This is a genomic window from Leifsonia sp. GW821-FHT13C05 (assembly GCF_058806515.1).
Genome location: NZ_JBXAPT010000001.1, coordinates 115078 through 170013, shown reverse-complemented (window position 1 = coordinate 170013; position 54936 = coordinate 115078). Strand labels below are relative to the sequence as shown.

The 54936-nt window shown below is 69.8% G+C and carries 56 protein-coding genes (1 of these 56 only partly in view); 14 read left to right on the top strand and 42 right to left on the bottom strand.

What is annotated here, in order from left to right; translation table 11 throughout:
• The first annotated feature begins 176 nt into the window (after positions 1–176).
• Entirely contained in the window at positions 177–557 is a 381-nt protein-coding gene (locus AC1ROC_RS00795) for a glyoxalase superfamily protein (RefSeq protein WP_492997495.1), read from the top strand.
• Between the two features lie 28 nt (positions 558–585).
• Here the strand turns inward: AC1ROC_RS00795 and AC1ROC_RS00790 are convergent, their stop codons facing one another.
• The 6 genes from AC1ROC_RS00790 to AC1ROC_RS00765 are packed head-to-tail and all read right to left on the bottom strand — an operon-like array spanning position 586 to position 5785.
• Entirely contained in the window at positions 586–1473 is an 888-nt protein-coding gene (locus tag AC1ROC_RS00790) for a prenyltransferase (protein ID WP_492997493.1), read from the bottom strand.
• Positions 1470–1790, bottom strand: a complete 321-nt coding sequence (locus AC1ROC_RS00785; RefSeq protein ID WP_085368035.1) for a lycopene cyclase domain-containing protein — start codon at positions 1788–1790, stop codon at positions 1470–1472. The genes AC1ROC_RS00790 and AC1ROC_RS00785 overlap by 4 nt, the downstream gene beginning before the upstream one ends.
• The gene (locus tag AC1ROC_RS00780; protein ID WP_168689663.1) at positions 1787–2173 is read right to left on the bottom strand and encodes a lycopene cyclase domain-containing protein; all 387 of its coding nucleotides are present in this window, start codon (positions 2171–2173) and stop codon (positions 1787–1789) included. Before AC1ROC_RS00780 ends, AC1ROC_RS00785 begins: the two co-directional genes overlap by 4 nt.
• Positions 2170–3786, bottom strand: a complete 1617-nt coding sequence (crtI, locus tag AC1ROC_RS00775) for a phytoene desaturase family protein (protein WP_492997491.1) — start codon at positions 3784–3786, stop codon at positions 2170–2172. The genes AC1ROC_RS00780 and crtI overlap by 4 nt, the downstream gene beginning before the upstream one ends.
• Positions 3783–4706 carry a phytoene/squalene synthase family protein gene (locus AC1ROC_RS00770; protein ID WP_492997489.1) on the bottom strand — a complete coding sequence of 308 codons (924 nt, stop codon included), beginning with the start codon at positions 4704–4706 and terminating at the stop codon, positions 3783–3785. Before AC1ROC_RS00770 ends, crtI begins: the two co-directional genes overlap by 4 nt.
• The gene (locus tag AC1ROC_RS00765; RefSeq protein ID WP_492997487.1) at positions 4703–5785 is read right to left on the bottom strand and encodes a polyprenyl synthetase family protein; all 1083 of its coding nucleotides are present in this window, start codon (positions 5783–5785) and stop codon (positions 4703–4705) included. Before AC1ROC_RS00765 ends, AC1ROC_RS00770 begins: the two co-directional genes overlap by 4 nt.
• Before the next feature lie 73 nt (positions 5786–5858).
• Here AC1ROC_RS00765 and AC1ROC_RS00760 point away from each other — a divergent pair, with 73 nt between their 5' ends.
• Positions 5859–6455 carry a MarR family winged helix-turn-helix transcriptional regulator gene (locus AC1ROC_RS00760; protein ID WP_492997485.1) on the top strand — a complete coding sequence of 199 codons (597 nt, stop codon included), beginning with the start codon at positions 5859–5861 and terminating at the stop codon, positions 6453–6455.
• A 4-nt stretch (positions 6456–6459) separates the two neighbouring features.
• Here the strand turns inward: AC1ROC_RS00760 and AC1ROC_RS00755 are convergent, their stop codons facing one another.
• Positions 6460–7959, bottom strand: a complete 1500-nt coding sequence (locus tag AC1ROC_RS00755) for an SDR family oxidoreductase (RefSeq protein ID WP_492997483.1) — start codon at positions 7957–7959, stop codon at positions 6460–6462.
• Between the two features lie 71 nt (positions 7960–8030).
• On the opposite strand from AC1ROC_RS00755, the gene AC1ROC_RS00750 reads away from it, so the two are divergent.
• Positions 8031–8372: a DUF7882 family protein gene (locus AC1ROC_RS00750; protein ID WP_085368045.1), complete on the top strand. Its 342-nt coding sequence runs from the start codon at positions 8031–8033 to the stop codon at positions 8370–8372.
• A gap of 83 nt (positions 8373–8455) precedes the next feature.
• On the opposite strand, the gene AC1ROC_RS00745 is transcribed toward AC1ROC_RS00750, so the two are convergent.
• Positions 8456–9367 (bottom strand): sigma-70 family RNA polymerase sigma factor, encoded by a 912-nt coding sequence (locus AC1ROC_RS00745; protein ID WP_492997480.1) that lies wholly within the window; start codon positions 9365–9367, stop codon positions 8456–8458.
• Between the two features lie 295 nt (positions 9368–9662).
• On the opposite strand from AC1ROC_RS00745, the gene AC1ROC_RS00740 reads away from it, so the two are divergent.
• A complete protein-coding gene (locus AC1ROC_RS00740) occupies positions 9663–11093 on the top strand; it encodes an MFS transporter (RefSeq protein WP_168690880.1) in 1431 nt (476 codons plus the stop codon).
• On the opposite strand, the gene AC1ROC_RS00735 is transcribed toward AC1ROC_RS00740, so the two are convergent.
• From AC1ROC_RS00735 to AC1ROC_RS00725, 3 genes are read right to left on the bottom strand one after another with little or no spacing between them, the layout of a single operon-like run.
• Positions 11090–12055 (bottom strand): DNA topoisomerase IB, encoded by a 966-nt coding sequence (locus tag AC1ROC_RS00735; RefSeq protein ID WP_492997478.1) that lies wholly within the window; start codon positions 12053–12055, stop codon positions 11090–11092. The two genes, AC1ROC_RS00740 and AC1ROC_RS00735, sit on opposite strands and share 4 nt — an antisense overlap.
• The gene (ku, locus tag AC1ROC_RS00730; RefSeq protein ID WP_168689668.1) at positions 12052–13026 is read right to left on the bottom strand and encodes a non-homologous end joining protein Ku; all 975 of its coding nucleotides are present in this window, start codon (positions 13024–13026) and stop codon (positions 12052–12054) included. Before ku ends, AC1ROC_RS00735 begins: the two co-directional genes overlap by 4 nt.
• A gap of 54 nt (positions 13027–13080) precedes the next feature.
• Complete coding sequence (locus AC1ROC_RS00725) at positions 13081–13680, bottom strand: DUF1349 domain-containing protein (RefSeq protein WP_168689669.1); 600 nt, start codon at positions 13678–13680, stop codon at positions 13081–13083.
• A 169-nt stretch (positions 13681–13849) separates the two neighbouring features.
• Between AC1ROC_RS00725 and AC1ROC_RS00720 the strand changes: the two genes are divergently transcribed.
• The 3 genes from AC1ROC_RS00720 to AC1ROC_RS00710 all read left to right on the top strand — a co-directional run bounded on the left by AC1ROC_RS00720 (position 13850) and on the right by AC1ROC_RS00710 (position 17296).
• Positions 13850–14566 (top strand): hypothetical protein, encoded by a 717-nt coding sequence (locus tag AC1ROC_RS00720; protein WP_492997475.1) that lies wholly within the window; start codon positions 13850–13852, stop codon positions 14564–14566.
• A gap of 8 nt (positions 14567–14574) precedes the next feature.
• Positions 14575–14769: a hypothetical protein gene (locus AC1ROC_RS00715; protein WP_492997472.1), complete on the top strand. Its 195-nt coding sequence runs from the start codon at positions 14575–14577 to the stop codon at positions 14767–14769.
• A gap of 64 nt (positions 14770–14833) precedes the next feature.
• Positions 14834–17296: an ATP-dependent DNA ligase gene (locus AC1ROC_RS00710; RefSeq protein ID WP_085368057.1), complete on the top strand. Its 2463-nt coding sequence runs from the start codon at positions 14834–14836 to the stop codon at positions 17294–17296.
• Here AC1ROC_RS00710 and AC1ROC_RS00705 read toward each other — a convergent pair.
• On the bottom strand, positions 17283–18800 hold the full coding sequence (locus tag AC1ROC_RS00705) for a bifunctional phosphatase PAP2/diacylglycerol kinase family protein (protein WP_247597092.1): 1518 nt from the start codon (positions 18798–18800) through the stop codon (positions 17283–17285). The two genes, AC1ROC_RS00710 and AC1ROC_RS00705, sit on opposite strands and share 14 nt — an antisense overlap.
• Before the next feature lie 98 nt (positions 18801–18898).
• Between AC1ROC_RS00705 and AC1ROC_RS00700 the strand changes: the two genes are divergently transcribed.
• Positions 18899–19327 carry a hypothetical protein gene (locus AC1ROC_RS00700; RefSeq protein ID WP_085368060.1) on the top strand — a complete coding sequence of 143 codons (429 nt, stop codon included), beginning with the start codon at positions 18899–18901 and terminating at the stop codon, positions 19325–19327.
• Between the two features lie 137 nt (positions 19328–19464).
• Positions 19465–20730: an MFS transporter gene (locus tag AC1ROC_RS00695; protein WP_492998891.1), complete on the top strand. Its 1266-nt coding sequence runs from the start codon at positions 19465–19467 to the stop codon at positions 20728–20730.
• Positions 20731–20765: 35 nt separating this feature from the next.
• On the opposite strand, the gene AC1ROC_RS00690 is transcribed toward AC1ROC_RS00695, so the two are convergent.
• On the bottom strand, positions 20766–21422 hold the full coding sequence (locus AC1ROC_RS00690; RefSeq protein WP_085368064.1) for a putative glycolipid-binding domain-containing protein: 657 nt from the start codon (positions 21420–21422) through the stop codon (positions 20766–20768).
• A gap of 46 nt (positions 21423–21468) precedes the next feature.
• Positions 21469–22644, bottom strand: coding sequence for a citrate/2-methylcitrate synthase (locus tag AC1ROC_RS00685; protein ID WP_492997465.1), 1176 nt, complete (start codon positions 22642–22644; stop codon positions 21469–21471).
• 81 nt (positions 22645–22725) lie between these two features.
• Between AC1ROC_RS00685 and AC1ROC_RS00680 the strand changes: the two genes are divergently transcribed.
• Positions 22726–24009: a citrate synthase gene (locus tag AC1ROC_RS00680; protein WP_492997463.1), complete on the top strand. Its 1284-nt coding sequence runs from the start codon at positions 22726–22728 to the stop codon at positions 24007–24009.
• A 7-nt stretch (positions 24010–24016) separates the two neighbouring features.
• On the opposite strand, the gene AC1ROC_RS00675 is transcribed toward AC1ROC_RS00680, so the two are convergent.
• Genes AC1ROC_RS00675 through AC1ROC_RS00665 form a run of 3 tightly spaced genes read right to left on the bottom strand, consistent with a single transcriptional unit; the run spans position 24017 to position 26651 of the window.
• Positions 24017–24676, bottom strand: a complete 660-nt coding sequence (locus AC1ROC_RS00675) for a methionine ABC transporter permease (protein ID WP_085368068.1) — start codon at positions 24674–24676, stop codon at positions 24017–24019.
• Positions 24673–25698, bottom strand: coding sequence for a methionine ABC transporter ATP-binding protein (locus AC1ROC_RS00670; RefSeq protein ID WP_492997461.1), 1026 nt, complete (start codon positions 25696–25698; stop codon positions 24673–24675). The genes AC1ROC_RS00675 and AC1ROC_RS00670 overlap by 4 nt, the downstream gene beginning before the upstream one ends.
• 5 nt (positions 25699–25703) lie before the next feature.
• Positions 25704–26651 (bottom strand): MetQ/NlpA family ABC transporter substrate-binding protein, encoded by a 948-nt coding sequence (locus tag AC1ROC_RS00665; protein ID WP_492997460.1) that lies wholly within the window; start codon positions 26649–26651, stop codon positions 25704–25706.
• Between the two features lie 133 nt (positions 26652–26784).
• Here AC1ROC_RS00665 and AC1ROC_RS00660 point away from each other — a divergent pair, with 133 nt between their 5' ends.
• Positions 26785–27348, top strand: coding sequence for a hypothetical protein (locus tag AC1ROC_RS00660; RefSeq protein ID WP_492997458.1), 564 nt, complete (start codon positions 26785–26787; stop codon positions 27346–27348).
• A gap of 51 nt (positions 27349–27399) precedes the next feature.
• On the opposite strand, the gene AC1ROC_RS00655 is transcribed toward AC1ROC_RS00660, so the two are convergent.
• The 8 genes from AC1ROC_RS00655 to AC1ROC_RS00620 form a co-directional block, all read right to left on the bottom strand.
• Complete coding sequence (locus AC1ROC_RS00655; RefSeq protein WP_085368075.1) at positions 27400–27819, bottom strand: VOC family protein; 420 nt, start codon at positions 27817–27819, stop codon at positions 27400–27402.
• A gap of 67 nt (positions 27820–27886) precedes the next feature.
• Positions 27887–28294, bottom strand: a complete 408-nt coding sequence (locus AC1ROC_RS00650; protein ID WP_085368077.1) for a helix-turn-helix transcriptional regulator — start codon at positions 28292–28294, stop codon at positions 27887–27889.
• A gap of 61 nt (positions 28295–28355) precedes the next feature.
• The gene (locus AC1ROC_RS00645; protein ID WP_492997455.1) at positions 28356–31847 is read right to left on the bottom strand and encodes a TM0106 family RecB-like putative nuclease; all 3492 of its coding nucleotides are present in this window, start codon (positions 31845–31847) and stop codon (positions 28356–28358) included.
• Between the two features lie 89 nt (positions 31848–31936).
• Positions 31937–32272 (bottom strand): Cif family virulence factor, encoded by a 336-nt coding sequence (locus AC1ROC_RS00640; RefSeq protein WP_085368081.1) that lies wholly within the window; start codon positions 32270–32272, stop codon positions 31937–31939.
• Positions 32273–32336: 64 nt separating this feature from the next.
• Positions 32337–32906 (bottom strand): HhH-GPD-type base excision DNA repair protein, encoded by a 570-nt coding sequence (locus tag AC1ROC_RS00635; RefSeq protein ID WP_085368083.1) that lies wholly within the window; start codon positions 32904–32906, stop codon positions 32337–32339.
• Between the two features lie 20 nt (positions 32907–32926).
• Positions 32927–33142, bottom strand: a complete 216-nt coding sequence (locus tag AC1ROC_RS00630; protein ID WP_085368085.1) for an SCO4848 family membrane protein — start codon at positions 33140–33142, stop codon at positions 32927–32929.
• Positions 33143–33180: 38 nt separating this feature from the next.
• Positions 33181–34344, bottom strand: a complete 1164-nt coding sequence (locus AC1ROC_RS00625; RefSeq protein ID WP_492997452.1) for a hypothetical protein — start codon at positions 34342–34344, stop codon at positions 33181–33183.
• Between the two features lie 70 nt (positions 34345–34414).
• A complete protein-coding gene (locus tag AC1ROC_RS00620) occupies positions 34415–35290 on the bottom strand; it encodes a LysR family transcriptional regulator (RefSeq protein WP_492997450.1) in 876 nt (291 codons plus the stop codon).
• A 78-nt stretch (positions 35291–35368) separates the two neighbouring features.
• Between AC1ROC_RS00620 and AC1ROC_RS00615 the strand changes: the two genes are divergently transcribed.
• Positions 35369–36634, top strand: a complete 1266-nt coding sequence (locus AC1ROC_RS00615; RefSeq protein WP_492997448.1) for an MFS transporter — start codon at positions 35369–35371, stop codon at positions 36632–36634.
• Positions 36635–36664: 30 nt separating this feature from the next.
• On the opposite strand, the gene AC1ROC_RS00610 is transcribed toward AC1ROC_RS00615, so the two are convergent.
• The 6 genes from AC1ROC_RS00610 to AC1ROC_RS00585 are packed head-to-tail and all read right to left on the bottom strand — an operon-like array spanning position 36665 to position 41083.
• Positions 36665–37537 carry an SseB family protein gene (locus tag AC1ROC_RS00610; protein WP_492997446.1) on the bottom strand — a complete coding sequence of 291 codons (873 nt, stop codon included), beginning with the start codon at positions 37535–37537 and terminating at the stop codon, positions 36665–36667.
• Positions 37521–38267: a bifunctional 1-(5-phosphoribosyl)-5-((5-phosphoribosylamino)methylideneamino)imidazole-4-carboxamide isomerase/phosphoribosylanthranilate isomerase PriA gene (gene priA / locus AC1ROC_RS00605; protein ID WP_492997444.1), complete on the bottom strand. Its 747-nt coding sequence runs from the start codon at positions 38265–38267 to the stop codon at positions 37521–37523. The genes AC1ROC_RS00610 and priA overlap by 17 nt, the downstream gene beginning before the upstream one ends.
• Positions 38268–38323: 56 nt before the next feature.
• Positions 38324–38956 (bottom strand): imidazole glycerol phosphate synthase subunit HisH, encoded by a 633-nt coding sequence (gene hisH / locus AC1ROC_RS00600; protein WP_492997442.1) that lies wholly within the window; start codon positions 38954–38956, stop codon positions 38324–38326.
• Entirely contained in the window at positions 38953–39555 is a 603-nt protein-coding gene (gene hisB, locus AC1ROC_RS00595) for an imidazoleglycerol-phosphate dehydratase HisB (protein ID WP_085370384.1), read from the bottom strand. Before hisB ends, hisH begins: the two co-directional genes overlap by 4 nt.
• Complete coding sequence (locus AC1ROC_RS00590; protein WP_492997440.1) at positions 39552–40655, bottom strand: histidinol-phosphate transaminase; 1104 nt, start codon at positions 40653–40655, stop codon at positions 39552–39554. Before AC1ROC_RS00590 ends, hisB begins: the two co-directional genes overlap by 4 nt.
• A 59-nt stretch (positions 40656–40714) precedes the next feature.
• Positions 40715–41083 carry a LysM peptidoglycan-binding domain-containing protein gene (locus AC1ROC_RS00585; protein ID WP_085370388.1) on the bottom strand — a complete coding sequence of 123 codons (369 nt, stop codon included), beginning with the start codon at positions 41081–41083 and terminating at the stop codon, positions 40715–40717.
• Positions 41084–41318: 235 nt separating this feature from the next.
• On the opposite strand from AC1ROC_RS00585, the gene lexA reads away from it, so the two are divergent.
• Positions 41319–42038 (top strand): transcriptional repressor LexA, encoded by a 720-nt coding sequence (gene lexA / locus AC1ROC_RS00580; protein ID WP_434948910.1) that lies wholly within the window; start codon positions 41319–41321, stop codon positions 42036–42038.
• A 115-nt stretch (positions 42039–42153) separates the two neighbouring features.
• On the opposite strand, the gene AC1ROC_RS00575 is transcribed toward lexA, so the two are convergent.
• The 4 genes from AC1ROC_RS00575 to hflX all read right to left on the bottom strand — a co-directional run bounded on the left by AC1ROC_RS00575 (position 42154) and on the right by hflX (position 47775).
• Positions 42154–42504, bottom strand: coding sequence for a metallopeptidase family protein (locus AC1ROC_RS00575; RefSeq protein WP_492997437.1), 351 nt, complete (start codon positions 42502–42504; stop codon positions 42154–42156).
• 93 nt (positions 42505–42597) lie between these two features.
• Positions 42598–44955, bottom strand: a complete 2358-nt coding sequence (metE, locus tag AC1ROC_RS00570; RefSeq protein ID WP_492997435.1) for a 5-methyltetrahydropteroyltriglutamate--homocysteine S-methyltransferase — start codon at positions 44953–44955, stop codon at positions 42598–42600.
• Entirely contained in the window at positions 44952–45947 is a 996-nt protein-coding gene (locus tag AC1ROC_RS00565; protein WP_492997433.1) for a methylenetetrahydrofolate reductase, read from the bottom strand. The genes metE and AC1ROC_RS00565 overlap by 4 nt, the downstream gene beginning before the upstream one ends.
• A gap of 292 nt (positions 45948–46239) precedes the next feature.
• A complete protein-coding gene (gene hflX, locus AC1ROC_RS00560; RefSeq protein ID WP_492997431.1) occupies positions 46240–47775 on the bottom strand; it encodes a GTPase HflX in 1536 nt (511 codons plus the stop codon).
• 57 nt (positions 47776–47832) lie between these two features.
• On the opposite strand from hflX, the gene AC1ROC_RS00555 reads away from it, so the two are divergent.
• Positions 47833–48447, top strand: coding sequence for a class I SAM-dependent methyltransferase (locus tag AC1ROC_RS00555; RefSeq protein ID WP_434948916.1), 615 nt, complete (start codon positions 47833–47835; stop codon positions 48445–48447).
• Positions 48448–48484: 37 nt separating this feature from the next.
• On the opposite strand, the gene dapF is transcribed toward AC1ROC_RS00555, so the two are convergent.
• The 7 genes from dapF to AC1ROC_RS00520 all read right to left on the bottom strand — a co-directional run.
• Positions 48485–49366 (bottom strand): diaminopimelate epimerase, encoded by an 882-nt coding sequence (dapF, locus tag AC1ROC_RS00550; RefSeq protein ID WP_492997428.1) that lies wholly within the window; start codon positions 49364–49366, stop codon positions 48485–48487.
• 2 nt (positions 49367–49368) lie between these two features.
• Positions 49369–50271 carry a tRNA (adenosine(37)-N6)-dimethylallyltransferase MiaA gene (gene miaA, locus AC1ROC_RS00545; RefSeq protein WP_247597437.1) on the bottom strand — a complete coding sequence of 301 codons (903 nt, stop codon included), beginning with the start codon at positions 50269–50271 and terminating at the stop codon, positions 49369–49371.
• 134 nt (positions 50272–50405) lie between these two features.
• Positions 50406–52016, bottom strand: a complete 1611-nt coding sequence (miaB, locus tag AC1ROC_RS00540; protein WP_492997426.1) for a tRNA (N6-isopentenyl adenosine(37)-C2)-methylthiotransferase MiaB — start codon at positions 52014–52016, stop codon at positions 50406–50408.
• 82 nt (positions 52017–52098) lie between these two features.
• Positions 52099–53022, bottom strand: coding sequence for a regulatory protein RecX (locus tag AC1ROC_RS00535; protein WP_492997423.1), 924 nt, complete (start codon positions 53020–53022; stop codon positions 52099–52101).
• 95 nt (positions 53023–53117) lie between these two features.
• On the bottom strand, positions 53118–54191 hold the full coding sequence (gene recA / locus AC1ROC_RS00530) for a recombinase RecA (protein WP_168689692.1): 1074 nt from the start codon (positions 54189–54191) through the stop codon (positions 53118–53120).
• Positions 54192–54359: 168 nt separating this feature from the next.
• Positions 54360–54584, bottom strand: coding sequence for a DUF3046 domain-containing protein (locus AC1ROC_RS00525; RefSeq protein WP_085370403.1), 225 nt, complete (start codon positions 54582–54584; stop codon positions 54360–54362).
• 90 nt (positions 54585–54674) lie between these two features.
• Positions 54675–54936, bottom strand: the 3' portion of a protein-coding gene (locus AC1ROC_RS00520; RefSeq protein ID WP_055895785.1) for a helix-turn-helix domain-containing protein. It continues 50 nt past the right edge of the window; only the last 262 of its 312 coding nucleotides appear in the window; its start codon lies beyond the right edge, outside the window — the gene reads right to left on this strand; it ends in the stop codon at positions 54675–54677.

Sequence of the window (54936 nt, the reverse complement as noted above, 5' to 3'; positions counted from 1 at the left end):
TGTTGCTGCGCGTGTCTTCCGACGATACCGTCCCTGCGCTGTGAGCTTCCTCCCCAGCGGCCGGGAGAGAGATGTTATCCACAATTTCCTATTGAGGCCGGTTCTTGTCCGCATTCCTCTCTAGCGTGGGAGTACGAAGAAAGAACAGGGCAGCACCCGACAGAAAGGCACCGATCATGGCCATCACAGACTGGCGCATCGAGCTCATCACCATCCCGGTCACCGACGTCGACCGCGCGAAGGCGTTCTACGTCGACCAGGTCGGCTTCATCGCCGACCACGACCACCGCGTCTCCGACACCCTCCGGTTCGTACAGCTCACCCCTCCCGGCTCCGCGTGCTCGATCGCGTTCGGCGAAGGACTCACCGACATGGAGCCCGGCAGCCAGCGCGGACTGCAGATCGTGGTGCAGAGCGCCGACGACGCCCTCGCGCACCTGCGCGAGAACCGGGTGGAGGCGGAGGGCGTGGCCGACCTGGACTGGGGGCGGTTCGTGACGTTCTCCGACCCGGATGGGAACACGTGGGCGCTGCAGGAACTGCCGAAGCGGGGGTGAGTGGGGGCGCGTCGGCTGGCTGGCTGGGTCAGGCGGTCAGCGTCGCGTACAGGATGAGGAGCATCGTCACGACGAAGCCGCACGCGTAGTTGATCCAGAGGAAGCCGCGCCAGCCTCGGTTGGCCGACGCGGAGTCCTCGTCGCTCACCGACCAGAACGGCGCTGCGGCGACGATGTACGGGATGGCGAGGACGGCGGCGATCGGTCCTGGCCACGCGGTCAGCAGCATCGCGAGGCCCGCGAGCGCCCAGGCCGCGATGGCGAAGCGGGTGGTGCTGCGCGCACCCAGCACCGTGGCGATCGAGGAGATGCCGCCCTCCCGGTCGGGCACGACGTCCTGCACGGCGCCGAACGCGTGACTTCCGATCCCCCAGAGGAAGAAGGCGAGCAGCACCGCGAGCAGCTGCGGGGTGAAGGCGGCGCCCGCCAGCACCAGCCCATACACCGCCGGGCTGACGAAGTGGGTGCTCGAAGTGACCGAGTCGAGGAACGGGATCTCCTTGAAGCGGAGGCCCTTCACCGAGTACGCGATCACCGCGAACACGCTCACCGCGAGCACCAGCCACGACAGCGGGGAGCCGACCATGACCAGATACACGAGGAACGGGAGGTTGGTGACGGCGGCGGCGATCAGGATGCGCCTGTGCATCCCGCGGTCGAGCACGGCGCCCTCCGCGCCTCCCTTGCGGGGGTTGCGCAGGTCGGACTCGTAGTCGAAGACGTCGTTGATCCCGTACATCGCGAGGTTGTACGGGATGAGGAAGTACAGGGTGCCGAGCACGAAGGTGAGGTCGAGCTGCCGGGTGGTGAGGAGATAGGCGGCGGCGAACGGGAAGGCGGTGTTGATCCAGCTGAGCGGGCGGGAGGCGAGCACGAGCTGGCGGAACGGGGAGGACGTCTGGGCTGCCATCGTCATTCCGGTCTCCGCTTCCGGACGAGGAGCCAGAGGGCGGGAAGCAGCAGGAGACCGGCCAGCGGGTACGCGAAGTCCTCGATGGGCACGAGCCCGATGCGGGTGCCGCTGATCGTGGTCTCGCCGTACGTCATCAGGCCGGAGCCGATCATCACGTTGTCGAAGACGGCCGTGAGGACAGCCAGCAGCACACCGGCGATCAGGACGGGCAGCCACCAGCGGCGGACGATGGCTGCGCGGTCCCTGGCGGTGGCGAGCGCGACGGCCAGGACGACGAGTGCGAGTGCGAGGAAGGCGAGGCTGAGGAGGAGGTAGGTCATGCGCGCCCCCGATCGCGGAGGCGGTCACGGTCGCGGGCGAGGTTGCGGTCACGATCGCTGCCACGGTCGCCACGCCGGTCGAGCACAAGACGGGCGCCGGTAATCAGGACCATCGTGAGGTAACAGAGGAAAGTGAGGAAGAAGACCTCTTCGAGCGGGAGCTCCGGGGCGAGCACGATGCCGGTCATGTAGCCAGACTCTCCGCGGGCGAAGACGTGCAGGCCGATGCCGGCCAGGTCCCAGGCGAGGAAGAACAGCACCCCGGCCACCAGCACGAACGTGGCGCGGCGGGCATCCCGCCAGAAGAACAGACGGAAGCGGTGGTCGATCAGCACCATCGCCCCCAGCGACAGGAGGATGAACAGCAGATACAGGATGCTCACGCCACCGACTCCGAGCGGGTCTCCGCAGCGAGCGGCTCCGGCAGGGGTCCGGTGCTGGTATCGCCGCGGAGACGCTTCAACACCAGCTCGGCGCTGATCAGGCACATCGGCAGGCCGATGCCGGGGATCGTCGATCCTCCGGCATAGAGGAGGCCGTCGACCTTCGCTGAGGCGTTGCGTCCGCGGAAGAAGGCGCTCTGCCGCAGCGTGTGCGCCGGTCCCAGGGCTCCACCCCGCCAGGAGTTCAGGTCGGTGGCGAAATCGTCCGGGCCGACCGTACGGCGCACGATGACGCGGTCGGCGAGGTCCGGGATGCCCGCCCAGGCGGCGACCTGCGCGATGGCGGCGTCCGCCGTCCGCTCCACCAGGCGGTCGCCCGTGCCGTCGACACCACCGGAGCCGATGGAGACATCGGCGGGCACGGGGACGAGCACGAACAGGTTCTCGCTGCCATCGGGGGCGACGGTCGGGTCCGTCTCGCTCGGCTTGCAGACGTAGAGGGACGCCGGATCAGGGATGGACGGCTCCGCGCCGTAGATGCGGTCGAAGTTGTCCGCCCAGTCCGTGGTGAAGAAGAGGTTGTGGTGCGTCAGCTCCGGGAGGGCTCCGCGGACGCCGAGCATCACCAGCACGGCGCCGGGGCCGGGGTCGCGGTGCTCCCAGTACGACTCCGGGTATGTGCGCAGCGCCTCGGGCAGCAGGGTGGTCTCCGTGAAGTGCAGGTCAGCGGCCGAGACGACGGTGTCTGCAGGGACGAAGTGCAGGCCGCCGGACGCATCCCGGTACTCCACTCCGGTGACCCTGGCGCGGGCGGCGCCCGGCTCCGTGCGGATCGCCGTCACGCGGGCGCCGGTCTGCAGGTGGGCGCCGTCGGCGCGGGCGATCGCCGCGATCCTGTCGATGATGGTGCCGAACCCGCCCTGCGGGTAGCGGACGCCGTCCTCCAGGTCGAGGTGGCTCATCAGGTGGTACATGCTCGGCGCCCTGTCGGGCGACGTGCCGAGGAACACCGCGGGGTAGCCGAGGATCTGGCGGAGCCGGGTGTCCTGAACCGTCCGCGCCGCCCGACGCTCCAGAGACTCCAGAAGCAGACGGCCGAGGCGGCCGAGCTTCGTCACCAGGTCGCGGGAGAACAGCGGGCGGAAGGAAGCGAACGTTCCGTAGAGGAACCGGTCGACCGCCATCCGGTACGTCTCGCGGGCGCTGGCCAGGTAACGGTCGAGGCGGGGGCCGGAGCCGGGCTCGACGGACTCGAACAGCGCGCGGTTGGCCGGGTAGTCCGCCCGCACATCCAGGGGCGCAGCTCCGGACTCCGAGAACACGCGGTATCCGGGATCCAGGGTGACGAGATCGAGCTGTTCGGCCGAACTGGTGCCGAGCAGCCGTAAGAAGTGGTCGAAGACCTCGGGCATCAGGAACCACGACGGCCCGGTGTCGAAGCGGAAACCGTCCGCCGACCAGGTTCCCGCCCGGCCGCCCAGCTGGTCGTGCTGTTCCAGGAGCGTGACCCGGTGGCCGTCCACCGCGAGGAGGGCGGCGGTCGCGAGACCGGCGATGCCTCCGCCGATCACGACGACCGACGCCGGGGCAGCGCTGGGGCGGTCGCCGGTCATCGCGACGACCCCGCGCCCCATCCGGCCGTCGCGCGCATCAGGATGGCGAGCTTCGTCCTGGTCGGGACGCTGACACGCGTCGACAGCAGCAGTGGGGCCGGCGTCGACCGGATGCGGTCGGTCAGCTCCGCGAACAGGCCGTGCGCCGCGGCGATGGCGCGGCGGCAGTTGTCCGGCAGTTCCGGGATGGCGTCCTGGGCGGCACCGAGGTCGCGCTCGATGTCCACCACGAGCTCCAGCTTCTGCCGCTCCGTGAGCCTGCCCGGATCGATGCCGGGGAAATAGCTGCGGCCGAGCTCCGTCCAGTCGACGGCCAGATCGCGGAGGAAGTTGATCTTCTGGAAGGCGGCGCCGAGCCGGCGGGCACCGCTCTCCAACCGCATCCGGCGGTCGGTGGCGACCTGCTCGTGGGAGAGGAACGCGCGTAGGCACATCAGCCCGACCACCTCGGCCGACCCGTAGATGTACGCGCTCAGCTCGTCCGAGCTGAAGTCCACCGGACTGAGGTCGCGGCGCATCGACGCGAAGAACGGCACGGTCAGCGACGGCTCGATCCCGACGGCCCTGGCCGTGCACGCGAACGAGTGCACCACGACGTTGGCGCTGTATCCGGTGCGCATCGCCCGCTCGGTGTCCGCCTCAAGCGCGTCGAGCAGCGCGCGCTGGTCGTCGACGGCGAGACCGGCCTCCGCCGCCGCGCCGTCGACGATCTCGTCGGCGATCCTCACCAGGGCGTAGATGTCCTCGACCTGGGGGCGCACCTCCGGGGAGAGCAGCTTGGTCGCCATCCCGAACGACGTGGAGTACTCGTGGATGATCGTGGCGGAGCTGGTGTGCGCTGCCCGCGTGTAGAGGGACAGATCGGTGGGGGCGGCCGGTCGGGCACCGCCGGCGGTGGTGAGCTCGGCCTCCCTGGTCACGCGATCCTCCCGACGCAGGAGCGGGCCACCGCCGAAAGCTCGTCGGTCAGCGACAAAGGGAGCCCGGGGACGGCGAGGGCCGCGACGGCGGCGTCCGCGTACTCGGCGACGAGCCCCTCCACGAAGGCGCGCGAACCGCACGCGTCGAGCAGGGCCGCGAGACGGCGACCGTCGTCGTGGTCGAGGTCCGGGCGTCCGAAGTGCTGCTCGATGGTCGGCCAGGCCGAGGTCGCGCGCGCGTACGCGATGAGGGAGGTCTCCTTGCCCTCGCGCAGGTCGCTGACGATGCTCTTGCCTGTGGCATCCTCCTCGCCGAACACACCGAGGAGGTCGTCGCCGAGCTGGAAGGCGATGCCGAGCAGCCTGCCGTACTCCCCCAGCGCCGCCAGCACGTCGCCGCCCGCCCCCGCGAGCATGGCGCCGGCGGCGAGCGGCCCGGCGAACGAGTACGCGGCCGTCTTGCGCTCGGTCATGGCGAGCACATCCGGCAGTCGCGCCTCGTCCAGGCGCAGGCTGTACGACACGTCCGACAGCTCCCCCGCCGCCGTGACGAAGATGCTGTGGTCGAGCAGGTCGAGCAGCGCCGTGCGGGTCGGCGACGGCACTTCCAGCCGGGCGATCAGCGAGGCCGCGGCGTGCAGCAGCAGGTCGCCGGCGAGGATGGCGGCGGTCTCGCCCCAGAGGGTGGCACGCTCCCCGTCGATGCCGCGGGCGGCGGCATCCCCGGCGAACTCGCCGGCCACGTTGGGGCGTCCTCGCCGCACCGTGTCTCCGTCGATCACGTCGTCGTGCAGCAGGAACGCGGTGTGCAGCAGCTCGAAGGCAACGGCCGTGTCCACGGCGTCGGCCGCGGTCGCGACGCCGGAGGCCTCGCCGCCGATGGCGTCGAAGGCGCTCAGCACGAAGCCGGGACGGATGCGCTTGCCTCCCTCGCTGGCGCTCCGCGCGCTGCTCCACAGACGCTGGTATTCGCTGCCGTACCGCGTCGCCTGCTCCGACCGCTCCGTGAAGAAAGCGGCGAGCCTGGCATCCACCTCCGGCAGACCGATGCGCGGTGCTCCCTGATGGATCTGGGTCATCCTACGCTCCTTTGTCTAGCCAAGTAAGTAAATAACTTAGCACGCTTCTTACTAGCGGGCATAGGATGTGCGCATGGGTTTCAATGAGGACGCGCGCCGCGTCTCCGGGTCGATGCTCGACCCCCGCGTGATCGACCCTCGGCAGGAACTCGTCCGCCACGACGACCTCACCGAGGTCGACCTCGAGCGGGTCGTCGTGCTCCTCACCGCGCTCAAAGACTGGCGGGAGGCCGAGCAGAAACTCAGCTTCGAATCGCGCAGCAAGATGAAGCTCAACGACACGGACATGAAGGCGCTGCGGTACATCATCGCGTCGGCGAACGCCGACGTCGCCGTCACGGCGGGCGCCCTCTCCGAGCACCTGCACATCTCGACGGCCTCGACGACCAAGATGCTCGACCGGCTGGAGCGTGCAGGCCACATCGAGCGGCGTCCGCACCCGACCGACCGCCGCGCGGTGACGGTCGCGATCACGGAGGAAACGCACCGCGAGGTGCGCCGCGTGATGGGGAGGCAGCACGCACACCGCTTCGAGGTGGCCAGAGGCCTGAACAGCGACGAGCGCGAGATCGTGATCCGGTTCCTCACCGACCTCGCCGCGATCCCGCAGCTCCCGGAGGATCCGGAAGACGCCGAGGAACCGGAAGCGGCTGAGACCCCCACGCGCTGAGCCATCAGCCGGCAGGCTCCCTCGCCGGCGCCGACTCCGACGATCGCTCCTCCGCAGCCTCGGCCACGATCCTGTTCGCCATCCCGTTGAAGATCACGCCGTGGAACGGCAGGATCGCGAACCAGTAGAGCCGCCCGGCCAGCCCCTTCGGGAAGAAGATCGCCCTCTGCCGATAGCGGGAACCCTCCCCCTCCTGTTCCACCAGCATCTCCAGCCAGGCCTTCCCCGGCACCAGCATCTCGGCGCGCAGCCGCAGCTCCCTTCCCCTGTCGATGCGCTCGACCCTCCACCAGTCGAGCGCGTCCCCGGTCTGCAGCCGGTCGGCGTCGCGTCTGCCGCGGCGCAGCCCGACGCCGCCGACCAGCTTGTCCATCCAGCCGCGCAGCGCCCACGCCAGCGGGAACGAGTACCAGCCGCGTTCCCCGCCGATCCCTTCGACGACGCGCCACAGCCGGTCGGCGGATGCGCTGCTGCTGCGCTCCCGCACGTCGGTGTACACGGTGTGGCCCGCCCAGTCCGGGTCGCTCGGCAACGGGTCGCTCGGCGCATTGCCGACCGTCGAGTTCCGCCAGCTCGTCTCGACGTCGCCGTCGCGCATCCGGGCGAGCGCCAGGCGCACGGCGGTGCGGTAGCCCGTGAGTCCGCCCTCCGGCGGCGGGATGACCTCGTCGATGTCGTGCTCACGCACCACGCAGTCGTACTGCAGCGACTCGATGATCGGCACGGCGAGGCTGCGCGGGATGGGCGTGACCAGGTTCACCCACTGCGACGCCAGCCACGGCGTGAACACCGGAAGCGACGCGATCGGACGCTGCCGGAGACCGGCCTCCAGCGCGAACCCGTTCATCATCTGCCCGTAGCGCAGGATGTCCGGCCCGCCGATGTCGTACGCCCTGTTGATCTCCGGCGGCAGGTCGGCCGCCGCGATCAGGTAGCGGAGCACATCCCGGATCGCGATGGGCTGGATGCGGTTGCGCACCCAGCGCGGCGCGGGCATGTACGGCAGCACCTCGGTGAGGTGCCTGATCATCTCGAATGACGCGGAGCCGGAGCCGATCACCACCCCCGCCTGCAGCACGACCGTCGGCACGCCGGAGTCGAGCAGGATGCGCCCGACGGCCACCCGGGAGCGGAGGTGCCTGGACAGCTCGCCCTCCGGGTGCAGCGCCCCGAGGTAGACGATGCGGCTGACGCCCGCGGTGGCGGCCTCCTCGGCGACGATGCGCGCGGCGTCGGCCTCCTCCTCGTCGAAGTCCCCCGACGCCCGCATCGAGTGGACGAGGTAGTAGACGACATCGGCGTCTTTCATGGCTGCTGCGACGGCATCCCGGTCGTGCAGGTCGCCCTCCGCCACCTCCACCTGCTGCAGCCAGGGCACGTCGGTGAGTTTCTGCGGCGAGCGCGCGAGCACGCGCACGGTGAATCCGTCGGCGAGCAGCCGGGGCACCAGCCGGCCGCCGATGTAGCCCGTCGCTCCGGTGACGAGTGCGCGTCTGCCTGTCATGCTGCGACCATACGCTCGTGTCCCGGCGCCGGATGCGCGCGGTGCGTTCGCCCGTCCTGTAACTTCGAGGCATGGGAAAGCTTGTCTACGCTGGAACGACGGAGATCGGTTTCGACGATCGGGTTCTTGCGCATCTGCAGATCGTCGTCGGCCTGAAGCTGCGACGCAAAGAGGGGTTCTTCTTCTCCTGGCGTGACGAGCAGGGCGTCGGAGACGGCCGCAGCGCCATCTGGATCGACCCGTCCGTTCCTCTGCTGTTCCGCTACAGCGGCGGCCGCCCTCCCAAGATCAACAAGGTGTGGCTGGAAGCGCTCACCCTGTCGTCCAACAGCGCCCAGGGTCTGCAGCTGACCGAGGAGATCGGCGCGCTCGGCGCCGACGAAGTCAACGCGGACACTCCTCCCGGCCGCTGAGTCCCGGAGCGAAGACGAACGAACCCCGCGCCAGGCGCGGGGTTCGTCCATGTCTGTCGTGCACTGGCCGGCCAACGGCCCGCTCAGCGCAGGTACTCGAGGAGTTCGGGGCAGCGGAGGCGCTTGAGGCTGCGGGTCTCCAGCTGGCGCACGCGCTCGCGGGTGATGCCGTAGACCTCGCCGACCTCATCCAGCGTCATCGGCTTCTGGCCGTCGAGCCCGAAGCGCATCCTGACCACCTTCGCGTCGCGCGGGGGCAGGTCTTTGAGGCGCTCTTCGAGGTCGCGGTGGCGGAAGCCGACCTCGACGGCCTCTGCGGGCGTCGGGAAGTCGTCGTCCTCGATCAGGTCGCCGAGTTCCGCTCCCTCGTTCTCGCCGACGGGCACCGCGAGCGACACCGTCTCCGAGTCGCTCATCTGCAGCTTGTGCACCTCGGCGGGCGTCAGGTTGGACGCTTCGGCCATCTCCTCCAGCGTGGGGGTGCGACCGAGCTCACCGCCCAGGTCGCGCCGGATGCGGTCGAGCTTGTCGATCTTCTCCACCGTGTGCACCGGGATGCGGATGAGCCGTGCGGTGTCCGCGATGCCGCGGAGGATCGACTGGCGGATCCACCAGGTGGCGTACGTCGAGAACTTGTTGCCGGTGCGGTAGTCGAACTTCTCCACCGCGCGCACCAGGCCGAGGTTGCCCTCCTGGATGAGGTCCATCACCGGCAGGCCGCGGCCCGCGTACCGCTTGGCGATGCTGACCACGAGGCGGAGGTTCGCCTCGATGAAACGCTCGAACGCGCGCTTGCCGTCGTCGGCGAGCCACTGCAGCTCGCGGCGCTCCACCGGGGTGAGGCCGGGACGCTTGGCGAGGCGCTCTCCGGCGAGCACGCCGATCTCGATGCGCGTGGCCAGCGACACCTCTTCTTCGGCGGTCAGGAGGCGCGTGCGCCCGATCGAGTTCAGGTAGTCGCGCACCGGATCGTTGGTCACTTCGAGGACTGTCATGTCTCGTCTTCCCATCACTCGTGTTCATTTTTTCGCTCTGCATCACTGCGGTGCGAGTCCCGCGGTCGGGCGGGGAATCTTCTGACAGGTAAGCAAATCGGCTTGACCCCCAACAAGGGGTTGACAAGGGTGGTAACCAGACGCTAGGCGTGTCGGAAAGCGCTTCCAATGCATCCATTTGTCAAGCCCCTGCTGGGATCGGGATGCACGTCGTATCGTGCGCGACGTGAGCGCGCATACATCGAATACCCAGGAACCGTCGCTGAAGACGATCGAAACGACCATCCCGGCGAGGATGGACAGACTTCCCTGGTCGAAGTTCCACTGGCTCGTGGTGATCGGTCTCGGCACCGTGTGGATCCTCGACGGGCTAGAGGTGACCATCGTCGGCGCGATCGGCTCCCGCCTGACCGAGCCGTCCAGCGGTCTCGGGCTGTCCACCGCCGACATCGGTCTCGCCGCCGCCATCTACGTCGCCGGCGCCTGCGTCGGCTCGCTCGTGTTCGGCTATCTGACCGACCGCTTCGGCAGGAAGAAGCTGTTCATCGTCACGCTCGGCCTCTACCTGCTCGCGACGGTGCTCACCGCGTTCTCCTTCGCGCCGTGGATGTTCTTCCTGTTCCGCTTCTTCACCGGCGCGGGCATCGGCGGCGAGTACGCGGCCATCAACTCGGCGATCGACGAGCTCATCCCCGCCCGGCGCCGCGGCCTGGTGGATCTCGCGATCAACGGCTCGTACTGGCTCGGCACGGCGTTCGGCGCCGTGCTCACCGTCTTCCTGCTGAACACCGACATCTTCGCCGCTGACATCGGCTGGCGCATCGCGTTCGGCCTGGGCGCCGTGCTCGGCCTGGTGATCCTCCTGGTCCGCCGCAACGTGCCGGAGTCGCCGCGCTGGATGTTCATCCACGGTCGCGACGAGGCGGCGGAGAAGCTGGTCGGCGAGATCGAGCACGATGTGGAGGAGGACACGGGGAAGCACCTCGACGCCGTGCCCGCCGACAAGGCCATCCGGATCAAGCAGCGCAGGTCCACCGGGTTCGGCGAGATCGTGCGCGTTGCGATCACCCGCTACCCGAAGCGGTTCGTGCTCGGGCTCTCGCTGTTCATCGGTCAGGCGTTCCTCTACAACGCCGTGTTCTTCACATACTCGCTCGTGCTGACGAAGCTGCTCGGGGTGCCGGACGACGTCGCCCCGTGGGCGCTCGTTCCCATCGCGATCGGCAACTTCCTCGGCCCCGCCCTCCTCGGGCACCTCTTCGACTCGGTGGGCCGCCGCTTCATGATCACCCTCTCCTACGTCGGAAGCGGCGTGCTGCTGGTGGGCACCGCCCTCATGTTCGACGCGGGCATCCTCGACGCGTTCTGGCTGACGGCGTGCTGGATGGTGGTGTTCTTCTTCGCCTCCGCCGGCGCGAGCAGCGCATACCTGACCGTCAGCGAGGTCTTCCCGATGGAGACCAGGGCGATGGCGATCGCGTTCTTCTACGCGGTCGGCACCGGCCTCGGCGGCATCATCGGCCCGATCCTGTTCGGGCACCTGATCGAGGACGGCATGCACGCGGTGGCCATCGGGTACTACATCGGCGCTGGGCTGATGATCGCGGCGGGGCTGGTCGAGCTGTTCCTCGGCGTGGATGCGGAGGGCAAGTCGCTGGAGGACATCGCTGCTCCGCTGTCGTCGGAGGCGTCGGAGGGCGCGACGGAGGACGCTCCGAAGCGCTAGGCGAGCAGTTCCAGCAGTGCGGGCTCCGGTGCGCGGCCGTTGGACAGGTCGATCACCTCACCCTGCCGGTAGCGGTCGAAGATGCGCGGGTCGATGTAGCTGTTGCGCGCGATCGCCGGGGTGTTGCCGAGCGCGTCCGCTGCCGCAGCGACCGCCGCGGTGATGCGCTTCGTCCGCTCCCGCTCCGTGCCGCCCGTTCCGAGACCGGCGAGCGTCGCCGCCGCCGTGATCGTGCCGTGCAGGGTGCGGAAGTCCTTCGCGGTGAACTCGCCGCGCGTCTGCCGCCGGATGTACTCGTTGAGCGACGCGGGACGGATCGTGTGCCAGGTGCCGTCCTTCCAGGACAGCAGCCGCGAGCGCTGGCCGCGCGCCGCGACGATCTCGGAGAGCAGAGCCGCCACATCCGGATCGGTGATCGTGCTCGTCCACTTCTGCGCGCTCTTGGCCGGGAACGTCAGCGTCACGTCGTCCCCGTCGATGGCGACGTGGCGGCAGAGCAGCGTGGTGAGTCCCCTGCTGCCGTTGGCGTGCAGATACTCCTCGCTGCCGATCCTGAGCGAGCCGAGGTCGATGATCCTGAGCGCCGCCGCCAGGATCCGGTCCCTGCCGAAGCCCTCCTGCCGCAGGTCCATCGTGACGCGGCGGCGCGCGGCGGGCAGCGTCTCGGCCAGCTGGGCCGCCCGCTCGAACTTGACCCTGTCCTGATGCAGGCGCCAGGACTCGTGGTAGAGGTACTGCTTCCGCCCGGCCTGGTCGCAGCCGACGGCCTGGATGTGCCCCCGCGCGTCCGGCGAGATCCACACGTCCTGCCAGGCGGGCGGGATCACCAGCGACCGGATGCGCTCCAGCTCGCGCTCGTCCACGATCGTGTTGCCGGCCTCGTCCTGGTACGTCGGCGCCTTCTTCGTGCTGATCCTGCGGTAGCCGGGCCCGGACGGGTCGCTGCGGCGGAGGCGCGTCACGCGGGCTTCTTGGCGGCGGTCTTCGCCGTCTTGCCCGCGGTCGCCGAGCCGGAGGACTTCGCTGCGGACTTCGCGGTGGCCGATTTCGCGGACTTCGCGCCGGACTTCGCTGCGGCGGACTTCTTCGCCGTCGACGTCTTCGCCGCGGACTTCTCCCCGCCGGAGCCCTTCCCACTGCCCGAACCTCTGCTGCGCTCGACGCTGCGCTGCAGCGCCTCCATGAGGTCGATCACCTCACCGCCGCCCGAGCTCTTCTCCTCCTGCTCGCCGAACGTCTCCGCCGTGTCGATCGTGTCGCCCTGTTCGAGCTTCGCCTCGATCAGCTTCCGCAGCTCATCCTGATATTCGTCGCTGAACTTCTCCGGCTCAAAGTCGCCGGCGAAGCTCTCCATCAGCGCGGCGGACAGGTCGAGCTCCCGCTGGGTGATGCGCGGGCTGTCCTCCAGCGACGGGAAGCTCGCCTCGCGCACCTCGTCGTTCCACAGGAGGGTCTGCAGCACGAGCACATCCCCGCGCACCCGCAGCGCACCGAGCCTGGTCTTCTGCCGCAGCGCGAAGTTGACGATGGCGGTGCGCTCCGAGTCTTCGAGGGTGCGCCGCAGCAGCGCGTACGCCTTCAGCGACTTGGAGTCCGGTTCCAGGTAGTAGCTGCGGTCGAACATCAGCGGGTCGAGCTGATCGTTCGGCACGAACTCGACCACGTCGATCTCCCTGCTGCGCTCAGCGGGCAGCGACGCCAGGTCGTCGGGGGTGAGCACGACGGTGCGCTCCCCGTCGTCGTACGCTTTCGCGATGTGCTCGTACGGGATCGTCTTGCCGTCGATCTCGCACACCCGCTTGTACCGGATGCGCCCGCCGTCTGCGTCGTGCACCTGGTGCAGCGCGACATCGTGATCCTCGGTCGCGCTGTATACCTTCACCGGCACGTTGACCAGCCCGAAAGTGATCGCACCCGTCCATATGGCCCTCATGCCCCCATCGTGACCGTGGACGGCGCGATTTTCAACCAGTGATCGAGGTTTGGCCTACGAACCGTCTCTGAGGTCGCCCGGCACCGTGTTCGCGTACCGGATGGCGTCGAACCGCGCGACGCAGGTGTCGCCGAGCGGAGCCTGCGCCATGAACCCGACGTTCACGTCGCCGTCCCAGTCCAGCCGGAAGACGCGGACGAAATCCCAGGTGACCCCGTCGGCCGACGAGTGGAACGCCCATCCGGCGCCGGTCTTGACCACCCGCAGGAAGACGTGGTCGGCGGTGACGACGGTGGAGTTGCAGTCGTCGGAGAACCCGTTGGTGACGACGGAGACGACCATCGCCTCCCCCTGCGGCGAATACTCGAAGCAGAGTTTCGCCCAGTGATCCTTGTCGCCCCAGATGGCGAGCACACCCGCATCGAACGTGCTGCGCGGGTGCTGCACGCTCACCCGGGCCGACAGCGTGAAGTCCTCCGTCGGCACGAACCCGAGCGACGTCGCGGCGTGCTGCTGCGGCCCGCCGAGCGCACTGTTCGTCCAGTCGGTGCCCGCGGCGGCGGTCAGCGTCAGCTGGCCGGGACCCGCCTGCTCGGCGGTGCCGGTGCCGTTGCTCCAGGTGAGAGGGGGAAGTGATTCGACGACGAAAGACATGTGTTCAAGGCTATGGCACGCCAGGGAGGGACTCCCGAGAATCACCGTCCGGTGCCGTTGAGGGATGGGCGTAGAACTTTAGAATTCTTTTTCATTTGTTGTGGTTTAATATTAGATCTCTTTTTAGGCTGTCCGCATGATTAGACACAGAATTCGCAAAGGTGCAACTGTGCTGGCGGCCGCGACGGCAGCAGTACTCGCCGTCACACTTGCCGCCCCGCCTGCTGCCGCTGCACCCGGGACTCCGAGAACGGATGTGCTGACCGCCAGCAAAGAGGCCGTCATCAGTTTGAGCGCCGAAGCTCACGCCGTGAGCGACTGGCCAGCCCTCGACGACGGTCGCGTCACGACCCTTGCGCGAGAGATCGCTGCATCACACCTCAGCCGAAGCGGCGACCCGCTCGACACGGCGAGCGCCATCGGTCTCCGCTCCGTCGACGGGCACGAGATCGTGCGTATCCCGATCGTTGCCCGCGAAAACCCGACGGGTCAATCCGCGCTCACCGTTTTCTACGACGCCAGCGGTGAAGTCGCGACGACGGTGGAGATGTCGTTCATCCCCGTCTCGCAGGACTCCGGGACCGTTCGGATCTGGAATGACGGGTCGCTCTCACTCGATCGCGTAGTCACGGCCGAGAAAGGCCAAGCGGGAGGCTCACCGCTGAGCCGAGCCACCTATAAGAAGGGCGACTGGTGGGGCAACCTGTCGACGTGCCTCAACAATCAAGGCATCCCGGGGTGGGTCGTGGCCGGCCTCAGTCTGGCCTGTGGAGTCGCCTGCGCCGTCACCCTGGGAGTGGGATGCGGTGTTTGCCTGGCCGCGGCCATCGGCGGCTGGAGCGGTGTCGCCACGGCCTGTGTCGCCATCGCGAACACGTACTCCTAGGGGTATCCGTGACGAAAAGCAGCACATACCGGGGCCTCGGAGTGGGCTTCCTGATCGCAGCGGGCGGCGCCACGGCCCTGAGTCAGGTGGCCCAGTCTCTGGCCGCCGCGCTCTGGCTGGCCGCCGGAACGATGCTGGGGCTGGCGACTTGGATGCTCGTCAGAGCGGCCGGTGTCCAGGATCCGGACCGCAGAGACCCGTAGTTCGCACCCCCGGCCGGCGACGCACCAGGTGACGCGCCTCGCGTCCCGGCGTACGATCTGGCGCATGGCCGCCACTGACACCGAGTCCGTCGAGATCGATGGGCATCGGCTGAAGCTGACCAATCTGGACAAGGTGCTGTACCCGGAGACCGGTACCACCAAGGCCGATGTGATCGGGTATTACAACGCCATCGCCGAGGTCATGCTGCCGCACATCCGGGATCGGGTGGTCACCCGCAAGCGGTGGGTGCACGGGGTGGGGACGCCGGATGAACCCGGCGAGGTGTTCTTCCAGAAGAACCTGGATGCGTCGTCGACGCCGTCGTGGGTCAAACGGAGGACGATCACGCACAAGAGCCACTCCAACGACTATCCGCTGGTCAACGACAGAGCGACGCTGATCTGGCTGGCGCAGATCGCATCGCTGGAGATCCACGTGCCGCAGTGGCGGGTGTCCAGGAACGGCACGCCGAAGAATCCGGACAGGCTGGTGCTCGACCTGGATCCCGGCGAGGGGGTCACGCTCGCCGACTGTGCCGAGATCGCCGTGCTCGCCCGCGGCATCCTCACCGACATGGGGCTCGACCCGATGCCGGTGACCAGCGGGTCCAAAGGCATCCACCTGTATGCGGCGCTCGACGGCAGCCAGACCAGCGAGCAGGTCTCCGCCGTCGCCCACGAACTCGCCCGGGTGCTCGAAGCCGACCATCCCGACCTCGTCGTGAGCGACATGAAGAAGGCGCTGCGGGTCGGCAAGGTGCTCGTGGACTGGAGCCAGAACAACGCGGCCAAGACCACGATCGCGCCGTATTCGCTGCGCGGGCGGTTCCGCCCGACCGTCGCGGCGCCCCGCACCTGGCGGGAGCTCGCGCGGAAGGACCTCGCCCAGCTCGACTTCACGGAGGCGCTCGCCCGCGTGAAGCGGAGGGGCGACCCGCTCGCCGACCTGTCCGCCGGGCACCTCGACGAGGAGGTGCACGGCGCGGCGGAGGACAGGCTGACGACCTACCGCAGCAAGCGCGACGCCGCCAAGACGCCGGAACCTGTTCCGGAGAAGCTGCAGCACTCGACCAGCGGGCGCACGTTCGTGATCCAGGAGCACCACGCCCGTCGCCTGCACTGGGACTTCCGCCTGGAGCACGACGGCGTGCTGGTCAGCTGGGCGCTTCCCAAGGGCCCGCCGACCGATCCCGGACAGAACCATCTCGCCGTGCACGTGGAGGACCACCCGCTCGAATACGGTGCGTTCGAGGGCGATATCCCGCACGGCGAGTACGGCGCAGGGCATGTGACGATCTGGGATGCGGGCGACTACGACCTCGAGAAGTGGCGCGACGACGAGGTGATCGTGACCCTGCACGGCACGAAGGGCGGCGGGCTCGGCGGCGACAGGAAGTTCGCACTCATCCACACCGGCGGGGCGGGCAAGGCGGAGCAGAACTGGCTCATCCACCTGATGAAAGACGATGCGGCGAAAGGCCAGGGCACCAAGCCCGCGAAGGCCGCCAAGGCCGACGCGCCCACCCGCACCACACCTAACCGCACCACACCCGCCAGGCTCTCCGCCAAGCCCATCTCCCCCATGCTCGCCACTCTCGGCTCCGAGAAGGACGTGCACGACGAGTCCGAGTGGGCGTTCGAGATGAAGTGGGACGGCATCCGCGCCATCGCGGAGGTGCGCGGCGATGCGCTCCGGCTGAGCACCCGCAACGGCAACGACGTCACCGTCGCATATCCGGAGCTGCGCACGCTCACCGAGGTCGCCGACGGGCACGAGCTGGTGCTCGACGGCGAGATCGTCGCCCTCGACAAGACCGGCCGCCCCGACTTCGGCCTGCTGCAGACCAGGATGGGCCTCACCAGGCCGTCCGACGTGGATGCGGCTGTCAGCAGGGCGCCCGTGCATTACATGGTCTTCGACCTCCTCGAACTCGACGGCGAGAACTGCCGCGGCAAGACGTACGACGAGCGTCGCGCTGCCCTCGAAGACGTCCTCCGCCCGCCGAAGGGCGACCCCGTGCAGGTGCCGCCCGCGTTCGACGGCGACCTCCGGCACGCCGTGGATGCGAGCAGGGAGCTCGACCTCGAAGGCGTCATGGCCAAGCAGCGCGACGCAACATACGCCACCGGCCGCCGCTCCCGCACCTGGATCAAGATCAAGCACCACCGCACGGAGGAGGTCGTGATCGCCGGGTGGAAGCCGGGCAACGGCCGGAGGGCGAACACCGTCGGGTCGCTGCTGCTCGGCATCCCGGACGGCGACGGGTTGCGCTACGTCGGCAAGGTCGGCACCGGGTTCACCGACGCGATGCTGGACGACCTCGCGAAACGCCTGGCAGCGCATCCACGGAAGACCAGCCCGCTCACCGATGTGCCGTCCGCCGACGCCCGGGATGCGCACTGGGTGCGGCCCGAACTCGTCGGCGAGGTGGAGTTCGCCGAGTGGACGCCGACGGCCAGGCTGCGTCAGCCGTCGTGGCGCGGGCTGCGGCCGGACAAGTCCGTCGAAGACATCAACGTGGAGTGACCGGCGAGTAGACGCGGAGGCCGCCGGGCACGAGGGTGACGTTCAGGCGCTTCGCGCCGTCGTCGTCCGTGCCGCCTGGCGTCTCCGTCGACGCCTCGCCGTCGTGCGCATATCCGGGGTCGTCGTCGCGGGAGCGGATGGTCAGGCCGGTGCTGGTGAACGCGTCCAGGACCGGCGGGCCCTGCAGGAACGGCAGGCGCGCGACCAGTGCGTCCACCCGGCCGCCGAGGGCCAGCGCGACCGTCCCGCGCGTGCGCGGCTTACCGCCGGCGAACAGTACGCGCACGTCGAGCACGCCGTCGTCGAGGCGCCTGCGCTCGATCGGGGCGGCGGTGACCGGGTAGTAGCGGCCGACGCCGACGAAGACGGACCAGATCGTGCGGCGTCCGCCCTCGATCTCCACGCGCAGCGGACTGGTGCGGCGGACGACCCGGATGGCGGCGACCAGCGCAGCCAGCGGCTTGCCGATGCGCTTCTCGTACTTCTCCCTCTCCTCCACGAACGACGGGTAGATGCCGACGGACAGCGTGTTGAGCACGACGACGGGGTCGCCGGTAGCGAAGCGGAGCTCGGCGATGTCGACCGCCCTGCCGGTTCCGGTCTGCAGGGCGTCGATGGCCGTGTCGACACTGTCGAGCATCGCGGCCTTCGCGAAGTGGTTGAACGTGCCGCCGGGGAACACGAGCAGCGGGAGGTCGTGCTTCCGGGCGATCGTCGCCAGTGCGCCGACGGAACCGTCCCCACCGTAGATGCCGATGACGCGCGGCGGGTTCGGGGACGCGAGAGCCGCATCCACCAGCTCGGCGAAATCGTCGCCGTCGGACAGCTCGTGCACCGTCGCCTTCGGGAGGCGCTCGGCGAGCAGCGGCCGGGGGTCCGGGCGGCCGAGCCCGCGGCCGGAGCCGGGGTTGACCAGGATGAACGCTCCGTCCCCGTCGGCGAGCGCTGGAAGGTCGATGGTCGTGGCCGTCGGCGGTTCCGCGTTGAGCAGCGCGGAGGGCTTCGGCGCAGGGACGACCGCCTTGAGCGCGAGGGCGACGCCCGCGCCGATCGCCGCGCCGCCGACCACGTCGGAGAACCAGTGCGCCCCGGTGTGCAGCCGCGAGTATGCGACGCCGGCGGCCACCGGGGCGAGGGCCGCACCGGCCACCGGGGATTCGAGGGCAGCGCCGGTGGCGAAGGCGACCGCGCTGGCGGTGTGCCCGGACGGGAACGACGGCGACGTCGGCGTGCGCTGCAGCCGCCTGCTGATCGGGATGGACGTGAGCGCCGGCCGCTCCCCGCCGACCAGCCGTTTGCCGATCAGGTTGGCGACCAGGCTGGCGATGCCGAGCGACGCCAGGCCGCGCACAGCGGCACGCGGGCGGCCGAGCAGTGCGAGGACCGCAGCGGCCACGAACCAGAGCTTGCCGTGGTTCGCCGCCGAGGAAACGCGACGCCAGAAGGTGTCGACCCCCCTGCCGGTCTTCCGCGCGTTCACCCGCTGCGCCACTCGTTCGTCCACGCGTCGCACTCGCACTCGCCACATGTCCCCCACCATAGCCTCGCCGCGAACCGTGCCGTTTTTCTGGCTGGGGGTCCCTCGGCGCTAGGATCGTGGACGTGAGCACACACGTTGAAGAACCACGCACCGCAGACCTCGACGACGAGCACGGCAGCCTCGTCCGCAGCCTGAGCGCTGTGCTGCCCGGCCCGGTCGGCAAGCTCATCGCGACGCTGGTCGCACTGGTGTCGGCGGTCTTCTTCGTGATCAGCCTGGTCTTCACCTGGAGCGGCGACCCTGACGCGTTCCTCCCGCTCTTCCAGGTGTTCGTGGCCGGCACGGTCGTCTCGCTCAACGCGCTGTTCGCGTACAGGACCTTCAGCTACGTCATCACCCTCATCGGCGCTGTGCTCTGGCTCTGGGTGTCCGTCACCCCGTTCGAGCCGTTCTGGCAGACCCTCCTGCAGGGTGTGACCGTGATGATCATGGCCGCCGGCGTCGTCTTCTCCACCGCTGCCGTTGCGCTGAGCAAGAAGCCGCGGTTCTGAGCGGCGAGCCTTCAGGCCCCCGCACCGGCCGCTCCGAAGCGGACCACCCAGCTCCCCGCACGTCCGAACCCGGACGGCCGACCGAGCTTGACGGCACGACGCTCGCGCGCCGCCGTCACTTCGTCGACCTCTCGCCGCTGAAAGAGTCCCCCGCCTTCGCCCGGCTCTGGGTGGGCGGCTCGATCGCCGGCATCGGCGGCCAGATGACCATCGTCGCCGTCGGCCTGCACATCTACGACCTCACCCAGTCGACGCTCGCCGTCTCGCTGGTCGCGCTGTTCGCCCTGCTGCCGATGGTCGTGTTCGGACTCTACGGCGGCGTGCTCGCCGACGCGTTCGACCGCCGCCTCGTCGCACTGGTCACCGCCATCGTCGCCTGGGTGTCGACGGCCGGCATCGCCGCGTTCGCCTGGCTGGACATCCAGGTGGTGTGGCCGCTGTACGTCCTCACCACCATCAACGCCGTCGCCACGGTGGTCATCGGCGGCACCAGGCAGGCCATCACTCCGCGCCTCCTCCCCGCCAGGCTGCTCCCCGCGGCGAGCGCCCTCGGCGGCATCGGCTTCGGCGTGCAGGTCACGATCGGCCCGGCCCTCGCCGGGCTCCTCGTCGCGAGCGTCGGCATCAGCTGGACGTACACGGTCGACGTGGTTCTCTTCACGGCGGCGTTCCTCGGCATCTTCACCCTGCCGAAGATCGTCCCGGAGGGCGAGCAGCAGCGCGCGGGCATCGCGGGCGTGCTCGACGGCCTGCGCTTCCTGAAGACGGCGCCGAACCTGTCGATGACGTTCAGGCTCGACCTGATCGCGATGACCTTCGGCCAGCCGCGCGCCCTCTTCCCCGCCGTCGGCGCCCTGCTGATCGGCGGTGGCCCTGTCACGGTCGGCATCCTGACCGCGGCGGGCGCCGTCGGCACCCTCCTCTCGAGCGTGTTCTCCGGACGGCTCGGACATGTGCGCTGGCAGGGCAGGGCGGTCGCGCGCGCGATCATCGTCTACGGAGCGTGCATCCTGGGCTTCGGGATCGTGCTGGCGGTGATCGCGTTCGCCGGGCTCGGCGGCAGCGGCCAGAACTTCGCCGACGCGAACCTCCCGGCGCTGATCCTCGCCGCCCTGCTGCTCGCCGGGTCGGGCGCGGCCGACAACATCAGCTCGATCTTCCGCATGACCATCCTGCAGGCGTCGGCACCGGATGCGATGCGCGGCAGGCTGCAGGGCGTGTTCACGGTGGTCGTCACCGGCGGCCCACGCCTCGGCGACCTGTACATCGGACTGCTCGCGCTCACCGGCGCGCTGTGGTTCCCTCCCCTGCTCGGCGGGCTGGTGATCATGGTGCTGGTAGCGACGGTGGTGCGGGTGCAGGGCGCGTTCCGGCGGTACGACGCGCTGGCGCCGACGCCGTAGGGGGTGGGCTGCGCGGTGGCTCGCCCTGTGCGGCGCTACGCGCGGGTCCGAGTCCGAATGCGCCGGGCGAGTTGCGGGTAGTCGATCACGATGCCGTCCGGGTCGACCGTGAGGTCGGCAGTGAAGTCGCGGCTTTCACTGCTGTAGCGGACGACGGCATGGCCGGCCTCCTCGTCGTACGGGGTAGCGCTGTACAGCTGCTCGCTGCGGCTCACCGCGAGCGACGGCAGCGCCACCCACGCCATCACGAACCTGGTCTCTGCGACCGCGCCCCGGTGCGCGCCGAGCCGCAGGATCGGCATGGTGTTCGTCACCGGGCAGAGCGCGAGGTCGCAGTCCAGCGCTCCGTCGAATGCGCCGTCCGCCGCCTCTCGGGCGTCGATGCCGGGATCGGCCAGCTCCTCGTCGTGGTAGACGCCGATGCCCTCCTGGGTCGCCTCGCTGGTCCAGCGGCCGTGCGCATCCCGGGCGAGCGCCAGACGGCGGGTGAAGCCGCGGCCGAACACGGCGACGTCGAGCCTGCTGGTGACCCAGTCCGGCCCGGTCTCCAGCGACCAGCTCGTGACGTAGTCGGTGCTGCGGGACGTGCCCAGCGCATCCAGCCGGTCGGCCGCGAGCGTGATCGTGGCCGCCTCCAACCGCTCGGGGTCGTCGTCGCCGACCCACTCGACCTGCCTGACCGCTCCGCGCATCCCGACCACCGCCTCGGTACCAGGATGGTCCTTCCTGGGTCCGCGCTCAAGCCGCGGATTGCGCTGGCAGCGGCGCGGGCGCCGGCGGCCCGACGTACCGGGACGACGGCCGCACGATCTTGCCCTCGGCCGCCTGCTCCAGGATGTGCGCCGTCCAGCCGACCACGCGGGCCGTCGCGAACGTGGGCGTGAACATGTTGCGCGGGATGCCGCATGCCTCCATCACCACGGCCGCGTAGAACTCGACATTGGTGTGCAGCTCCCTGCCCGGCTTCAGCTCGTCCAGCAGCTCCTGCACCCTGCGCTCCACCTGCACGGCGAACGCCACCCTCTGCCCGCCGAATCCGTCGGCGATGCCGCGCAGCATCCGGGAACGTGGATCCTCCGTGCGGTAGACGGCGTGCCCGAACCCCATGATGCGCCCACCGGACTCGACGGTGCTGGTCACCCAGTCGTCGATGTGGTCGGGGGTGGCGATCTCGTCGAGGGTGTCGAGCGCCCTGCTCGGCGCGCCGCCGTGGAGGGGTCCGGACAGCGAGCCCATCGCGCCCGTCACGGCGGCGGCGAGGTCGGCGCCCGTGGAGGCGATGACGCGCGCGGTGAACGTCGATGCGTTGAAGCCGTGGTCGATCGCCGCGGTCATATACGCGCTCACCGCGTGCTCGCTCCGCGCATCCGGGATCCGTCCGGTGACGAGGTAGAGGTAGTTGGCGACGTGCCCCAGATCGTCGCGGCTGGGCAGCGGGGTGCGGCCGGACGCGAGCGCGTGCAGGGCGGCGAGCAGCACGGGCGTGATGGCGCTGACCCGGATCGCGTCGGCGATGCGGGCGTCGGCGTCTTCGTCGTACAGGGGCCGGATGCGGTCGGCCGCGGCCACGGCGGCGAGCGCCATGCGGACGCCGGCGAGGGCGTCCGGGGTCCCGGCGGTGAGTCGCGCGATGGCGGGGAGCACTTCCGCGACCTCGTCGGGGATGGTGCGGGCGGCGGCGATGCGGGCGCGGAAGGCGGCGAGCTCTGCGGCATCCGGGAGCGTGCCGAACAGCAGCAGGTGCCAGGCCTCCTCGAAGCTGCGCTCGGCGGCCAGCTCGACCGCGGAGTACTGGCGGTAGTGGTAGAAGCCTTCGTGCCCGCGCACATCGCCGAGGGCGGTCTCCGCGGCGACCACGTTCGTGAGGCCGCGGGGAACGTCGATGAGGGTGTCGTCCATCCGTGCGTTCTGCATAGTATGAGCATGCGCATGGATTCTCGGTGCGTCAATGTTGATTAGATCAATGTGGGGAGTGCCATGCAGGAGGCGTCTGACGTGGAACGCGAGGATGGTGGGGCGCACCAGAGCGTCGGGGCACTCGGCGACGACGGCACGCTCGGCCCGGCGCTCCCCCGGCTCACGGCGGAGCAGACCGCCGAGCGGCTCGGCGTGAAGCTCGAGACCCTGTACGCGTACGTGGCGCGCGGCCGGCTCGACCGCATCCGGACCCCGGACGGCTCCACCTTCGACCCGCTCGACGTCGAACGGTTCGCGGCCGACAGGAGGCGGCGGCCGGTGGCCGGTCCGCACGGGCACTCGGACGGCCGCCCTCTCATGGTGGTGGACACCTCGTTCGCGCTGATCGAGGACGGCGAACTGTTCTATCGCGGCAGGAACGTCGCCACGCTCGTCGGCGAGCGGTTCGAGACCGTCGCGCACTGGGCGCTGACCGGAGAATGGGATGCGGACGCACGGTTCCCTGCCGCAGCCGGACTGACCGCCGCCCGCCGGGTGGGCGACGCACTGCCGGACTCCGCGACCACCCGGGACCGGCAACAGGTGGCCGTGACGGCGCTGGCCGCCGCCGACCCGCTGCGATACTCCCTCGACCGCGCCACGGTGGTCGGGGCGGCAGAGGGGTTGGTGGCCGGGATGGTGGATGCGCTGCCCGCCCGCGGCGCGCTGGACCCCGCCGCCGCATCCCTGGCCGCGCGTCTCTGGGCCGCCATGACCGACGCGCCGCCGACGTCGCTCGCCGCGCTGAACGCCGCCCTCGTGCTCCTCCTCGACCACGATCTCGCCGTCTCCACCCTCGCCGCCCGGGCCGCGGCGTCGGCGCGCGCCAACCCGTACGCGGTCGTCACCGCCGGGCTCGGCGCCCTCGACTCGCCCCTGCACGGCAACGCCAGCCGTGCCGCCCACCGGATGCTCGCCCGCGTCGTCGCCGGAGAACCGGCCGAGCGCGTGGTCGCCGACACGGTGGTCGCCGGGCGCGGACCCGTCCCCGGGTTCGGCCACGTCCTCTACCCGCAGGGCGACCCGCGGGCGCGCATCCTGCTCGGGATGCTCGGGGACACCTCGGCAGCCGCAGGCGCCACCGCAGCCGCAGATGCCTCCGCAGCAGTCGACGACGTCGCCGCCATCGTCCACCGCCGCACCGGGCTGCGCCCCAACATCGACCTGGCCATCGCCGCGCTGGCTATCGCATCCGGGATGGCCGACGACGCGGGCGAGGTCGTCTTCGCGACCGCCCGCGCCATAGGCTGGGTCGTGCACGCCCTGGACGAGTACGAGCAGCCGCCGCTACGCCTGCGCCCCGTCGGCCGCTACGTCGGCTGACCGCGCCTCAGCGCCGCAGCGCCTTCCGCGCCAGCCAGTTCCCGAGGAACTGCGCCGCCTGCACCAGCACCACGATCGTGATCACCGCGATCCACGTCACCGCCCAGTTGTACCGCTGGTATCCGTACGAGATCGCGAAGTCTCCGAGTCCGCCGCCGCCGATGCTGCCCGCGATGGCCGACAGGTCCACGATCGCCACGAACACGAACGTGTATCCCAGGATGAGCGGGCCGAGCGCTTCGGGGATCAGCAGCGTCGTGATGATCCGCCACGGGCTCGAGCCCATCGCGCGTGCCGCCTCGATCACGCCGGGGTCGATCGTCACCAGGTTCTGCTCGACGATGCGGGAGATGCCGAACGTCGCCGCGATGGTCATCGGGAAGATCGCCGCCGGAGTTCCGAGGAACGTGCCGAGCACCAGCTGCGTCAGCGGCGCGACCGCCGTCATGAAGATGATGAACGGGATGGGCCGGATGAAGTTGACCACCACGTTCAGCACCGCGGAGAGCACCCGGTTCTCCAGCAGCCCGCCGCGCCTGGTCGTGTAGAGCAGCACGCCGAGCGCGAGGCCCAGGATGCCGCCGAGGACGAGCGTCGCCACGACCATCCAGAGCGTCTGCCCGATGGACTGGACGAAGACCGGCCACAGGGTGTCCCAGTCGTTCATGCCGCCACCTCCTCCACCTCGGTGACCTGGCGGAGGTCGGCGATCAGCGCATCCACCCCGGCGTCGTCGCCGATCAGTTCCAGGGTGAGGCTGCCGAACGAGCGGCCCTGCAGCGCAGAGATGCCGCCGTAGACGATCTCGAACCGCACGTTGTGCCTGCCGACCGCATCCGACAGCACGGCCCCCAGCCGCCCGTCGTCGTGGATGCGCGCGGAGACGATGCGTCCGGCGTGCTTGCCGCGCAGACGCTCGACCTCGGTCTCGTCCGGCCGGTTCTTGAGGACCGTCCCGACGAAGCGCTGCGCCGTGCCAGTCTGCGGGGCCGAGAACACCTCGAACACGCTGCCGGTCTCGATCACCCGGCCGGAGTCGAGCACGGCGACGCGGTCGGCGATCGAGCGGACCACCTCCATCTCGTGCGTGATGACCACGATGGTGACGCCCAACTCGTCGTTGACCCGCTTGAGCAGCCGCAGCACGTCGGCCGTCGTCTCCGGGTCGAGCGCCGACGTGGACTCGTCGGCGAGCAGGATCGCCGGGTTGGTCGCGAGCGCGCGGGCGATGCCGACGCGCTGCTTCTGGCCGCCGGAGAGCTGGTCGGGGTAGACCCACGCCTTGTCGGTGAGTCCGACGAACGCCAGCAGCTCCGCGACACGCTGTTTGCGCTTCTCCTTCGGCCAGCCGGCCACCTTGAGCGGGTACGCGACATTGCCGAACACCGTGCGCGACCGGAACAGGTTGAACTGCTGGAAGATCATCCCGATCCCGGCCCGGACAGCACGCAGCTTCGGTTCGGGAAGCTGCGTGATGTCCTGGCCGTCGATCAGGATGCTGCCGGACGTCGCCCGCTCGAGCGCGTTGATGAGGCGCACCAGCGTGCTCTTGCCCGCCCCCGAGTATCCGATGATGCCGAAGATCTCACCGCGCTCGATCGCGAGGCTGACACCGTCGACCGCCGTGACGGTCGTGTCGCCGGAGCGGAACGCCTTCGAGACGTCGCGGAACTCGATGATGGGGCTCATCCGCGCTACTTCGCCGCCTTGATGGTGGTCTTCAGCTTGTCGAGGATGGCGATGAGGTCGGACTGCGGACGGTCGACGATCACCGCGGTGTTCTTCGAGTCGGCCAGCACCGAGTCCTCGACGGCCTTGGTGTGGTAGAGCTCGGCGATCTTGAGGTACGTCTTGTTGTTCTTGTCCGCCTCACGGGCGACGAACGCGTTGATGTACGGCTCGGCGGTGTCGCTCTTGGGGTCGTCCTGGAAGAGCGCGGACTTGGGGTCGATCCCGGCCGGACCGACGAACGTGTTGTTGATGATCGCACCGTCGGCCGAGTCGAGCGCGGGGGCCGTCTGCGCCGCATCCACCGGGATCACGGAGACCTTCGAGTCGGAGGCGACGATGTCGGCGGGCGTCGCGAGCGTGTTTCCGCCGTTCTTCAGCTTCAGGAGTCCGGCCTTCTGCAGCACGAGGAGAGCGCGGGCCTGGTTGGTCGCGTCGTTCGGGATGGCGATCTTCGCGCCCTGCGGGATCTGCTCGACCGAGGTGTACTTCTTCGAGTACAGCGGGAGCGGAACCACCAGGGTGGAGGCGATCGGGACCAGTGTGGCGTTCGCGCTCACGTCGTAGTTCGCGAGGAACTGCAGGTGCTGGAACAGGTTCAGGTCGATCTGCTTGTCCGCGAGCGCCGGGTTGGCCTGCGTGTAGTCGCGGAAGCCGACGACGGTGATGTCGATGCCCTCCTTCGCCGCCGCCTTCTTCAGGATCGGCCAGTACGGCGCGGCCTGCTCGGTGGTGCCGATCTTCACGCTCACGCGCTTCTCCGCACCACTCGACGCGGGCGCCGACAGGTTCACGACGACAAGCACCACGGCCACGACGATCGCGACAACAGCGATCCCGATGCCGACGATCCAGCCGGTCTTCGACTTCGGCTTCTCCGGCAGGGATGGGGTGGGCGGGGTGGCCTCGGACATGGCTGTGCCTCTCTTGTGAAGGGGTGGGGGTGTGCCGGCGAACGGTTGACGGCTATTCGAGCCTGCCTGCTGTGCGCCGGATGCCCAAACCGTGTTCCGAAATGTGACAGCCCGCGTGGGGTAGGCTGGTGGAATGTCAGATTCCTGGTCCCAGACGGTGACGGCTCGACTCTTCGGTTGGGCGGCCGCTGCCCTGGTGCTCGTCGGGGTGGTGTGCGTGCTCCCGCTGCTGCTGGTCGACGCCGGTCCGGGCGAGGACCAGGGCGCCCGCGTCGCCGGGGCCGCGTTCAGCACGGTGGTCATCGTGGTCTGCGTGGTGCTGCTGTGCGGTTTCACGCGCATCCGGGTGTCGGTCGACGGGCGCGGCCTGCGGGTGACGCTGCCGCTGCTGTTCGGGATGCGCGTGAAGAGCATCCCGCTGTCGCGCGTGGCGACGGTGTCGGCCGAGGACGACCTGCGGCCCGCGCAGTGGGGCGGCTGGGGCTACCGGGTGATGCCCGGGCGCTCGGCCATCGTGCTGCGCCGGGGCCCGGCGCTCGTGGTCGGCACGACGGCGGATAAGTATTTCGCGGTGACGCTCGCCGACCCGGAGACTCCGGCGGCGCTGCTCGCGTCGCTTACGGCCGGCGGTGCGGCCGGCGGTGCAGCCGGCGCTGCTGGCCCCGCCGACCCGGCCGAGGCAGCGAAAAGCCAGTAGCTGTCGCGAAATCGCACGGATTCCGCACAGTTACTGGCTTCTCGTTTCCGGTCAGGCGTTCTGCGGCTGCATGGCGGCCTGGATGCGCACCATGTTGCCGGACGGGTCGCGGAACGCGCAGTCCCGCGGACCCCACGGCTGGTCGATGGGCTCCTGCAACACCTCGGCCCCGGATGCGCGGACCCGCTCGAACACGCCGTCGATGTCGTCGGTGCGGAACACGATGTTCTGCAGGACGCCCTTGGTGATCAGTTCGAGGATGGTGTCGCCGTCGGCTTTCGACCGGCCGCCGTACGGGTCGGAGAGCACGATCTCCAACCCCGGCTGGTCGGCGCTGCCGAGGGTGATCCAGTGGTGGCCGCCCGACTCGACGTCGCGCACGACATCGAGCCCGAGGGCGTCCCGGTAGAAGCTGAGCGACTCTTCGGGGTCGCTGACGGTGATCTGGTAGTACTGCAGTGAAACGGTCATGGGTCCACTGTAGAAATCCCGGCGCGCGGACGCTTCTCCAAACCTGCTCGATGAGGCGAGATGCGGCTCAGGCGGAGGCGGACTTCACGGGGCGGGTGCGCTGCTTCGCCACGCACGACGGCATCGCCTCGACGGCCTGATGCTCGCGGGCGCGGTACGCGGTGGGCGACATCCCGACGATCTCGCTGAATTTGGAGCTGAACGACCCGAGCGACGTACAGCCGACGGTCATGCAGGCGTCGGTCACGCTCATCCCGGACCGGAGCAGCGCCATCGCGCGCTCGATGCGGCGGGTCATCAGGTAGCTGTACGGGGTCTCGCCGTACGCAGCCCGGAACCGGCGGGAGAAGTGCGCGGGAGACATGAGCGCCTTGCTGGCGATCGTGGGCACGTCGAGCGGCCGCGCATACTCGCGGTCGATCAGGTCGCGCGCCCTGCGCAGGTGCACGAGCGTCTCGATCTCCTCCGGTGACACGCCACGAGCGTAGCACCGCGCCCGCACAGCGGTCCGGGCCGATCCCGCGCCGCCCACCGGCTCACGCGTCCTGCTCGACCACCCGGATGAACGCGCTCAGCTCGGTGAGGCCGGTTGGTGTGTGCGGCAGGTATTCGGTCAGCTCGGGCGAGTGGACGAGGTACGCCGCCCATTTCGCGCGAGACACGGCCACGTTGAGCCGGTTCTTCATGAGCAGGAACGACATCCCGCGCGGCACGTCCACCGACGACGACGCAGCGAGGCTGACGATGGCGATGGCCGCCTCCTGGCCCTGGAACTTGTCCACCGTCCCGACCCGCACGCGCTCCAGCCCCGCATCGTCGAGGGCCGCACGCACCGCGGCGAGCTGCGCGTTGTACGGCGTGACGACGATCACGTCCTCCTCGCCGAGCGCATCCCGTTCCCTGCCTGCGCTCGGGTCGGTCCACGCGCGCCCGAGCACGTCCTGCACGATGGCGACCACCACGGCCGCCTCCTCCGGCGATTCCGTCGAATTGCCGACGTGCTCCACCGGGACAGGATGCAGCCCGGCCCTCACCCCGTCGAGCGACCGAAGCGCCGCCTCCGGATGCGCGTGCAGCTTGCCTTCGTAGGACAGCCGAGACACCGCGGCCGCCAGCTCGGGATGCATCCGCCTGCTCTCGGCGAGGAAGTACCCGAACTCGGGCGGCAGCACGTCGTGCCCGTCGCTCACCCAGCCGAGGGCGGAGCCGTCGATGGGCTCGGGATGCTGGCCCTGGCTGACCTGCGGAAGCTGCTGCGGGTCGCCGAGCAGCAACAGGTTGGCCGCGGACACCCCTGCACCGATGGTGGACGCGAGCGAGAACTGCCCGGCCTCGTCGACCACCAGCAGGTCGAGGCTGTCGCGCGGGATGCGGGCAGCGTTCGCGAAGTCCCACGCCGTACCTCCGACCACGTAGCCGGTCGCCTCGTTGTCGAGGGCGAACAGCAGCTGGCCGTCGTGCTCCAGCGGGGTGAAGGCGTGCGCTTCCCTGTCGCTGTCGCCGCCGGGGACCTTGCCGACGAGCCGCGCATCCAGCCCGGCCGCGACGACGCGGTCGAGCAGGTTCTCGACGACGGCGTGCGACTGCGCCACGACGCCGATGCGCCAGCCGTGCCGCTGGACGAGGCCGGCGATCACGTGCGCCCCGAGATACGACTTGCCGGTGCCGGGAGGCCCCTGCACGGCGAGGTAGGAGCGGTCGAGGTCGAGAAGGCTCGCGATGACGGCGTCGATGCGCCCGCTGCCGTCGTCCGGCCCTTCGGGGGCGAGGCGTCCGGAGCGGGTGCGCGGTGGCGTACGCCGCAGCACGTCGACCATCGCGTTGCGCGGCCACCCGTCAGCGCCGGATGCGTCAGCAGCATCCCCCGCGCGCCGCGCCTCCAGCAGGTCGCTCCCCCACTCGCGGATCGCCTCGGCCAGGCGGCGCGCATCCGGAGGCCCGGCGGGCGTCAGCGCGTTCGGCAGGTCGTCGTACGGCAGCACGTCTTTCGGCAGGGTCTCCCGCACCACCACGGCGCCGTCGTCCGTCGCCGCGATCACGGCGACAGACCGCACCGCCCGCGCGCCCGGCTGGGAGCGCGGCTGGCGGAACGGACCGGGGTATTCGTAGAGCAGGAACGGCCCGGTGCGCTCGCTGACCCGGATGGCGCTCCCCGGCCCCCACCTGCCGCTCAGCAGCAGCTCCCGGCGTTCGACGCGCTGGCCCTCGTCCTGGTACCAGTCGCGCAGCACCTGTGCGGACTCGACCACCAGCACATCCCGGTTGTCCGCCCACTCCTCCACCGGCTGGATGAGCCGGGAGAAATGGGACTGCCAGAAACTCTTCTGCTCCCTGCGGTGGAAGTCGATCGCCGCTGCCGCCAGCGCCATCGCCTCCCTGTCCGGCGTGCGGTGCGGGTCGAGCGGATCGCCGGCGTAGGCGAGCAGCCCGGCACGCAGCGGGGACTCCTCGGGAGCGATCTCGAGATCGTCGACCGGCGCCTGGCCGATCGGGACGCCGTTCTCCTGCGCCCGCGCGATCAACCAGTCGCGGAGCCGCAGCGTCGACACGCAGTCGTACCTGTTGTAGTCGCCGATCGCATCCAGGATGGGCTGCGCCTCGTCTTCGCGGCCGACCGCGATGAGGTCGCGCGCGTTGGCGTACTGGGTGATCGAGTCCGCGCCGTTCGTCACGTCGCTCTCGCGCAGCTCGTCGCCCATGTAGAGCGGTTCCAGCTTCTTGATCGAGTAGGAGCGGGAACCGACCCGCACCGCCTTGCGCACCAGAGGGTAAAGGTCGACCATCACGTTGTCGCGGAGCAGGGCGTCGACCTCCTCCTCGCCGACGCCGTGCCGGGCGGCGAGGGCAAGCAGGTGCGTCTGCTCGTATGCGGCGTAGTGGTAGATGTGCAGGTTCGGGTAGCGCTGCCTCCGCTCGCGCACGAACGCGAGGAACGCTTCGAGCGCCACCCGCTCCGCGGCGAAGTCGTGCGCCCAGAACGCGGTGAACTCGGCGTTCTCGTCGACCAGCCCGAACAGGTAGTCGAGGTTCCAGCGCTCCCCCGCGCCCTCGGTGTAGAGCGGGTCGCCCTCGAAATCGAAGAAGATGTCGCCCGCATCCGGATGCGGCAGCACGGCGAGGACCGGCGCGTTGAAGACCCGGATCGGCGGCGGCTCGCCCTCGACGGCATCCCGTTGCAGGCGCGCCTGCTCGCGCAGACCGTCGAGCGTTCCCTCCGGCACCCCGTCGATCTGGCCGGTGGATGCTGCGAGCTGGTCGATCGTGAACACCCCGGCCTCGAACAGCCTCGCCCGCTGGGTGACGCGCATCCCGGCGACCAGCAGCACGTCCCTGGTGGCCTGGATCTCGGCGTCGCAGGTGTCGCAGCGCCCGCAGACGGTGAAGCGCGGGTCTCCCCAGGCGACCGGACCCTCCTCGGCGAGGTGCTGCTCGATGATCCAGAGCAGGCGGGCGCGCCGCTTGCGGTAGACGGGCTCGATTTCGGACACCCTGTGCTCGCTGACGGAGCCGTCGCCGAGCAGCAGCTCGACCGTGTCCTCCACGTCGACCCCGATGCGCCGCAACTGGCCGGCGTATGCGGCGAGCTGCAGCAGCGCGGTGACCCTGGCGCTACGGGCGAGCTTGGAGTCCTGCACCCGGTAGCGGCCGTCCGGGCGGCGGACGATGAAGTCGGCGAACCCCACGAACGAGCCGTCGAAGAAGGTGGCCTGGAACACCACTTCGGCCGAGCGGGCGAAGGCGTCGGCCGTCGCGGCGACCGCGGCGGCGAGACTGTCGGCGTCGAGGCGATCCGGACGCTCGATCTCGGCCACCCCTGTGCCGAACCGCTCGCGGTAACGCTCCAGGATGTGCTGCTCGTGCTCATCCCCCAGCCGTGACGACCGCACGTACATCGGGTCTTCGACCTCGTCGGTCTTCTCGATGCGACCGAGCTTCACGTCGAGCGTGCGCAGGAAGGCGAACTCGCACTTCGACGCCTCGGTCAGGTCGCTGGCGCTCGTGACGATGACCCCGTCCAGAAGGAACACGTCCGCTCCTTCCGGCGACGCCGACGGCCCCTGCGGCCGCCGCTGTCTGCGAGCCTATCCGGAACCACCGACACTGTCCGGCGGCCTGCTCAGGCCGTGATCGTCATCCGCTCGATGCCCGCGGAGCCGACCAGGAAGGTGAACGTCGACGGTCCGTTGAACCCGTCTCCGCCCACCAGCGCCGTCACCGCGACCCCATCCGGCACCGCGCTGAACTGGAGGTCGTCGAGCGTCACGGCCGAGCCGATGAACTCGCCGTCGCTCCACCCGCGGATCGCCTCGCGGCCGGTGAAGACGCGGCCCCAGTCGTCCACGCTGCCGGTCGGGGCGAACGTGTCGATGAAGCGTTCGGTGTCGTGCGCGTTCGCCGCGTCGATCGCCTCGGCGACGACGGGTGGGATGCCTTCGCGGCTCTCGTCGGTCATCGCCCCAGTGTGGACCGCATCCCGGGCTGCGCGCCAGTGCCCGACGCGACAGCCCCGGTCAGCCTCAGCCCTTCTTCGCCGCCGCCTTCGCCGCGCGCTTGAACTCGCGCACCTTCGTCAGAGACTCCGGGCTCACGATGTCCGCCACCGAACGAAACGAGCCTTCCGTTCCGTAGTCCCCCGCCGCCTCGCGCCAGCCGGGCGCCGTCAGCCCGCGCTGCTTGCCGAGGAGCGCGAGGAAGATCTTCGCCTTCTGCTCCCCGAAGCCGGGCAGCGCCTTCAGCCTGCGCAGGATCTCGGGGCCGTCCGGGTCGCCCTTCGTCCAGATCGCGGAGGTGTCATCTCCCCAGTCGTCGACGATCGCCGCGGCGAGCGCCTGCACGCGCCCCGCCATCGAGCCGGGGAACCGGTGCACCGCCGGCGTCTGCTTCATCACCTCTGCGAGCTTCTCCGGCTCGACGGACGCGACCGTTGCCGGGTCGAGAGAGCCGAGCCTGTCCTGCAGCTTCGCCGGACCGGAGAACGCCGTCTCCATCGGGATCTGCTGGTCGAGCAGCATCCCCAGGATGAGCGCGAAGTCGGACTGGTCGAGGACGGCGTCAGCCTCGGGGTCGCCGGTGATGTTCACAGCCATGAGTTCATGGTGCCATCCGGTCAGGCGACCAGCAACAGCACCCCGGCCACCAGCGACACCAGCGCGATCAGCAGCGCGACGCCCATCAGCACCCCGTGGACGATCAGGAACGGCGTCGGCGTGCCCGCCGCATCCCGTGCCCTGGTGTCTTTGGCGACCCTGGCGAAGAACCGGGGCCACGCGAACACGTTGAAGGCGGCGTTGACGAACAGGACGATGGCAGCGAAGACGGTCATGGTGTCTCCAGCCTAGGAGACGGTGGATGCGCGTGCGCTCAGTCGAGCCGGTGCCGCGGGCGTGCCGTCTCCGACAGGGTCGGCCGGTCCGTCCAGCGCAGTTCGACCACCTCGTTGGCCTGCGAGGTGTAGAACACGTGCTGCGTCGAGCTGGCGTGGTCGACGAACGCCGACGGGGTGGATGCGGCCGGCGGCTGGCCCGCGCCGGTCAGCGGGTTCTCGTGCCAGCCGGTCGGATCCCGCCACAGCTCGTGGATGAGGTGGTCCGCTCCGGCGTAGACGACGTGCTGCGTGGGGACGGGGACCGCATCCGTCGCCTCGAACGCGTACGCGGACACGCTCGTGCCCGCCAGCACCGGGCTGGCGCCCAGCGGCCCGGTGAGGTTCTCGACCGACCAGCTCCCGTCGTAGCGGTACTCCCACACGTCGCCCGCCGTGTCGACGACGTCCACGTGGCGCGTGCCGTCCGCCGCGAATACGTAGCCGCGGTACGCGTCGTCCGCGAACCCGCCCGGACCGGCGAGGCCCGCGCCGATGTCGACCGGCTCGCCCCAGGTGAGGTTGGCGGTTCCCGTGTACTCGTAGAGGCGGCCGTCGTCGCCGAGGTAGTCGACGTGCATGGTCCCGCCCGGGGAGAACGAGTACCCGCCAGGAGCCCGCGCGCAGACCGGGCCGCCATGATCCGAGGTGAGGTCTTTGTGCACCCAGCTCGGGTCGCCGTCGTCGCGCGACTTCCTGGTGAGTACGTGCACGTGTCTGTCGATGCCCTGGAAGACGACCACCTGCGCGCGCCCCGACGCGTACTCGAAGCCCTGCGCGACCTTCCGCGCCGGCTGCGAACCGGAGTCGGCAGTGAGGTCGTTCGCGTGCCAGCCGTCGTCCTGGTACAGCTCGCGCAGGCGCCCGTCGCCCGCCGTGCCCAGATAGAGGACGTGCTGCGTCCCTTCCAGCACGAACAGGTAGGCACGCGGGGCCGATGACGCGTGCGGTCCTCCGCTCTCCGCCATCAGGTCCTTCTCGTGCCAGACGTCGTCCGTCCCGCAGTACAGCTCGTGCAGCACGCCGGTGCTGTCCGAGACGCCGGTGCCGCCAAGGTAGATGACGTGCCGCGTCCGGTCGTCCGGGAAGTCGTACGCCGACGGGGCGAAGATGCCGGGCGGGAGGTGGAACGTGTCCGTCAGGTTGCGTGCTGTCCAGCCCATGATCTGCTCCGATCCGGATGCGGCGTGAGACGGGGAAAGAGTACGCCAACGCGCGGTGCGGTGGATAGGGTCAGTGCGCCCCGAACCGCTCGCTCAGCAGGTCGAGCAACGCCACGGCCGCCGCGCTCGGACGCGTGCGCGCCACCGCGCTGAGCACCCAGTCGATGCGCTCGGCGAGTGGGACCACCACCGTCCCGTCCGCCCGCAGCACGGTCAGCTCCGGCATCACGGCCACGCCGAGGCGCGCGGCGACGAACCGCGGGATCTCCCCCAGGTCGGACAGCTCGGTCGACACCCGCCTCGCGATCCCGCGCTCGCCGAGGGCGCGGTCGAGCGTCGCCCTGTTGCCGAACCCCTCCCGCGCATCCACCCACCGTTCGTCGGCGAGCTCGGCCAGCGACACGCTCTGCGCGCCGGCTAGTGGATGCTCCTCCGGCAGCACGGCGACGAACGGCGACACCGCGAGATCCCGGTAGAGCAGGTCGGGCACCCGGCCGGGCAGCCCGAGGAAGGCCACGTCGATCCTGCCGAGCCGCACATCCCGGGCCAGTCCGGTGGACCCGCTGGGTGATGGACCGAGCCGCAGATCGACCAGGGGATGGCGTTCGTGGAACTCGCCCATGATGCCCGGCAGGTCGATGGTGGTGAGGTTGGTGAAGATCCCGACCCTCACCTCGCCGCGCAGGCCGCCCGTGCTGTCGGCGAGCAGGCGCATCCGCTCGGTGGCCTCGAGGGTGGTGCGGGCCGCATCCAGCACCTGGCGGCCGAGCGGCGTCAACCGCACCCGGTGCCTGTCGCGCTCGAACAGGTCGCCGCCGAGCTCGCGTTCCAGCGAGCGGACGCCGGCGGAGACGGTGGACTGGGCGGCGAAGACCCGGTCGGCGGCGCGGGTGAAGTTGAGTTCGTCGGCGACGGCGACGAAGTATTCGAGCTGGCGGGTGTCCACGGGGTAATCGTAGTGGTCGATCACCAGAATCGGGGATATCCGTTGGACTCGATTGCCAGGTGGGAGCACGATAGCGGTATGGCACTCATGACCTCCCCCACCAGCGCATCAAGCAGCTCCCGCGCATCCGGCTCGACCGGCGCCTCCGGCGCATCCCGTGGGCCGTGGCGGCTTCGTCACGGTGCAGGATTCTGGGTGATCGCGGCGGCGTTCCTCGCGGTGATGGCGTTCTCCACCCTGCCGACCCCGCTGTACGCGCTCTATCAGCAGCGCGACGGGTTCCCGACCTGGGTGGTCACGGTGGTGTTCGCTGCGTACGCGATCGGCGTGCTCGCGAGCCTGTTCCTGATCGGCCACATCAGCGACTGGGCGGGACGCCGCAGGATGATCCTCGTCGCCATCGCCCTCGAGATCGTCGCCGCCGTGCTGTTCCTGTTCTGGAACGACATCCCCGGCCTGCTGGTGGCGCGCGTCATCTCCGGCGTCGGCGTCGGGGCGCTGACGGCCAGCGCGACCGCACACCTCAGCGAACTGCGCTCCACCGCCCGCCCGGAGGAAGGTCCCCGCCTCGCCGGAACCGTCTCCACCGTCGTGAACACCGGCGGACTCGCCATCGGCCCGCTGATCGCCGGAGCGTTCGCGCAGTTCCTCCCCGCCCCGCTGGTGCTCCCGTACGCGGTGTTCCTGGCGATCCTCGCCGTCGCCGCGGTGGCGGTCGCCCTGGTGCCGGAGACGGTCGAGCGTGCTGAGGAGCGCCCCGCATACCGGCCCCAGCGGATCTCACTGCCACGGGATGCGCGGAGCACCTTCTCCGCCGCAGCCGTCGCGGCGTTCGCGGGCTTCGCGGTGTTCGGGCTCTTCACTTCGCTCGCGCCGACCGTGCTTTCCGGCGTGCTGCACGAGACCTCGCGCCTCGTCGCCGGCGCCGTCCCGTTCTCGGTGTTCGCCGCGTCCGCGGTGTCGCAGATCGTGTTCGCCCGGCTGTCGTCCCGCGCCCAGCTGGTGCTGGCCATCCCGCTGGTGGTGCTCGGCCTCGCCGGTCTCGCGGTGGGTGTGCTGGTCGCCGGGCTCTGGCTGTTCGTGGCGAGCGGCGTGGTCGCGGGCGCGGGCGTCGGCCTGCTGTTCCGCTCCTCCATCGCGGTCGCGGCGTCGCTGTCGTCCCCGGATCACCGCGGCGAGGTGCTCGCGGCAATCTTCCTCATCGCGTACGTCGGCCTCGCGGTGCCCGTGCTGCTGGTGGGGGTGGCGCTGATCGTGTGGCCGGTGGTGCCGGTGCTGGTGGTGTTCGTGATCGTGGTGGGTGTGCTGTCGCTCGCCGGCGGCCTGCGGATGCTGCGCCGCTGAGCGGGGCGGGGTGGGTGGGGGCGGCTCGCGTCAGTCGGCGGCGCGCAGCTGCACGCGCAGCGAGTCCACGCGGGTCGCGATCACGTCGTCGGCGGCCCAGCGCTGAGCGAGTCGGCCGAGGACCGCATCCAGTTCCTCCCTGGTCAGCCCGGCGGAGAGCGTGAGGCGCACGACCAGTTCTTCCCCAGCCAGCCGGGCGCCGGGGTCGCCGGCGATCAGCTCGATGTCGTGCACGCCGAGCTCCGACCCGATGGATGCGGTGAACGCCGTGAACACCTCCGGGTCGCGGTCGCTCGGCAGCCAGGGGCGGCTCTGCGCGATCGCCCACAGCGCTGAGCGCCGCAACACGAACTCGGTCTCCGAGGTCGGGTCGAGCACGACCAGCTCGGTGTCCTCCGCGGCGGCGGCGAGCGCGACGCGCATCCCGTCGGCCGGCACGGGACGCGCATCCCTGTTCCAGGTCTGCATCGCGGTCACCGAGGAGAACACGGGCAGCACGGTGCGTCCGTCCGGACCGGCGACGGTCACGATGGCGAGTTCCTGGGTCTTGTCGATCAGCAGCCCGTCGTCGGTGGTGTCGCTCTCGCCGAGCCGCGCCATCAGCGGGATCAGCAACCGCGACGCGCGCACGGCATCCACGACGGCCTCCGCACCCACTTCGCCGGCGCGGAACGCCGCCAGGGCGCCGAGCAGTGCGGGAGGGGCGCTGCCGTCGTCGTCGCCGAACGCGTTGTCGTCGAACTCCCGGCCCTCCCACGGCTGGCCCGCCGAGTCCGCCAGACGACCGGCGTCGGCCGCCAGCTGCGCCGCGAACCCGCTCAGCCGCGCGGCGCCCTTCGCGCTCGGGCCCGTGGATGCGTGGTCGTCGCCCGACCCGTCGCCCGGCTCAGTTCCCTGCGACATCCAGCGCCTCGGGCAGCGTGAACGCGCCGGCGTAGAGGGCCTTGCCGACGATCGCGCCTTCGAGGCCGCGCGGAACCAGTTCGCGCAGGGCAGCGATGTCGTCGAGGTTGGAGATGCCGCCGGACGCCACCACCGGGCGTGCCGTGCGGTCCATCACCTCGCGCAGCAGGTCGAGGTTGGGGCCGCGGAGGGTGCCGTCCTTGGTGACGTCGGTGACGACGTAGCGGGCGCATCCCGCGTCTTCTAGGCGGTCGAGGACCTGCCACAGGTCGCCGCCGTCGCGGGTCCAGCCACGGGCCGCGAGGGTGGTGCCGCGCACGTCGAGGCCGACCGCGATGGCCTCGCCGTACTGCCCGATCACGTTCGCCGCCCACTCGGGGTTCTCGAGCGCCGCCGTGCCGAGGTTGATGCGCTTCGCGCCGATCTCGAGCGCCGACTCCAGGGAGGCGTCGTCGCGGATGCCGCCGGAGAGTTCCACGTTCACGCCGCGGACCTGCTTGATGACCTTCTTCAGGATGGCGTGGTTGTCGCCCCGGCCGAACGCCGCATCCAGGTCGACCAGGTGGATCCACTCCGCGCCCTCGTCCGCCCACTCGGCTGCCGCGTCGACCGGGTCGCCGTAGCTCGTCTCCGAGCCTGCCTCGCCCTGGGTCAGGCGCACCGCTTTGCCGTCGGCCACGTCGACCGCCGGCAGCAGGACGAGCCGGGGGGTGTTGTTGAATTCGCTCATGATCTTCCTCGGTTGGGTCCGCGCGTCCGCGCGGGCTCGGGGTGTTGCCTGTCGGCTTAGAGGGTGCCGATCCAGTTGCGCAGTAGCTGAATGCCCGCGCGTCCGGACTTCTCCGGGTGGAACTGGGTCGCACTCAGCGGCCCGTTCTCGACGGCCGCGATGAACGGCTGGCCGTGGGTGGCCCAGGTGACACGCGGCTTCGGGAACGGCGGGACCACATCCAGGGTCCAGTCCTGCGCGGCGTATGAGTGGACAAAGTAGAACCGTTCGTCGTGCAGCCCGTCGAACAGCGCGGAGTTCTCCGGAGCGTCGACCGTGTTCCAGCCCATGTGCGGCACCACGTCGGCCTTCAGCAGGTCGACGGTGCCAGGCCATTCGCCGAGCCCCTCGGTTTCGAGACCGTGCTCGACGCCGTGCTCGAACAGCACCTGCATGCCGACGCAGATGCCGAGGACCGGCCGTCCGCCGGCGAGGCGCTTGTCGACGACCTCGTCGCCGTGGGATGCGCGTAGCGCGTCGATGACGGCGGCGAACGCACCGACACCGGGGACGAGCAGCCCGTCCGCCTCCTGGGCGCGCTTGCGATTGCCCGTCAGCTCGACGTTCGCACCGGCCTCTTCGAGCGCCTTGACGGCCGAGTGGACGTTGCCCGTCCCGTAGTCGAAGACGACGACATCGGGTTTCGTCACAGCGCCCCCTTGGTGGAGGGGATGCCGGTGATCAGCGGGTCGAGCGCCTTGGCCTGGCGGAACGCGCGGGCGAACGCCTTGAACTCGGCCTCCGCGATGTGGTGCGGGTCGCGGCCTCCGACGACGGTGATGTGCGTGGTGATGGCGGCGTTGAACGAGATGGCCTCGAAGACGTGGCGCACCATCGACCCGGTGAAGTGACCGCCGATGAGGTGGAACTCGAACCCGGCGGGCTCGCCGGTGTGCACGAGGTACGGCCGTCCGGAGATGTCGACGACCGCCTGCACCAGCGCCTCATCGAGCGGGACGAGGGCGTCGCCGTACCGGGAGATGCCGCGCTTGTCGCCGAGCGCCTGCTTGATGGCCTGACCGAGGACGATGCCGATGTCTTCGACGGTGTGGTGCACGTCGATGTCGGTGTCACCGCTCGCGCGGACCCGGAGGTCGGTGAGCGAGTGCTTCGCGAACGCCGTCAGCAGGTGGTCGTAGAACGGCACGGACGTCTCGATGTCCGTAGCGCCCGTGCCGTCGAGGTCGATGCTCAGCTCGATGCTGGACTCGCTGGTCTCCCGCTGCAGGGTGGCGATGCGATTCGTCATGACAGCGAGTTTACCGGGGCGCCCGGACGCCGGAGCGCCGCGAGAGCGTCGAGGAAAGCGGTGGTCTCCTCCTCGGTGCCTGCTGTAACGCGCAGGTGGTTCGGGATGCCGACATCCCGGATGAGCACCCCGCGTTCGAGCAGCGCTTCGAACGTCGCGTGCGGGTCGGCGACGCCGCCGAACAGCACGAAGTTGCTGCCGCTGCGGTGCGGCTGGTAGCCGAGCCGGGCGAGCTCGGTGACGAGCCGGTCGCGCTGGGTGCGGATCTCGCCGACCATCGCCAGCATCTCGGCGGAGTGGGCGAGCGCCGCGACGGCGGCGGCCTGGGTCAGCGCGGAGAGGTGGTACGGCAGGCGAACGAGGCGGAGTGCATCCACCACGGCAGGATCGGCGGCGAGGTACCCGACGCGCGCACCGGCGAACGCGAACGCCTTGCTCATGGTGCGCGAGATCAGCAGCCGCGGACGCCCCGGCAGCAGGCTCAGCGCCGTCTGTTCGCCGTCGGGCATGAACTCGGCGTACGCCTCGTCCACGATCACGATGCCGCGCGCGGCGTCGTATGCGGCCTCGATCGTCGCGAGAGACAGCGGCGTGCCGGTCGGATTGTTCGGCGAGCACAGGATCACGATGTCCGGGTCTTCCCGCCGGATCTGCTCGGCCGCGGTTTCGGCGGAGAGCTCGAACTCGTCGTCGCGGGCGGCGGCGATCCAGCCGGTGCCTGTTCCGGATGCGAGGAGCGGGTACATGGAGTACGTCGGGGAGAACCCGAGCAGGGTGCGGCCCGGTCCACCGAACGCCTGCAGGATGTGCTGCAGCACCTCGTTGGACCCGTTCGCCGCCCAGATGTTCTCGGCGGTGAGCCCGTGCCCGAGGTACCGCGCGAAGCTCTCGCGCAGCTCGGTGAACTCCCGGTCGGGGTAGCGGTTGACGCTCCCGATCGCGGCGGAGATGCGGGCGACGATGTCGGCGGCGACGTCTGCCGGCACCGGATGCGTGTTCTCGTTCACGTTCAACGCCACGGGAACGACCTTCTGGGGCGCTCCGTACGGGGTCTTCCCCCGCAGGTCATCACGAATCGGCAGATCGGAAAGAGAGGTCACCCATCAATGCTAGTCACGCCGCGAGCCGTGTGACGCCGGGCTGCACAGCGCCGCTGCCCCTACTTCGCGTACTGGGACGGGATCGCGAGCTGCTGCCCGGGCGAAACCACCGCGGTGTCGAGCTGGTTCAGGGAGACGATGCTGGCGATCACGTCGCGGGGGTCGGCACTCGGCGCGACCTTCTCGGCGATGCTCCACAGGGACTGGCCCGACTCGACCGTGACGTACTGGAAGCGCACGTGGGCCTGGTCGCCGGAGGCGAGGGCTCCCCCGCCGTTGAGGGCGAAGACCAGGGCCCCGACGATGAGCGGGACGGAGGCGAGCGTGGTGAGGACCGCGCGCCCACGGCGCGTGAGACGCAGGCGCGTGCGAGCGCCGGCGGGCGTCTGGAACTGCGACGACGACATCGTGACCGTTGCTGTGCTCATGCTGTTGACCTCCTAAGATTCCGCACCCGGTGCTTGGCCGGCAGGCCGGATGCGAAGCTGTGTTCCGAATATATCTTCGAATGTTCGAAACCACAACTGTGATTCAGTGGCGAAAACATCCGGGCGATTTCGAGACACGCTCGAACACATGTTTGTTTTAGCCCTGCATCGTGGATACAGTTTCGATTGTCTGGACTTCACTCAACCAGGCACCACCGACATTCGGGCCGGCCGGATGCGCAGACGGGTCACGAAAGGGACGACCGTGGCGAACGACAACCAGGGAGCACGCGAGCGCGGAGGCACGCGCAGACGTAAGAACCTGAGCGACAAGCAGCTGGCCATCCTCGACGTCATCCAGCGCTCGGTGAGCCAGCGCGGCTATCCGCCGAGCATGCGCGAGATCGGAGACGCCGTCGGCCTCTCCTCCCTGTCGAGCGTCACGCACCAGCTCAACCAGCTCGAATTGAGCGGATACCTGCGCCGCGACCCCAACCGGCCGCGCGCGCTCGAGATCCTGATCGACCTGCCCTCCAACTCGTCCGAGTCCGTCGACTACGAGAACCAGACGCCCGTGGGCGACGCCGCGATGGTGCCTCTGGTCGGCCGCATCGCCGCCGGTGTCCCGATCACCGCCGAGCAGCAGGTGGAAGAGGTCTTCCCTCTCCCCCGCCAGCTGGTCGGCAACGGCGAGCTCTTCATGCTGAAGGTCGTCGGGGAGTCGATGATCGACGCGGCCATCTGCGACGGCGACTGGGTGGTCGTCCGCACCCAGAAGACGGCGGAGAACGGCGACATCGTCGCGGCCATGCTCGACGACGAGGCAACGGTCAAGGTCTTCCGCCAGCGCGACGGCCACACCTGGCTGCTCCCCCGCAACTCCAACTTCGAACCCATCCTGGGCGACTACGCCGAAGTCCTCGGCAAAGTCGTCGCCGTCCTCCGCGCCGTCTGACCCACCCCCAAACAATCGAGTCCGAAGTTGTTCACCCTCGCCACCGGCGTGGCGCGTGAATAACTTCGGACTCGATTGTTTTTGCGAGGCGAGGCGGGACGAGCGGGGCGCGCGGTCAGGCCCAGCCGAGTTCCTGGAGGCGGGCGTCGTCGAGGCCGAAGTAGTGGCCGATCTCGTGGACGAGGGTGATCCGCACCCGGGCGCGCAGCGCATCCATGGTCGACACGCTCGCGGCGAGATTGTTGCGGTACAGGGTGATCCGGTCGGGCAACTCGCCGAAACCGTACACGCCGCGCCTGGTCAGTGGATGCCCGCTGTACAGCCCGTAAAGGCGCGGCCTCGCGCCGGGAGGCTGGTCCTCGATCAGGATCGCGACGTTCTCCAGCGGCTCGACCATGTCGGCCGGAAGCGCATCGAAGACCTCTCCCACCAGTGCCTCGAACGCGTCAGCGCCAATCTCCACCATTCCCCCATCCTCGCCCCGCACGCGACAGAGCCCGGGTTTTTCGCCGCAGACGAACAGACTGCGGCGAAAACCCCGGGCTCAGAAGCGAACGTGCTACACGGGAGTCGGCGCCGAGGCGGAGGCGCGCACGGCACGCGTCGCCTCGATGATGTTGCGCAGCGACGCAACGGTCTCGTCGTAGCCGCGCGTCTTCAGCCCGCAGTCCGGGTTCACCCACAGCTGCCGCCCGGGGATCGCCCCGAGCGCCGTCTCCAGCAGCTCGGTCACCTCGGCCACCGACGGCACGCGCGGCGAGTGGATGTCGTACACCCCCGGGCCGATGCCGTGCTCGAACCCGGAGCTCTGGATGTCGTGCACGACCTCCATGCGCGACCGGGCCGCCTCGATGCTGGTGACGTCCGCATCCAGGTTGCGGATCGCGTCGATGACCACGCCGAACTCCGAGTAGCAGAGGTGCGTGTGGATCTGCGTCTCGTCGCGCACGCCGGAGGTCGCGAGCCGGAACGATCCGACCGACCAGTCCAGGTAGGAGGCGTGGTCGGACTTCTTCAGCGGCAGCAGTTCGCGCAGGGCAGGCTCGTCCACCTGCACCACCCGGATGCCCGCGGCCTCCAGGTCGGAGATCTCGTCGCGGAGCGCCAGCGCCACCTGCCGCGCCGTCTCGCCGAGCGGCTGGTCGTCGCGCACGAACGACCAGGCGAGGATCGTCACCGGCCCGGTCAGCATGCCCTTGACCGGCTTGGGCGTGAGGCTCTGCGTGTACGTCGACCACTCCACCGTGATCGGCTTCGGCCGCGACACGTCGCCCCAGAGGATGGAGGGGCGCGTACAGCGCGAGCCGTACGACTGCACCCAGCCGTTCTGCGTCACCGCGAACCCGTCCAGGTTCTCGGCGAAGTACTGCACCATGTCGTTGCGCTCGGGCTCGCCGTGCACGATGACGTCGATGCCGATCTCCTCCTGCAGGTCGACGACGCGCTTGATCTCGTCGCGCATCCTGCCCAGGTATTCGGCCTCGGTGATGAGTCCCTTGGCGAACTGCGCACGCGAGCGGCGGATGTCGCCCGTCTGCGGGAACGACCCGATGGTGGTCGTCGGCAGGAACGGCAACCCGAGGGCGGCATCCTGGGCGGCCAGCCGGTCGGCGTACTCTCCGCGGGCGAAGTCGGCCTCCGTCAGCGCCTCCTCGCGCTCGCGCACGGCCGGCACGCGCACGCCCGGCGCCGACGCTCGGTCCGCCAGGGCGGCGGAGGCGGCGCTCAGCTCCTCCCGGATGGCCTCGTGGCCGTCCACCAGCCCGCGCGCCAGCGTGGCGACCTGCGCGACCTTCTGGTCGGCGAAGGCGAGCCAGCTCTTCAGCTGGTCGGACAGCTCCGGCTCGTCGTCCACGTCGTGCGGAACGTGCTGCAGCGAGGTGGAGGTCGAGACGGCGACGTCCGGGCTCAGCGACAGCAGCTCGGTGAGGGTGCCGAACGCGGCTTCCAGGTCTCCGCGCCAGATGTTGTGCCCGTCGACCACCCCGCCGACGACGGTCTTGGCCGACAGCCCGGATGCGGTCGCAGCGTCGAGCCCGCGCGGAACGGCCCCGCGCACCAGGTCGAGCGAGATCGCCTCGACCGGGGAGGTGGCGAGCACCGGGAGCGCGTCGTCGAGGCTGCCGTACGGCGCTGCCACGAACAGGGCGGGACGGCCCGGCACCGCGCCGAGCGTGTCGTACGCAGTCGCCAGGGCGGCGAGCACCGCATCCCGCGGCTCGTCGATGGACTCGCTCACGAGCGCGGGCTCGTCGAGCTGCACCCACGGTGCACCGGCAGCGGCGAGGCGCGACAGCAGCTCGGCGTAGACCGGCAGCAGGTCGCCGAGGCGCGACAGCGGACGGAAGCCCTCAGGCGCCTCGTCGCTCGCCTTGCTGAGCAGCAGGAAGGTCACCGGCCCGACGATCGCCGGACGCGTGACGAAGCCCGCGGCCTTCGCCTCCTCGAACTCGCGCACGATGCGGTCGGACGCGAGCCGGAACTCGGTCTCCGGCCCGATCTCCGGCACGAGGTAGTGGTAGTTGGAGTCGAACCACTTGGTCATCTCCAGCGGCGCGTTCTCGCCCTCTCCGCGGGCGATCGTGAAGTATCCGGCGAGGTCGACGGACCCGTCGGCGTCCGCGAGCGCGGCGAACCGGGACGGGATGGCGCCGACGGTGACCGCGGCGTCGAGCACCTGGTCGTAGTAGCTGAAGCTCTCCGGAATGGATGCGTCATCGAGGCCGAGGCCGAGCGCGGCGAGCCGGTCCCTGGTGGCGGCGCGGAGGTCTGCGGCCGTGGCTTCGAGTTCGTCGGCGGTGATCGTTCCCGCCCAGAAGCTCTCGACGGCCTTCTTGAGCTCGCGGCGGCGCCCGATGCGCGGGTAGCCGATGATCGTCCCCGTGGGGAACGGGATGCGGGGAGTGGTGTCGGTCATGCTGGTTCCCTTTCGGTGGTGCTGGCGTCGGTGGTCGTGGTGGTCGTCGTGGTCTGCTGCACAGGCGCGGCGGCCCCGAGCAGCCCCACCCGCTCCAGCACCGACAGCACCGCCTCGTGCTGGTTGAACGTGTACAGGTGGATGCCCGGAGCGCCCCCGTCGAGCAGCTTCTGCGCGAAGTCGGTCGCCCAGGCGATCCCGATCTCCCGCTGCCCCTCCTCCGTCGGCTCGACCTCCAGCTGGATCGCGAGCTCGCTCGGCAGGTCCTCCCCGCTCAGCTCGAGCATCCGCGTGAGCCTGGCCGGACTGGTGACCGGCATGATGCCGGGCAGGATCGGGAAGAGCACTCCGGCATCCCGGGCCTTCTGCGCGAAGCCGAGGTAGTCCTCCGGGTGGAAGAACAGCTGGGTGATGCCGAGGTTCGCGCCCGCCGCCTGCTTGGCGAGGAGGGTGTCGATGTCCTGGCTGACGCCGTGCGACGTCGGGTGGCCGTTCGGGAACGCCGCGACCGCGATCTGCACGTGCTCGCGGTGCGACAGCACGGTGCTCGCCGGCAGGCCGGGCACGGGCAGCTCGCCGTACGGCACGCGCTCCGCCTGCACCCGGTGGATGAGCTGCACCAGCTCAGCGGAGCTGTGCAGGTCGCCGAGGCCGGTCTCCCCCGGCGCCAGGTCGGCGGGCGGGTCGCCGCGCACCGCGAGGAACCGCCGGATGCCCGCATCCAGGAACTCCCGGATGAGCTGGGCCGCCTCCGCGTGCGACGAGCCGACGCAGGTGAGGTGCGCCATCGGGCTCACGTCGGTGTGGTCGAGGATGTAGCGCAGCACGTCGAGCGACGACGACCGGGACGACCCGTTCGCGCCGTACGTGACGGAGATGAAGTCCGGATGCGCGGCCGCGAGCTTCTGGATCGTCGCGGGCAGCGCCTCGGCGGCGCGCGCATTCCGCGGCGGGTACAGCTCGAAGGAGAACCGCGCGTCCGTACAGCTCATGGCGTCCTCTGGTGTCGGTGGTGTGACGCTGAACCCCGCCCGGGGCCGCGCCCGCCTCGGTCAAGGTGGGACCCCGCCGCCCGGCGGAAGCCGGTCGGTGAGGTGGTTCGCGGGCGGGTGCCGGGCTCGGCTGTCGCACCACCGAGCGGGTGCCCGCTGCGGTTGAATGGCAATCTACAACCCTTTGGTCCCGGTGTCGCCGTTCTGTGTCATCGTGTGACGATCGAGGGCTCCGGAAACACAGAAGCCGGGACAGGATGACCCTGTCCCGGCTTCGTGATGCGTCCCGACGTCAGGCGGTCTGCTCCACGGCGAACGCCTCGAACACCGACAGGTATTCGGGCATCACCTTGGCCTTGACCCTGGTGCCGTCTTCCACGTAGTCCGTGGAGATGACGCGCCCGCGCTCGTGCAGCGCCGAGATGAGGTCGCCGCGGTCGTACGGGACGACCAGGTCGACCTCGACGGAGCGATCGGGCAGCAGGCGCGCGATGGCGGCGAGGATCTCGTCGATCCCCTCACCCGTGCGCGCCGAGGCGAAGATCGCGCCCGGCTCGAGTCCGCCCAGCACCAGCCTGTCGTCCGGCGAGACCAGGTCGGACTTGTTGAAGACCACGATCTCCGGCAGCTCGCGCGCTCCCACCTCGCCGATCACATCCCGCACCGTCGCCAGCTGACTGGCGGGGTCTGGATGCGAGCCGTCCACCACGTGGACGATCACGTCGGACTCCGCCACCTCTTCCAGCGTGGAGCGGAACGCCTCGACCAGCTGGTGCGGCAGGTTGCGCACGAAGCCGACGGTGTCGGCCAGCGTGTACAGGCGGCCGTCGGCGGTCACCGACTTGCGCACGGTCGCATCCAGTGTCGCGAACAGCGCGTTCTCGACGAGCACGCCCGCCTTGGTGATGCGGTTGAGCAGGCTCGACTTGCCCGCGTTGGTGTATCCGGCGATGGCCACCGACGGCACCGAGTTGCGGTTGCGGTTCGCCCGCTTCGCCTCGCGCGCCGGCTTGAACCCGGCGATCTGCTTGCGCAGCTTGGCCATCCTGGTGTGGATGCGGCGACGGTCCAGCTCGATCTTCGTCTCACCAGGACCACGCGACCCCATACCGGCGCCTGCGCCGCCCACCTGGCCACCGGCCTGGCGGGACATCGACTCACCCCAGCCGCGCAGACGCGGCAGCAGGTATTCGAGCTGTGCGAGCTCGACCTGCGCCTTGCCCTCCCGGCTCTTGGCGTGCTGGCTGAAGATGTCGAGGATCACGGCCGTGCGGTCGATCACCTTCACCTTCACCACGTCTTCGAGCGCGCGCCGCTGGCTCGGGGCCAGCTCGGTGTCCGCGATGACCGTGTCTGCGCCGAGCGCAGCGACGATCCCGGCGAGTTCCTGCGCCTTGCCCTTGCCGAGGTAGGTGCTGGGGTCGGGATGCGGCCTCCGCTGCAGCAGACCGTCGAGCACCACGGCGCCCGCGGTCTCCGCCAGGGCGGCCATCTCCCTGATCGAGTTCTCCGCATCCTGCAACGTGCCCTGCGAGTACACGCCGATGAGGACGACGTTCTCGAGCCGCAGCTGCCGGTATTCGACCTCTGTGACGTCTTCGAGCTCGGTGGACAGCCCGGCGACGCGGCGCAGCGCTGCGCGCTCCTCGCGGTCGAACTGGTCGCCGTCGTGCCCGGCATCGTCGGTGTGCTCGGTCTGCAGCGCCTGCGCGCCGCCGCCGAACAGCGTCATTCCTGCACGGCTCTCCGCACTGGCGAGGACGCGGGCGACGACGTCGTCGTCGCGCGTGTCGTCCGTGACCTGATCCGTGCTCACATGTTCATTCATCTGAAAATCCTGCATCTGGGTTAACCCTAGTTTGTTAGCGTCCTGTACGGTCCTCTTATGGCCAGCGGAGATCACTACTTTTCCCCGGCGCCCGAGAGTGAACTGAAGCTCCGCCCGATCACGGTCCGTCTCGCTGGACAGACCTACGAGTTGACGACGGCGAACGGAATCTTCAGCCCCGAGCGCGTTGACACGGGTACGCGAGTGCTCCTCGACCATGTCCCCTCCGCGCCGCCCGGCGGTCAGCTGTTAGACCTCGGATGCGGCTGGGGGCCTGTGGCTCTCACACTTGCTCTCGAATCCCCTCACGCGACCGTCTGGGCCGTCGATGTCAATACCCGAGCGTTGGACGTGGTGCGCAGGAACGCGCAGAAGCTCGGACTCACCAATGTAAACACATCCACGCCGGATGATGTTCCCGATGATGTATTTTTTACGACGATCTGGTCGAATCCACCCATCCGGGTGGGCAAGAACGAGCTGCACAACCTGCTGGAGCGCTGGCTTCCGCGTCTCGAGCCCGGCTCGGATGCGTGGCTCGTCGTGCAGCGCAACCTCGGCTCCGACTCGCTGCACCGCTGGATGCAGGCCACCTTCCCCGACCTGACCACCACCCGCGCGGCCACCTCCAAGGGCTACCGCGTCCTCCGCGCCCGCCGTTCCGCCGACTGACGCGCCGCGCCGCGACCCCTCCGGCTCTGAGTGCGGGTCAGGCGAGGTCGAGCGTGCCGGTGTAGACGAGTTCGGCCGGACCGGAGAGGGCGACGTGCTCGCCGTCCTCCGTCGCGAACATGCGCACACCCACTGTGCCGCCGGGAACATCCACGCGCCACTGGTTGGGCGCACCCTGGCCGGCCCAGTAGCGCACGGCCAGCGCCGCAGCAGCCGCACCGGTGCCGCAGGACAGCGTCTCGCCGCTCCCGCGCTCGTGCACGCGCATCCGGATGCGTCCGACGCCGTCGACCACGAGCGGCTCGTGCGGCACGACGAACTCCACGTTCGCGCCGTCGACGGGCTCCGGCTCGATGTGCGGGATGTAGCTGAGGTCGGCGGCTTCCAGCTCGGATTCGTCGGCCACGGCGACCACGACGTGCGGGTTGCCCACGTCGATCCCGAGCCCCGGCCGCGCCACCGGAAGCTCTTTCGCCCGCACCAGCGGCTCTCCGCCGTCGAGCGCCCAGCGGCCGAGATCCACCTGGAACCCGGTGAGGTTGCGCTGCACATCGCGCACGCCGGAGCGGGTGCCGATCGCAAGCGTGTCTCCGTCGGCGAGTTCGACGAGCCCGGAGGCGATCAGGTAGCGCACGTACACCCGGATGCCGTTGCCACACATCTCCGCTGGCGACCCGTCGGCGTTGTAGTAGTCCATGAACCACTCGGCGCCGTCGTCCTCCGCCAGCGCTTCCGCGCCCTCCGGCAGGTGCTTCGACCGCACGGCGCGGATGATCCCGTCCGCGCCGATCCCGAAGTGCCTGTCGCAGATCTCGGCGATCTGCGTGGGGGTGAGGTCCACCTGGCCGTCCGGGTCGGAGAACAGCACGAAGTCGTTTCCCGTGCCCTGACCTTTGGTGAAGTGGAGGGTTGTCGCCATGCTCACAGCCTACCGAGCGCCGCGGCGGTCAGATTCTCGTCGTCGTAGTCCAGCCAGTGGATGCGCGGGTACCGCTTGAACCAGCTGACCTGCCGCCGCGCATACCGCCGGGTGAGCTGCTGCGTCTGGGCGATGGCCTCGGCGCGGGTGAGTTCGCCGCGCAGTTCCGCGAGCGCCTGGGCGTACCCGATGGCGCGACTCGCGGTGACGCCGCGTTCCAGCCCGAACGGGATGAGGGCCTCCACCTCGTCGAGGAGCCCTGCCTCCCACATCCGCTCGACGCGCGCATCCAGTCGCGCGGTGAGTTGGTCGCGCGGGGCGGCGAGCCCGATGATCGTCGACGGCCGCCACGGCACGGGCTCTTCGGGCAGGGAGGCGCTGACGGGCTCGCCGGTGAGCGCGACGACCTCCAGAGCGCGCACCAGCCTCCGCCCGTTGCTCGGACCGATGTTCGCCGCAGCGGCGGGGTCGGCGTCGAGCAGGCGGCGGTACAGCATCCCGGGCCCGTGGGCGACGAGCTCGGCTTCGAGCTGCGCGCGCAACTCGGGGTCGGTGCCGGGGAACCGGAAGTCGTAGATGACGCTCGACACGTACAGCCCGGACCCGCCGACGAGGATGGGCACGTTGCCGCGATCCAGGATGCCGGTGATGGTCGCGCGCGCTTCCGGCTGGTAGCGGGCGACGGTGGCCTCGTCGGTGACGTCGAGCACGTCGAACAGGTGGTGCGGGATGCCCCGCCACTCCCCCTGCCCGATCTTCGCGGTGCCGATGTCCATGCCCCGGTAGAGCTGCATGGCGTCAGCGTTGACGATCTCCGCCCCGCGCCCGTCGGCCAGCAGCCGCTCCGCCAGCGCGAGCGAGAGGTCGGTCTTGCCTGTGCCGGTCGGCCCCACGATGGCGACGATGGGAGTGGTTGCGGAAGGTGAGGCGCTCGACGTCGGTGCGGTGTTCGGTGCGGGCGCGGACACGGCGGCCGCGGTCAGCGAAGGCGTCGCCACGCCGTCGGCGGACGGCACCGGCGGCTCCGCGGCGGGCGCGGTCAGCGCAGGCCGTCCGTCGGGTCGTAGATGGGCATCGTGCCGACGCCGGGCGAGGTGAGCGGCTCGCCGACGCGGAGGGTGGGGAGGCCGAGCGAGACGCGGCCCTTTCCGCCGGAGGCGACGCCGTCGGCGTGCGTCGGGACCGCGCAGGACTCCGCTTCCGCCCTGTCCCACGCGTCGCCGGCCCTGGTGCGCCGGATGGCGAGGGGTGCTCCGTCGGCCGCGTCGGCGATCAGATAGAAGGGCGCCGCCTGGGTGACCGTCACCGTGACCACGTCGCCGGGCCGCGGGACCGGCGAGCCGGCGGGGACCTCGAAGTGCACGAGGCGGCTGTCGTGGGCGCGCCCGCTGAGGCGGTGGGTGTCGGCGTCTTTGCGGCCCTCGCCGTTGGCGACGAGCAGCTCGACCTGACGGCCGATCACCTTCTGGTTCTCTTCGAGCGAGATCCGCTCCTGCAGCGCGGTCAGCCGCTCGTACCGATCTTGCACGACCGCCTTGGGAACCTGGTCGGCCATCGTCGCCGCGGGGGTGCCGGGACGGATCGAGTACTGGAACGTGAACGCGGAGGCAAAACGTGCCGCCTCGACGACGCGCATCGTCTCGACGAAGTCTTCCTCGGTCTCGCCGGGGAAGCCGACGATGATGTCGGTGCTGATCGCCGCATCCGGCAGTTTCGCGCGGACGCGGTCGAGGATGCCGAGGAACTTCTCGGAACGGTACGAGCGGCGCATCGCCTTGAGGATGCGGTCGGACCCGGACTGGAGCGGCATGTGCAGCTGAGGCATCACCGACGGCGTCTCCGCCATCGCGTCGATCACGTCGTCCGTGAACGCCGCGGGATGCGGGCTGGTGAACCGGATGCGTTCCAGCCCGTCGATCTCGCCGGCGGCGCGCAGCAGCTTGGAGAACGCCTGACGGTCGCCGAACTCGACGCCGTAGGAGTTGACGTTCTGCCCGAGCAGGGTGACCTCGATGGCGCCGTCGTCGACGAGCGCCTGGATCTCGGCGAGGATGTCGCCGGGGCGACGGTCCTTCTCCTTGCCGCGCAGCGATGGCACGATGCAGAACGTGCAGGTGTTGTTGCACCCGACCGAGATGGACACCCAGCCGCTGTAGCTGGAGTCGCGCTTGGTCGGCAGGGTGGACGGGAAGGTCTCGAGCGACTCGAGGATCTCGATCTCGGCGGCGTCGTTGTGCCGCGCCCGCTCCAGAAGGCTGGGAAGCGAGCCCATGTTGTGCGTGCCGAAGACCACGTCGACCCACGGTGCCTTCTCGAGGATGACGTTCTTGTCTTTCTGGGCGAGGCAGCCGCCGACGGCGATCTGCATGCCGTCGTGCCGCTTCTTCACGGCGGCGAGGTGCCCGAGGTTGCCGTAGAGCTTGTTGTCGGCGTTCTCGCGGACCGCGCAGGTGTTGATGACGACGATGTCGGCCTCTTCACCGTCTGCGGCGATGTAGCCCGCCGCTTCGAGCGACCCGCTCAGCCGCTCGGAGTCGTGCACGTTCATCTGGCAGCCGAACGTTCGGACCTCGTAGGTGCGCGCCCGACCGTCCGGGCGGACGGCCGCGTCCGACGGCGCGATGGTGCTTCGCTCTTCGGTGATGCTCATAGTGCGACAAGTTTACGTTCGACGCGCTGAAGAACCGAACCGCGCGAACGACGCCGGACGGCGCACGTCGACTCGGGGCACACTACTGGAACCGCACCCCGCCGCGACGGCCCCGGGTGGCGAGTGCCGCATCCATCGCCTGGCGCACGATGGCGGAGCTGTAGCCCTTGCGCGCGAGGAAACCGTGGAGCCTGCGCTTCGCCGTCTCGTCGTCGTAGGTGGACAGCTGCCCGACACGCTTCATGGCCAGTTCGGTGGCGCGTTCCAGCTCGTCGTCGTCGGCGATCTCGGCGAGGGCTTCCTCGATGAGCTCCGGCGCGATGTGCCGCCTGTTCAGTTCCTGGGCGATGGCCGACCGACCAAGACCCTTGCGGTTGTGCTGGGTGTAGACGAGCGTGACGGCCAGCGCGGCGTCGTCGAGCAGGCCGACGCTCTCGAGCCGGTCGAGCTCGGCCTGGGCGACGGCCGGGTCGATCTCGCGCTTGGCGAGCACCTGCTCGAGCTCCCACCGCGACATGCCGCGCCGGGCGAGCTGGTGGATCGACACGTTGGATGCGCGCTTGACCTGCTTCTCGGCGACGCTCTCCGTGTCGCGCGCTGCCCCGCCACGCTCCGGCTCATCGCCGGAGTCCGACGCGTCTGCACCGCGCGACCCATCAGCATCGTCGGCGGAGTCTTCCAGGAACGCCTTCGACCACAGACCCGTCGTGCGCTTGCGATCGGCCGCCGCGCGCTCAGTGTCCACAGCCGCCGGCCCCGTGGACGGAAAGGCGACGACCGGACGAGGCGAATCGCTCTCCGCCGCGTTCGTGTGCGCGCCTCTGCCCAGCCGGGAAGGATGGTCGGCGCCGCGAGACCGCGGCAGGTAGGTCACCGGGGCCAGCTGCTCCGCAGCACGGTCCTCAGCGGCCGCGCCGCGAGCAGCAGCACCGTCACCGGCCGTGCCGTCGCCCGCGGGCTCACGACCCGCGCCCGACTCGGACTCGGAGGGAAATCGCACCACCACGGGTCACTCCTCGTTCTTCTCGCCGTGCTTCTCGCCTCGATCGAATCGTGCGGCACCCAGTAAGCCATCGGCTGCCGGGTGCCACACGGCAGACGCTACGCGCCCTTCTTCGCCTGCAGCTTCGCCTCGATGGACCCGACGTTGTCGGGCGCCTCGGCGACCGCGTTCGGGTCGGCGACGATACCGAGCTTGATCTTGATCTTGTTCTCGATGTCGAGCGCGATGTCGGGGTTGTTGATGAGGAAGTTGCGCGAGTTCTCCTTGCCCTGGCCGAGCTGGTCGCCCTCGTAGGTGTACCAGGCGCCGGACTTCTTGACGATCGCGTGCTCGACACCGAAGTCGATCAGGCTGCCCTCGCGGGAGATGCCGACACCGTAGAGAATGTCGAACTCGGCCTGCTTGAACGGCGGCGCCATCTTGTTCTTGACGACCTTGACGCGGGTGCGGTTGCCGACGGCGTCCGCTCCGTCTTTCAGGGTCTCGATGCGACGGATGTCGAGGCGGACCGACGCGTAGAACTTGAGCGCCTTACCACCGGCGGTGGTCTCCGGGCTTCCGAAGAAGACACCGATCTTCTCGCGCAGCTGGTTGATGAAGATCATCGTGGTGTTGGTCTGGTTGAGACCACCGGTGAGCTTGCGGAGGGCCTGCGACATGAGGCGGGCCTGCAGACCGACGTGGGAGTCGCCCATCTCGCCCTCGATCTCGGCGCGGGGCACGAGGGCTGCGACGGAGTCGATGACGATCAGGTCGATGGAGCCGCTTCGCACGAGCATGTCGGCGATCTCGAGCGCCTGCTCACCCGTGTCGGGCTGCGACACGAGGAGGGCGTCGATGTCGACGCCGAGCTTGCGGGCGTATTCGGGGTCGAGCGCGTGCTCGGCGTCGATGAAGGCGGCGATGCCGCCTGCGCGCTGAGCGTTGGCGATGGCGTGCAGAGTCAGCGTGGTCTTACCCGACGACTCCGGACCATAGATCTCGACGATGCGGCCTCGCGGGAGGCCGCCGATGCCGAGCGCGACGTCCAGGGCGATCGAGCCGGTGGGGACGACCTCGACGGGTGCGCGCTCGTCGCTGCCCAGTCGCATGACCGAGCCTTTGCCGAACTGGCGGTCGATCTGCGCGAGCGCGGTCTCGAGCGCCTTTTCGCGGTCTGCGGGTGATGGCATGTGCGGTTCTCCTTCTCGGCTTCGCTAACGAGATCGACTGTACGGGGGACGTCCGACACCCGGGCAGCGAGCGCGCAAACTGTGGACAACCCGTTTTCGATTGCCGTTGTGAAGGAGTCTAGCTACATCCGAACATATCTTCGAGACTTTCGAATGCGGCGTGTCGCGTCAGCGCTTCGGAGCCGGCTTGCCTGCGCCGTACCAGTGCGACTGCGGCACGCCCGTCTCGCGGCAGAGCGCGATCCACACCTCGCGCGGGGCGACCCCGGCTGCGAGCGCCTGCTGCGCCGTGCGGTTGCCGAGTTCGCCGAGCACCAGGTCGGTCGTGAGCGCCTGGCCGTACGTCGAACCGAACTCGTCGAGGATCGCGCGCTGGAACTCACTCAACTTCATGGGACCACCCTACGTGTCTGGACCGACGCTCTCGGTCGGCGGAAACGAAAGACGCCCCGGTCTCCCGGGGCGTCTTCTGATGAGTCTGAATCAGCGTGCGACCAGATCCGCGTCCATCGCCGACACGAACTCGTCGGGGACGGTGTCGGGGATGATGGGCTCGATCCCCTCCAGCACTGCGAGGCGGTCACCGACCTCGCGCATGATGACGGAGATGGGGGTGTCCAGCGCTTCGGCGACCGAGGCGAGAATCTCGGACGAAGCTTCCTTCTGACCGCGCTCGACCTCGCTGAGGTAGCCGAGGGCGACACTCGCCTTGCTGGCCACCTGTCGGAGCGTACGGCCCTTTTGC

Excerpts from the sequence above, each read along its gene's own strand:
- AC1ROC_RS00795 (WP_492997495.1), top strand. The coding sequence starts at position 177 with ATGGCCATCACAGACTGGCGCATCGAGCTCATCACCATCCCGGTCACC.
- AC1ROC_RS00635 (WP_085368083.1), bottom strand. The coding sequence starts at position 32,906 with ATGGCTGTGAACATCACCGGCGACCCCGAGGCTGACGCCGTCCTCGAC.
- AC1ROC_RS00660 (WP_492997458.1), top strand. The coding sequence starts at position 26,785 with ATGTCAGATTCCTGGTCCCAGACGGTGACGGCTCGACTCTTCGGTTGG.
- AC1ROC_RS00745 (WP_492997480.1), bottom strand. The coding sequence starts at position 9,367 with ATGACAGTCCTCGAAGTGACCAACGATCCGGTGCGCGACTACCTGAAC.
- AC1ROC_RS00790 (WP_492997493.1), bottom strand. The coding sequence starts at position 1,473 with ATGACGATGGCAGCCCAGACGTCCTCCCCGTTCCGCCAGCTCGTGCTC.
- AC1ROC_RS00725 (WP_168689669.1), bottom strand. The coding sequence starts at position 13,680 with ATGTCTTTCGTCGTCGAATCACTTCCCCCTCTCACCTGGAGCAACGGC.
- AC1ROC_RS00675 (WP_085368068.1), bottom strand. The coding sequence starts at position 24,676 with ATGAACGACTGGGACACCCTGTGGCCGGTCTTCGTCCAGTCCATCGGG.
- AC1ROC_RS00585 (WP_085370388.1), bottom strand. The coding sequence starts at position 41,083 with ATGAGCACAGCAACGGTCACGATGTCGTCGTCGCAGTTCCAGACGCCC.
- AC1ROC_RS00685 (WP_492997465.1), bottom strand. The coding sequence starts at position 22,644 with ATGCAGAACGCACGGATGGACGACACCCTCATCGACGTTCCCCGCGGC.
- ku (WP_168689668.1), bottom strand. The coding sequence starts at position 13,026 with ATGAGGGCCATATGGACGGGTGCGATCACTTTCGGGCTGGTCAACGTG.
- AC1ROC_RS00710 (WP_085368057.1), top strand. The coding sequence starts at position 14,834 with ATGGCCGCCACTGACACCGAGTCCGTCGAGATCGATGGGCATCGGCTG.
- AC1ROC_RS00525 (WP_085370403.1), bottom strand. The coding sequence starts at position 54,584 with ATGAAGTTGAGTGAGTTCCAGCGCGCGATCCTCGACGAGTTCGGTTCG.
- AC1ROC_RS00615 (WP_492997448.1), top strand. The coding sequence starts at position 35,369 with ATGGCACTCATGACCTCCCCCACCAGCGCATCAAGCAGCTCCCGCGCA.
- AC1ROC_RS00610 (WP_492997446.1), bottom strand. The coding sequence starts at position 37,537 with ATGTCGCAGGGAACTGAGCCGGGCGACGGGTCGGGCGACGACCACGCA.
- AC1ROC_RS00565 (WP_492997433.1), bottom strand. The coding sequence starts at position 45,947 with ATGAGCTGTACGGACGCGCGGTTCTCCTTCGAGCTGTACCCGCCGCGG.
- AC1ROC_RS00655 (WP_085368075.1), bottom strand. The coding sequence starts at position 27,819 with ATGACCGTTTCACTGCAGTACTACCAGATCACCGTCAGCGACCCCGAA.
- hisB (WP_085370384.1), bottom strand. The coding sequence starts at position 39,555 with ATGACGAATCGCATCGCCACCCTGCAGCGGGAGACCAGCGAGTCCAGC.
- AC1ROC_RS00765 (WP_492997487.1), bottom strand. The coding sequence starts at position 5,785 with ATGACCCAGATCCATCAGGGAGCACCGCGCATCGGTCTGCCGGAGGTG.
- AC1ROC_RS00760 (WP_492997485.1), top strand. The coding sequence starts at position 5,859 with ATGGGTTTCAATGAGGACGCGCGCCGCGTCTCCGGGTCGATGCTCGAC.
- AC1ROC_RS00640 (WP_085368081.1), bottom strand. The coding sequence starts at position 32,272 with ATGACCGACGAGAGCCGCGAAGGCATCCCACCCGTCGTCGCCGAGGCG.
- AC1ROC_RS00750 (WP_085368045.1), top strand. The coding sequence starts at position 8,031 with ATGGGAAAGCTTGTCTACGCTGGAACGACGGAGATCGGTTTCGACGAT.
- AC1ROC_RS00785 (WP_085368035.1), bottom strand. The coding sequence starts at position 1,790 with ATGACCTACCTCCTCCTCAGCCTCGCCTTCCTCGCACTCGCACTCGTC.
- AC1ROC_RS00670 (WP_492997461.1), bottom strand. The coding sequence starts at position 25,698 with ATGAGCCCCATCATCGAGTTCCGCGACGTCTCGAAGGCGTTCCGCTCC.
- miaB (WP_492997426.1), bottom strand. The coding sequence starts at position 52,016 with ATGAGCATCACCGAAGAGCGAAGCACCATCGCGCCGTCGGACGCGGCC.
- AC1ROC_RS00555 (WP_434948916.1), top strand. The coding sequence starts at position 47,833 with ATGGCCAGCGGAGATCACTACTTTTCCCCGGCGCCCGAGAGTGAACTG.
- AC1ROC_RS00625 (WP_492997452.1), bottom strand. The coding sequence starts at position 34,344 with ATGGGCTGGACAGCACGCAACCTGACGGACACGTTCCACCTCCCGCCC.
- AC1ROC_RS00575 (WP_492997437.1), bottom strand. The coding sequence starts at position 42,504 with ATGGTGGAGATTGGCGCTGACGCGTTCGAGGCACTGGTGGGAGAGGTC.
- metE (WP_492997435.1), bottom strand. The coding sequence starts at position 44,955 with ATGACCGACACCACTCCCCGCATCCCGTTCCCCACGGGGACGATCATC.
- recA (WP_168689692.1), bottom strand. The coding sequence starts at position 54,191 with ATGCCATCACCCGCAGACCGCGAAAAGGCGCTCGAGACCGCGCTCGCG.
- lexA (WP_434948910.1), top strand. The coding sequence starts at position 41,319 with ATGCGCAGACGGGTCACGAAAGGGACGACCGTGGCGAACGACAACCAG.
- dapF (WP_492997428.1), bottom strand. The coding sequence starts at position 49,366 with ATGGCGACAACCCTCCACTTCACCAAAGGTCAGGGCACGGGAAACGAC.
- AC1ROC_RS00630 (WP_085368085.1), bottom strand. The coding sequence starts at position 33,142 with ATGACCGTCTTCGCTGCCATCGTCCTGTTCGTCAACGCCGCCTTCAAC.
- AC1ROC_RS00740 (WP_168690880.1), top strand. The coding sequence starts at position 9,663 with ATGGACAGACTTCCCTGGTCGAAGTTCCACTGGCTCGTGGTGATCGGT.
- AC1ROC_RS00690 (WP_085368064.1), bottom strand. The coding sequence starts at position 21,422 with ATGCGCGGAGCGGTCAGGCAGGTCGAGTGGGTCGGCGACGACGACCCC.
- hflX (WP_492997431.1), bottom strand. The coding sequence starts at position 47,775 with ATGAATGAACATGTGAGCACGGATCAGGTCACGGACGACACGCGCGAC.
- AC1ROC_RS00755 (WP_492997483.1), bottom strand. The coding sequence starts at position 7,959 with ATGACAGGCAGACGCGCACTCGTCACCGGAGCGACGGGCTACATCGGC.
- AC1ROC_RS00665 (WP_492997460.1), bottom strand. The coding sequence starts at position 26,651 with ATGTCCGAGGCCACCCCGCCCACCCCATCCCTGCCGGAGAAGCCGAAG.
- priA (WP_492997444.1), bottom strand. The coding sequence starts at position 38,267 with ATGAGCGAATTCAACAACACCCCCCGGCTCGTCCTGCTGCCGGCGGTC.
- crtI (WP_492997491.1), bottom strand. The coding sequence starts at position 3,786 with ATGACCGGCGACCGCCCCAGCGCTGCCCCGGCGTCGGTCGTCGTGATC.